Annotated in this window: 38 protein-coding genes and 2 tRNA genes; 23 read left to right on the top strand and 17 right to left on the bottom strand. The window is 43.7% G+C overall.

Annotated elements, in window-relative coordinates:
• Positions 1–113: 113 nt before the first annotated feature.
• Positions 114–1988 (bottom strand): PAS domain-containing sensor histidine kinase, encoded by a 1875-nt coding sequence (locus BACFIN_RS08760; RefSeq protein ID WP_007754011.1) that lies wholly within the window; start codon positions 1986–1988, stop codon positions 114–116.
• A gap of 199 nt (positions 1989–2187) precedes the next feature.
• Complete coding sequence (locus BACFIN_RS08765; RefSeq protein ID WP_007754010.1) at positions 2188–3573, bottom strand: GDSL-type esterase/lipase family protein; 1386 nt, start codon at positions 3571–3573, stop codon at positions 2188–2190.
• A 90-nt stretch (positions 3574–3663) separates the two neighbouring features.
• Between BACFIN_RS08765 and BACFIN_RS08770 the strand changes: the two genes are divergently transcribed.
• The 3 genes from BACFIN_RS08770 (at position 3664) to mtgA (ending at position 6622) form a co-directional block, all read left to right on the top strand.
• Positions 3664–5016 (top strand): MATE family efflux transporter, encoded by a 1353-nt coding sequence (locus BACFIN_RS08770; protein WP_007754009.1) that lies wholly within the window; start codon positions 3664–3666, stop codon positions 5014–5016.
• 159 nt (positions 5017–5175) lie between these two features.
• Positions 5176–5892, top strand: a complete 717-nt coding sequence (locus tag BACFIN_RS08775) for an OmpA family protein (RefSeq protein WP_007759796.1) — start codon at positions 5176–5178, stop codon at positions 5890–5892.
• On the top strand, positions 5870–6622 hold the full coding sequence (gene mtgA / locus BACFIN_RS08780; protein ID WP_007754007.1) for a monofunctional biosynthetic peptidoglycan transglycosylase: 753 nt from the start codon (positions 5870–5872) through the stop codon (positions 6620–6622). Before BACFIN_RS08775 ends, mtgA begins: the two co-directional genes overlap by 23 nt.
• A gap of 56 nt (positions 6623–6678) precedes the next feature.
• Here the strand turns inward: mtgA and BACFIN_RS08785 are convergent, their stop codons facing one another.
• Positions 6679–7182 carry an RNA polymerase sigma factor gene (locus BACFIN_RS08785; RefSeq protein WP_007754006.1) on the bottom strand — a complete coding sequence of 168 codons (504 nt, stop codon included), beginning with the start codon at positions 7180–7182 and terminating at the stop codon, positions 6679–6681.
• Between the two features lie 268 nt (positions 7183–7450).
• Here BACFIN_RS08785 and BACFIN_RS08790 point away from each other — a divergent pair, with 268 nt between their 5' ends.
• The gene (locus BACFIN_RS08790; protein WP_007754005.1) at positions 7451–7939 is read left to right on the top strand and encodes a DUF4251 domain-containing protein; all 489 of its coding nucleotides are present in this window, start codon (positions 7451–7453) and stop codon (positions 7937–7939) included.
• A gap of 1 nt (position 7940) precedes the next feature.
• On the opposite strand, the gene BACFIN_RS08795 is transcribed toward BACFIN_RS08790, so the two are convergent.
• Positions 7941–8564, bottom strand: a complete 624-nt coding sequence (locus tag BACFIN_RS08795) for a trimeric intracellular cation channel family protein (RefSeq protein WP_007754004.1) — start codon at positions 8562–8564, stop codon at positions 7941–7943.
• A 92-nt stretch (positions 8565–8656) separates the two neighbouring features.
• Between BACFIN_RS08795 and wecB the strand changes: the two genes are divergently transcribed.
• The 4 genes from wecB (at position 8657) to BACFIN_RS08815 (ending at position 14662) form a co-directional block, all read left to right on the top strand.
• On the top strand, positions 8657–9742 hold the full coding sequence (gene wecB / locus BACFIN_RS08800; RefSeq protein WP_007753999.1) for a non-hydrolyzing UDP-N-acetylglucosamine 2-epimerase: 1086 nt from the start codon (positions 8657–8659) through the stop codon (positions 9740–9742).
• Between the two features lie 83 nt (positions 9743–9825).
• On the top strand, positions 9826–12402 hold the full coding sequence (locus BACFIN_RS08805) for a DUF5686 and carboxypeptidase-like regulatory domain-containing protein (RefSeq protein ID WP_007753997.1): 2577 nt from the start codon (positions 9826–9828) through the stop codon (positions 12400–12402).
• A gap of 5 nt (positions 12403–12407) precedes the next feature.
• A complete protein-coding gene (locus tag BACFIN_RS08810; protein WP_007753994.1) occupies positions 12408–13685 on the top strand; it encodes a replication-associated recombination protein A in 1278 nt (425 codons plus the stop codon).
• Positions 13686–13708: 23 nt separating this feature from the next.
• Positions 13709–14662, top strand: a complete 954-nt coding sequence (locus tag BACFIN_RS08815) for a D-2-hydroxyacid dehydrogenase (protein ID WP_007753992.1) — start codon at positions 13709–13711, stop codon at positions 14660–14662.
• Positions 14663–14776: 114 nt separating this feature from the next.
• Here the strand turns inward: BACFIN_RS08815 and cydB are convergent, their stop codons facing one another.
• From cydB to BACFIN_RS08830, 3 genes are read right to left on the bottom strand one after another with little or no spacing between them, the layout of a single operon-like run.
• On the bottom strand, positions 14777–15919 hold the full coding sequence (gene cydB / locus BACFIN_RS08820) for a cytochrome d ubiquinol oxidase subunit II (protein ID WP_007753990.1): 1143 nt from the start codon (positions 15917–15919) through the stop codon (positions 14777–14779).
• Between the two features lie 11 nt (positions 15920–15930).
• Positions 15931–17502 carry a cytochrome ubiquinol oxidase subunit I gene (locus BACFIN_RS08825; RefSeq protein WP_007753988.1) on the bottom strand — a complete coding sequence of 524 codons (1572 nt, stop codon included), beginning with the start codon at positions 17500–17502 and terminating at the stop codon, positions 15931–15933.
• Positions 17503–17522: 20 nt separating this feature from the next.
• A complete protein-coding gene (locus BACFIN_RS08830; protein ID WP_007753982.1) occupies positions 17523–17759 on the bottom strand; it encodes a DUF4492 domain-containing protein in 237 nt (78 codons plus the stop codon).
• Between the two features lie 217 nt (positions 17760–17976).
• On the opposite strand from BACFIN_RS08830, the gene BACFIN_RS08835 reads away from it, so the two are divergent.
• The 7 genes from BACFIN_RS08835 (at position 17977) to BACFIN_RS08865 (ending at position 24943) form a co-directional block, all read left to right on the top strand.
• Entirely contained in the window at positions 17977–19374 is a 1398-nt protein-coding gene (locus BACFIN_RS08835) for a TolC family protein (RefSeq protein WP_007753981.1), read from the top strand.
• Between the two features lie 31 nt (positions 19375–19405).
• Entirely contained in the window at positions 19406–20635 is a 1230-nt protein-coding gene (locus BACFIN_RS08840; protein WP_007753980.1) for an efflux RND transporter periplasmic adaptor subunit, read from the top strand.
• Positions 20636–20643: 8 nt separating this feature from the next.
• On the top strand, positions 20644–21390 hold the full coding sequence (locus tag BACFIN_RS08845) for an ABC transporter ATP-binding protein (RefSeq protein WP_007753972.1): 747 nt from the start codon (positions 20644–20646) through the stop codon (positions 21388–21390).
• Positions 21391–21424: 34 nt separating this feature from the next.
• A complete protein-coding gene (locus BACFIN_RS08850) occupies positions 21425–22645 on the top strand; it encodes an ABC transporter permease (protein ID WP_007753962.1) in 1221 nt (406 codons plus the stop codon).
• Between the two features lie 18 nt (positions 22646–22663).
• Complete coding sequence (locus BACFIN_RS08855; RefSeq protein ID WP_007753954.1) at positions 22664–23725, top strand: sensor histidine kinase; 1062 nt, start codon at positions 22664–22666, stop codon at positions 23723–23725.
• A gap of 45 nt (positions 23726–23770) precedes the next feature.
• Positions 23771–24469: a LytR/AlgR family response regulator transcription factor gene (locus tag BACFIN_RS08860; RefSeq protein ID WP_007753952.1), complete on the top strand. Its 699-nt coding sequence runs from the start codon at positions 23771–23773 to the stop codon at positions 24467–24469.
• Between the two features lie 261 nt (positions 24470–24730).
• Positions 24731–24943, top strand: coding sequence for a hypothetical protein (locus BACFIN_RS08865; RefSeq protein WP_007753948.1), 213 nt, complete (start codon positions 24731–24733; stop codon positions 24941–24943).
• A gap of 19 nt (positions 24944–24962) precedes the next feature.
• On the opposite strand, the gene pgl is transcribed toward BACFIN_RS08865, so the two are convergent.
• Genes pgl through gnd form a run of 3 tightly spaced genes read right to left on the bottom strand, consistent with a single transcriptional unit; the run spans position 24963 to position 28709 of the window.
• Complete coding sequence (pgl, locus tag BACFIN_RS08870; protein WP_007753945.1) at positions 24963–25682, bottom strand: 6-phosphogluconolactonase; 720 nt, start codon at positions 25680–25682, stop codon at positions 24963–24965.
• The gene (gene zwf / locus BACFIN_RS08875) at positions 25679–27175 is read right to left on the bottom strand and encodes a glucose-6-phosphate dehydrogenase (RefSeq protein ID WP_007753944.1); all 1497 of its coding nucleotides are present in this window, start codon (positions 27173–27175) and stop codon (positions 25679–25681) included. The genes pgl and zwf overlap by 4 nt, the downstream gene beginning before the upstream one ends.
• Positions 27176–27233: 58 nt before the next feature.
• Positions 27234–28709 carry a decarboxylating NADP(+)-dependent phosphogluconate dehydrogenase gene (gnd, locus tag BACFIN_RS08880; RefSeq protein ID WP_007753941.1) on the bottom strand — a complete coding sequence of 492 codons (1476 nt, stop codon included), beginning with the start codon at positions 28707–28709 and terminating at the stop codon, positions 27234–27236.
• A 110-nt stretch (positions 28710–28819) separates the two neighbouring features.
• On the opposite strand from gnd, the gene BACFIN_RS08885 reads away from it, so the two are divergent.
• The 5 genes from BACFIN_RS08885 to BACFIN_RS08905 all read left to right on the top strand — a co-directional run bounded on the left by BACFIN_RS08885 (position 28820) and on the right by BACFIN_RS08905 (position 35358).
• Positions 28820–30004, top strand: coding sequence for a dicarboxylate/amino acid:cation symporter (locus BACFIN_RS08885; RefSeq protein ID WP_007753939.1), 1185 nt, complete (start codon positions 28820–28822; stop codon positions 30002–30004).
• A gap of 76 nt (positions 30005–30080) precedes the next feature.
• The gene (gene gmd, locus BACFIN_RS08890; protein ID WP_007753935.1) at positions 30081–31151 is read left to right on the top strand and encodes a GDP-mannose 4,6-dehydratase; all 1071 of its coding nucleotides are present in this window, start codon (positions 30081–30083) and stop codon (positions 31149–31151) included.
• Between the two features lie 100 nt (positions 31152–31251).
• A complete protein-coding gene (locus BACFIN_RS08895; RefSeq protein WP_007753932.1) occupies positions 31252–32322 on the top strand; it encodes a GDP-L-fucose synthase family protein in 1071 nt (356 codons plus the stop codon).
• 232 nt (positions 32323–32554) lie between these two features.
• Positions 32555–34213, top strand: a complete 1659-nt coding sequence (locus BACFIN_RS08900; RefSeq protein ID WP_007753929.1) for an AMP-binding protein — start codon at positions 32555–32557, stop codon at positions 34211–34213.
• Positions 34210–35358: an LA_2272 family surface repeat-containing protein gene (locus BACFIN_RS08905; RefSeq protein WP_007753926.1), complete on the top strand. Its 1149-nt coding sequence runs from the start codon at positions 34210–34212 to the stop codon at positions 35356–35358. Before BACFIN_RS08900 ends, BACFIN_RS08905 begins: the two co-directional genes overlap by 4 nt.
• 194 nt (positions 35359–35552) lie before the next feature.
• On the opposite strand, the gene BACFIN_RS08910 is transcribed toward BACFIN_RS08905, so the two are convergent.
• The 3 genes from BACFIN_RS08910 to BACFIN_RS08920 form a co-directional block, all read right to left on the bottom strand.
• Positions 35553–37547, bottom strand: a complete 1995-nt coding sequence (locus BACFIN_RS08910) for a fructose-bisphosphatase class III (RefSeq protein WP_007753923.1) — start codon at positions 37545–37547, stop codon at positions 35553–35555.
• 154 nt (positions 37548–37701) lie between these two features.
• Positions 37702–39366 (bottom strand): putative transporter, encoded by a 1665-nt coding sequence (locus tag BACFIN_RS08915; RefSeq protein ID WP_007753920.1) that lies wholly within the window; start codon positions 39364–39366, stop codon positions 37702–37704.
• Positions 39367–39483: 117 nt separating this feature from the next.
• Entirely contained in the window at positions 39484–39927 is a 444-nt protein-coding gene (locus BACFIN_RS08920) for a hypothetical protein (protein WP_007753917.1), read from the bottom strand.
• A gap of 633 nt (positions 39928–40560) precedes the next feature.
• Here BACFIN_RS08920 and BACFIN_RS08925 point away from each other — a divergent pair.
• Together BACFIN_RS08925 and BACFIN_RS08930 are read left to right on the top strand one after the other, a co-directional pair.
• Positions 40561–40647: transfer RNA gene (locus tag BACFIN_RS08925), tRNA-Ser, on the top strand.
• Between the two features lie 66 nt (positions 40648–40713).
• A tRNA-Glu gene (locus BACFIN_RS08930) sits at positions 40714–40785 on the top strand.
• 17 nt (positions 40786–40802) lie between these two features.
• Here BACFIN_RS08930 and BACFIN_RS08935 read toward each other — a convergent pair.
• A complete protein-coding gene (locus BACFIN_RS08935; protein ID WP_007753914.1) occupies positions 40803–41627 on the bottom strand; it encodes a DUF3845 domain-containing protein in 825 nt (274 codons plus the stop codon).
• Positions 41628–41642: 15 nt separating this feature from the next.
• Between BACFIN_RS08935 and BACFIN_RS08940 the strand changes: the two genes are divergently transcribed.
• Positions 41643–42227 (top strand): Crp/Fnr family transcriptional regulator, encoded by a 585-nt coding sequence (locus tag BACFIN_RS08940; RefSeq protein ID WP_007753911.1) that lies wholly within the window; start codon positions 41643–41645, stop codon positions 42225–42227.
• A gap of 5 nt (positions 42228–42232) precedes the next feature.
• Here the strand turns inward: BACFIN_RS08940 and BACFIN_RS08945 are convergent, their stop codons facing one another.
• The 3 genes from BACFIN_RS08945 to BACFIN_RS08955 all read right to left on the bottom strand — a co-directional run.
• Positions 42233–43135: a helix-turn-helix domain-containing protein gene (locus tag BACFIN_RS08945; protein ID WP_007753908.1), complete on the bottom strand. Its 903-nt coding sequence runs from the start codon at positions 43133–43135 to the stop codon at positions 42233–42235.
• Positions 43136–43225: 90 nt separating this feature from the next.
• Positions 43226–44971, bottom strand: coding sequence for a bifunctional metallophosphatase/5'-nucleotidase (locus BACFIN_RS08950; protein WP_007753907.1), 1746 nt, complete (start codon positions 44969–44971; stop codon positions 43226–43228).
• Positions 44968–46809, bottom strand: a 1842-nt coding sequence (locus BACFIN_RS08955; RefSeq protein WP_007753906.1) for a sensor histidine kinase, incomplete at its 5' end; no start/stop codon positions are given. The genes BACFIN_RS08955 and BACFIN_RS08950, both read right to left, overlap by 4 nt.

Genomic DNA, 46809 nt, shown 5'->3' with positions numbered 1-46809 from the left:
CAAACTCTGTTTTTGAGTAATGATATGGCTCTTTTATAATTGATTTAGGGAGTCAAGTTTCAGATTAAAAGTTGTCCTTTCATCAAATCACGTTTTGACACACCCTCATTTTCTTATGCATCAATTGGAGTGACAGAACAAGGCAACTCAACCATAAAAGTAGTACCTATTCCCAATTGGGAATCAGCCCATATCCGTCCGTTCATCTTATCAACAATAGATTTACAAATAGGCAAACCTAACCCAGCTCCCTGAGTGAAAGAGTCGACTTTCTCAAATCTTTCAAATATCTTTTCCAACATATTCTGAGGAATACCACGACCGGTATCTCGAACACCGATCCGCACATAGGACGAATCTATCTCATAAAAAACCTCCACATATCCACTAGTCGTATTCTTTAGAGCATTGGAAAGAAAATTATTTAAGATCTGCTTGATTCGCAACCTATCCAATTCTACTAGAAAACCCTGATCAAGATAATGGGTCCGAAGTTCAACTCCCGCAGCTAGCTGACGAGTATATTCCGCAACACTTTCATCTAAAAGTTCTGCCAGATTAAACCAACTCGGATGCAGCTCCAGATAACCGGATTCTAACTTGGACAAATCAAGAACATCGTTTATCAGCTCCAACAGAAGCTCATTATTATGACTGATGAGAGAGTTGTAGAGTTCTTTTTCAGCCATATCCTCCGTAGCTGCCAATAGGGCTGAAAAGCCGACAATCGCATTCAACGGCGTACGAATCTCATGGCTCATATTAGCCAGAAAAGCTGATTTAAGACGGTCGGACGCTTCGGCTTTATCACGCGCCTTGACAAGCATTTCCTCTGTCTTTTTCAACTCCGTTATATCGTAATTTATACTGATCAGTTCAATAATTTTATCTTGCGGGATATATTTCCGAACTAACAAATTGACATGCGTCCATGTATATTCACCGTTGCTTCTAAGGACACGCACTTCCTTACTTAATTTAGCCGTCAATCCGTTTCGTACATCTTCAAAGAATTGAACCATGCAATTACGGTCGTCCGGATGGAGATGTCTGTAGATACCAATGATATCGGACAACGGCGTTCCATCCGCTTCACCGATGTTCCTATACCAACTCTTTTGGGCATAACCTTCTCCGGTCAGAAGATTAAGATGGGCATATCCTACCTTGGCATAATCTCCCACCAGCTCAAAAAACTCTTCAAATTCCTGAATTTTATTATAAGCAATGGTCGTTTCTGTCTTATCAGCATTGATCAACAGGTAATTAATCGGATTGCCCTCATCATCATACAGTGTCGTTACCTTAGTTACCAGGTCAATCGTACCTTCCCTTTTGGAATTTTTATAATATGAACCGATCTTAGAGAAGTCATAACGAAATGTAAAGTCTGCATCTTCATTCCTTCTCAACCGCTCTTTCATTTCTTCCGGGAACATTGGATTCTTGAAGATATCAAGTCCTAAAAGGTCCTCCTTTTTCTCGAGATGGAACATCTCCTGCTCTTTATCATTCAAATCTATCAATATCCCATCCTCATTGTATAATTCGATACCGACCGGCAGGTGCTTATAAATATTATGCAAGATGCGTTCGCTGTGCTGCAAGGCCTGATAAGCTGATGTCATATTAGGAGCCTCCTGCAATTCGGCTATCCCATAGACATTTGTATGCCCTTCTTTATCCGTTTCCTGAAAGCAGACCTTACTCCGCACCCAAACAGCCCCTTTTACCGTATCAAGTAAATACACTACTTCCGACATCTGCTGCTCACTAAAAGAATGAACTGTTGTAGGGCGTTGCTCCTCCTTCAATATGCGTTTGTTAAAATCTTCAAAACTAATAATACCCGAATCATCCAAACCCAACAATTCCGAGATATACTCCGAACACTCATAATTTAAAGTTGTCAGATCAGCCTTCCACCAACCCATGTCAGCAGCGTTCATCAATTTTGAAAAAAATATAAAATCTTTCTGTTTATTCATAATGCTATGCTAACTCACCTTTCTAAAGATAGTTAAAGATGCAAAATTAAATATTGCAGGCAATCTATAACTTTCTAAAAGATATTTTTTAACACATTATAAGAAGTTTATTTATCGATAGACTAAAAACATCCGATTGAATAAATCTTCTTCTGAAGTAAATTCAACCGGATGTATATCAAAGGCCACTTCTTCTATTTCATTCTTTCAAAGCTTGATAAACGGCTTTTGCCATTACCTTCGCTCCTTCTTCATTCGGATGAACTTTATCCGGGAAAAGTTCGGGCATTCCATCCATTGCCGCATGAAGATCAATAACCGGCAAATGATTTTTCTTGGCAACTTTCTTTATCATCGGAATAATTTCTTTGGAAATTATATCATCATTGATATTGTCACCAGTCCGATAGGATTTGGAAGGATAGCAGAGATAAATCTTCGGTTGGGCAGGCAGAGCATTGAATGCATCCACCATTGTTTGCAAATCTTTTGTGAAATCCTCCTTATACTTCCAATTGAATGATTTGCTATCGTTTGTTCCAAGCTTGATTACTACGATATTGGGATTGAAAGCCAACGCATCCTGATAGGCTTTCTCTTTCATATACGGATGATCTCCTTTATTTAATAAGGTACGGGCACTGACTCCGAAGTTCTTAACCCAATAACCGTCACCCAACATACGTCCCAACACGGAAGGATAGCTGTCGCGATTACGATTCTTAATCCGGGCTCCATAAGTAATGCTGTTGCCAATGCAAGCAACACGGACCGCATCTTTACGGGGAGCCTTGAAGCTACGTAACCAAGCTGTCAGTTCATCCAGCATTTCATTTTTATAAAGGAAACCTTCGCGGATTCCCCATCCATGCCCGCCGGAAGGATAAATATGAAGAACTGCAGGAACTTTATTCTTATTCAATGCCAGATAGTAGTTAACGCCATTGGCAGGAGGAACGGCATTATCATCATCACTATATACGATGAAGGCACGCGGTGTCTCTTTTGTCACTTGTTTTTCATTGGAATATTCTTTCTCCAGCTCGGCAGAAGCTTCTTTTCCTAACAGGTTATTGCGAGAACCCATGTGGGTATACGATTGATTCATCGTAATCACCGGATAAAACAGGATTTGGAAGTTAGGACGAAGTTCGGGTTTGGCATGGGTGGCAATCGTCGACGCCAAATGACCACCGGCAGAAGATCCCATAATACCAATATCATTTGGATTCAGATTCCATACATCAGCACTGTCACGCACAATCTTCATTGCTGCTTCGGCATCCGAAATAGGAAGCGTGCGATCGCCTTTCGGCATTCGATATTTCAGCACAATAAGAGCAATGCCTTGCTTGTTAAAGTAAGGAGCCCAATCGTAACCTTCGTGGTCAACTGCCAGATGGGAATATCCTCCGCCGGGACAGGCTACCACTGCTCGCCCCGTAGCTAATTCCGGTGCCGGAAGGAATACACGAAGTGAAGGTTGTTCAATATCAAAAGGGTTGGGAGCCTTCTGGGCTACCGTCTGCTGACCTGCCAACAGGAAAAGCAACAGGAAAAAAAGAGTAGAAAATTTCTGTTTCATAGTATCTATGTACTTTGATTAATGAATAATTAGATGTGCGAAGATAGTAATTTTCCATATCTTTGCACTTCATTTTGATTATAAAAAGGTATGCAAGGAATAAAGAATCTGACGCAAGGGCCTATCAACCGCCAATTGTTCAATCTGGCAATGCCTATCATGGCAACGTCATTTATACAGATGGCGTATAGCCTCACGGATATGGCATGGGTAGGACGACTGGGAAGTGAAGCTGTAGCCGCCATCGGCTCTGTCGGAATTCTGACATGGATGTCGGGGTCCATATCTTTATTAAATAAGGTAGGCTCGGAAGTCAGCGTCGGTCAATCTATCGGTGCACAGAACCAGGAGGCCGCCCGGAACTTTGCATCCCATAACATCACAATCGCACTTATCGTTTCTCTTTGCTGGGGTGGATTGCTTCTTGTTTTTGCCGATCCTATCATACGCATCTACGAACTCGAAGAGCATATTACCGCCAATGCTATCCAATATTTACGGATTGTCTCTACCGGACTGCCTTTCGTCTTTCTGTCGGCAGCTTTCACCGGAATCTATAATGCAGCCGGACGTAGCAAGATTCCTTTTTTCATCAGTGGCACCGGATTGATATTGAATATCATTCTCGATCCTTTGCTGATATTTGGTCTTGGGCTGGGTATTAACGGCGCAGCCTACGCTACCTGGATTGCAGAAGCAAGCGTTTTTCTTATTTTCGTCTATCAGTTGCGTTATAGAGATGCATTGCTCGGCGGGTTCTCTTTTTTCACACGACTGAAGAGACAATACACACGGAGAATCTTAAAACTTGGATTACCCGTAGCAACATTAAATACTCTTTTCGCCTTTGTCAATATGTTCCTTTGCCGCACCGCTTCCGAACAAGGAGGGCACATCGGATTGATGACTTTTACGACCGGAGGACAAATCGAAGCTATCACCTGGAATACCTCACAGGGATTCTCTACCGCACTAAGTGCTTTTATCGCCCAAAACTATGCAGCAGGACGGATTGAACGGGTACTCAAGGCCTGGCATACTACACTATGGATGACTGGTATCTTCGGAACATTCTGCACATTATTATTTGTTTTCTTCGGAAATGAGGTGTTTTCTATTTTCGTCCCCGAACAGGCTGCTTATGAAGCCGGAGGTGTTTTCCTTCGCATCGACGGATATTCACAGCTCTTCATGATGCTCGAAATCACCATGCAAGGAGTATTCTACGGTATCGGCCGGACGATACCTCCTGCCATTATCAGCATTGTCTGCAACTATATGCGCATTCCGCTTGCTATTTTGTTCGTGCAAATGGGTATGGGAGTGGAAGGAATCTGGTGGGCTGTCTGCGTCACTACCGTTGCCAAAGGATTGGTACTTTTAAGCTGGTTTGTGATTATTAAAAAGAAATGTCTGAGTATCCCTTCTGTAACAAAAGAATAACTCAGGATTCTCCTTCGTTAACAGACGGTCGGAATTCCACTCGTTATTTTAACTTAAAAAGTACACCTTTGCTAAATAATATATATCTTTGCGGTGTTATTCATCATACGATATGATTCGTATGAAATTATTTTTTTACTAATTAAAAACATCAACATTATGAACAAGATGAAGTTTATGGTTCTCTTTATGAGTGTTGCCATGATATTCAGTGGCTGTGCGAGTATGAATAACACCGGTAAAGGTGCGGCTATAGGTGGAGGTTCGGGCGCTGCTTTGGGTGCTATTCTGGGAGGCGTTATCGGTAAAGGTAAAGGTGCGGCTATCGGCGCTGCCATCGGTACGGCAGTAGGCGCAGGTACAGGTGCCCTCATCGGAAAGAAAATGGATAAAGCTGCAGCCGAAGCAAAACAAATAGAAGGTGCGCAAGTAGAACAGATTACGGATAACAACGGACTGAAAGCCGTAAAAGTAACATTCGACTCGGGTATCCTTTTCACAACAGGTAACGCAAGTTTGAGTCCTGCCGCTAAATCCGCATTAAGCAAATTCGCAAATAATGTACTTAACCAGAACCGTGATATGGACGTATCTATCTATGGATATACCGACAATCAAGGATGGAGAAACAGTACGGCTGAACAAAGTCGCCAGAAAAACCTGAACTTGTCACAGGAACGTGCACAGAGTGTAGCAAGCTATCTGTTGAATTGCGGTGTGTCCAGCAACCAGATCAAAGGTGTGCAAGGTATGGGTGAAAGCGATCCCGTTGCAAGCAACGATACAGCAGCCGGCCGCGAACAGAACCGCCGTGTAGAAGTATATATGTACGCTAGCGAACAGATGATCAGAGATGCACAGGCAGCTGCTAATTAAAAAATTACTGCGTTATACACGCAACCTGCTGATTTTTTTCTTCGCATCGACCTTACTGACGGTCATTATCTATCGGTTTATGCCGGTTTATATCACTCCGCTGATGGTTATTCGAAGTGTTCAGCAGATTTTCTCAGGAGATAAACCCACGTGGAAACACACGTGGGTTTCTTTTGATAAGATATCCCCTAACCTCCCGATGGCGGTGATAGCTTCCGAAGATAACCGTTTTGCGGAACACAACGGGTTCGATTTCGTAGAGATCAGGAAAGCAATGAAAGAGAACAAAACACGTAAGCGAAAACGGGGAGCAAGCACCATCAGCCAGCAGACAGCCAAAAATGTGTTCCTATGGCCTAAGTCTTCATGGGTACGAAAAGGGTTTGAAGTATATTTTACCTTTTTGATCGAATTATTCTGGTCGAAGGAACGAATCATGGAGGTTTATCTCAACTCCATTGAAATGGGAAATGGTATCTATGGTGCACAAGCTACCGCCCAAATAAAGTTTGGAACAACAGCCGCCAAACTGACACGGGGACAATGTGCGCTTATCGCCGCTACCCTCCCTAACCCGATACGCTTCAATTCTGCGAAGCCTTCGCCATATATCCTAAAACGTCAAAAACAGATATTACGATTAATGAATCTGGTTCCCAAGTTCCCACCGGAAGAAAAGACTATAAGAAAGCAACAAGGTAAAAACAAGAAAACGAAGAAGGAGCAATGAGAAATCTCTCATGCTCCTTTCACTGATAAACTTGTCCGACTGTGTGCTATCCCCATTTATACAAAATCTTTCAACTCTTGCTGTAAACGCTGACGTGTGAAAAAGATACGGCTCTTCACCGTTCCCAATGGCAAACCTAACTTCTCTGCTATTTCACGGTACTTGAATCCCGACACATGCATGGAAAAAGGTACCTTATATTCTTTTGGCAATGCATTGACTACACGATGCATCTCTTTCAAATCATACGCGCCCTCCGTACTGTCAAATCCGGAATCTTGCGGCAAATTCAAATGATAATAATTATCAGTAGTGTCTACAAAGGTCTGGTCACGTACTATTTTTCGGTAGTTATTAATAAAGATGTTGCGCATAATAGTGTACATCCATCCTTTGAAGTTTGTGTCCGGAACATATTTGTCCTCATTATCTAATGCTTTTAAAGACGTTTCCTGCAATAAATCATTTGCTTCTTCACGGTTAGCCGTTAATTTATAAGCAAAACGAAGCAACTCCTCCTGAACTCCAATTAAATCTTTTCTGAAACTTAAACTTTTCATACTTTAAAGGTTTTAATGGTTAATATTCGTTTTTCTCGATGTTTGCAAGTTTAAAGGTATTTTCCCTCTTCGGAAGGGTAATTTCCGTTATTTATGAGGGGAAATTCTATCAAATGATAGTTTCTAGGTGTTTTTTGATAGTTTTTGGGTGGTGCAAATCGGAGGAAGATCGAATTTTCTATTTAATTTTCATTAAAGAAAACAGAGGAGTTCCCGACTTTTTAGTAAATTTGGTTGTTATACTTATATCAACCTAAATACAACGGATATGAAAAAGAAGAAACAAATCTTTATGTTATTGCTAGCCTTGCTAGTGGGGCTCCCCCTTTCCGCTCAAAGCAAACAAGAGAAGAAAGAGCAGAAAAAAGAGGCTGTCAAGAAGCTCATTGCCTCAGAGAATTACAAGATAGATGTCAGGACCGCCATGCCGATGCGCGGACGCTCCATTCCCTTGACGTCTCCCTACTCATTGGAAATCAGAAATGACTCGGTTATCTCCTACTTGCCTTATTTCGGACGGGCCTACAGTATCCCGTATGGTGGAGGTGACGGACTCGATTTCAAAGCTCCCCTTAAAGAATATGATATGAAAATGGATAAAAAAGGAAATGCCGTTATCGAATTCGTTGCCCGGAATCCGGAAGACAGATATGAATTCAGAGCCCAAGTATATACGAATGGTGAGGCAAGCATCAACGTAAATATGCAGAACCGTCAATCTATCAGTTTCCAAGGCGAACTGGAGATGGAGGATTAGCCTAGTCTTCCGCCTCTTCTCCCCCTTTTAATATAGGTAGGCAAATATGATATTTCACAGCTAAGATGCGGGTTAGAAAGACTACTAATCCGCCTATCAGCTGACAACCGTATGATTCGATCCCTACTAGGTCACAAATCCAATAGGCAATGCCTCCTACCACACAGGCCATCGCATAAATTTCTTTTCGGAAGATGAGGGGAATCTCATTGATAAACACATCACGAATCACGCCACCGGCTGCTCCCGTTATACTACCCATAATGATGGCTACCCAAAAAGGATATCCCAAAGCGATACTTTTTCCCACACCTACCACAGTGAACAAAGCGAGCCCGATAGTATCAAAAATAAAGAAGGTATTATTGAGCCGGATCAGCCAACGTCCGAAACAAATAACCCACAGCAAAGCAAGTCCCGTACATATCAGATAAATAGGATTTGTCATCCAACCGGGAGTAACATCAAGCAGAACATCACGGATAGTACCACCACCGATCGCAGTAGCAAGACCTACAACATAGGCTCCAAACCAGTCGAAACGCTTAGCCGACGCAAGCCGGATACCACTGATGGCAAAGGCAAATGTGCCTATAAAATCAAGAATTTGAACGAATGTGGGCATATATTTGTTATTTTGTATGCAAAGTAACGAATAAATTCCGTAAGAAAATGTACTTTTGCTTCACGAATTAAACCGAATAAGATAGAAACAGTATGAAAATAACAATTGTTGCCGGGGCACGCCCCAATTTCATGAAGATAGCCCCCATTACACGCGCTATTGAAGCCGCACGGGCGCTGGGTAAAAGTATCTCGTACCGATTGGTATATACAGGCAAGAAAGAGGATACAAGTTTGGACGCTTCTCTCTTTTCGGACCTCGACATGAAAGCTCCCGATGTCTATCTGGGAGTGGAAAGTAGTAATCCTACGAGCTTGACAGCCGGAATCATGATAGCTTTTGAACAGGAACTAACCGAAAATCCTGCTCATGTAGTCCTTGTAGTGGATGATCTGACAGCAACGATGAGTTGTGCCATCGTCGCTAAAAAACAAGGAATCAAAGTGGCGCATCTGGTGGCGGGAACCCGTTCCTTCGACATGAAAATGCCGAAAGAAGTAAACCGTATGATCACAGACGGGCTATCCGACTATCTGTTCACTGCCGGTATGGTTGCCAACCGTAATCTGAACCAGACGGGAACAGAAAACGAAAACGTATATTATGTAGGTAATATCCTCATAGATACTATCCGATATAATAGAAACCGGTTACTCAAGCCGATATGGTTTTCCGTATTGGGACTGCAAGAAGGTAATTACCTCCTACTTACCCTGAATCGGCGTGTACTGCTCAATGATAAGGAGAATCTCCGACAACTTTTGCAAACATTAATCGAAAAGTCTGCCGGTATGCCTATCGTAGCTCCAATGCACACGTATGTACGCAATGCCATTAAAGAATTAGGAATCGAAGCACCGAACCTGCATATCATGCCTCCTCAGAATTATCTATTTTTCGGTTATCTGATAAACAAGGCAAAAGGAATCATAACGGATTCAGGCAACGTAGCCGAAGAAGCGACATTCTTAGGCATTCCATGTATTACGCTCAATACATACGCCGAACATCCGGAAACATGGCGTATGGGAACAAACGAACTTGTCGGTGAAGATCCTGTTCTTCTCGCCAAAGCAATGGACACATTAATGAAAGGCGAATGGAAAAGAGGCGAGCTTCCCGAACGCTGGGATGGGCGCACAGCAGAGCGTATCGTACAGATCCTTACGAGTAAATAACCAACAATGATGGGTAAAAAAAGTTATATATTCAACCATCCTCAGAGTTATTTGTTAACTTTGTAGCTCTACTAAGAACGTTTATGAAACAACGATATAGCAAAATACTTATACTGATCTTACTCATATTGGCAGCCTCAAACGTTTTTGCGCAGCAGATAAAGGGAGTAGTTACAGATTCGGTGACCCATGAGCCATTGATGTATATATCTGTTTACTACCAAGAAAAAAAGGATATGGGTACGATCACCAATATTGACGGAGAATACAGTCTCGAAGCCCGTAGAAACGGGGGGACACTTGTTTTTTCCGCAGTGGGCTATATCAGTAAGACAGTAAAAGTGAACTATGGCAATCAGACGGTCAATGTACAGTTGGCTCCGGATAACGTGATTCTGAATGAAGTCGTTGTAAAGCCTAAGAAAGAAAAATATTCGCGCAAGAACAATCCGGCAGTGGAGTTCATGAAGAAAGTAATCGAACATAAGAAGGCGCAAGCCCTCGAAGTGAACGAATATTATCAGTACGATAAGTACGAAAAGATGAAAATGTCTATCAATGACCTTACTCCGGAAAAACTAGAGAAAGGTATCTACAAAAAATATTCTTTCCTTAGAGATCAGGTAGAAGTGTCGGAAACTACCAATAAATTGATTCTCCCGATCTCTGTACAAGAAACGGCTTCACAAACCATCTTCCGCAAAGATCCCGAAAGTAAGAAAACGATTATCAAAGGAAAAAACTCCAATGGTATCGAAGAATTCTTCTCTACAGGAGATATGCTCGGCACTGTATTGAAGGACGTCTTTGCGGATATCAACATCTATGATGACGAGATCCGTCTGCTTCAGCAGCGTTTCGTCAGTCCTATAGGTAGCAATGCCATTTCTTTTTATAAGTATTATCTGATGGATACGTTGATGGTGGACAGGCGCGAATGCGTACATCTGACATTTGTTCCACAGAATTCGCAGGATTTCGGATTTACAGGACATCTCTATGTATTGAAAGATTCTACCTATGCAGTCCAGAAATGTACAATGAACCTGCCTAAAAAGACCGGAGTCAATTTTGTGAACCGTATGGATATCGTCCAACAGTATGAACAACTACCAAATGGCAATTGGGTATTGGCAGATGACGATATGACCGTAGATCTCTCGTGGAGTTCAAACAAAACGGTGGGGGGATTGCAGGTAGAGCGAACTACAAAATATAGCAATTATAAGTTCGACCCTATAGAGCAACGGCTTTTCCGTTTGAAAGGCAGTGTGATAAAAGAAGCCGATATGCTCTCGAAAAGCGATGAATACTGGGCTAGTGTTCGCCAAGTACCACTGACAAAAACAGAAAGCACAATGGATGTATTCGTCAACAGACTCGAACAGATTCCGGGATTTAAGTATATCATCTTCGGTGCGAAAGCTGTGATCGAAAACTTCGTAGAAACAGGAAGCAAGAAACATCCGAGTAAAGTAGACATAGGTCCTATCAATACGATGATTTCGAGCAACTATATTGATGGAACCCGTTTTCGGTTAAGTGGCATGACAACAGCTCATCTCAACAAACACTGGTTCTTGAACGGTTATGGAGCCTACGGTCTGAAAGATGAACGATGGAAATACAGCGGAACACTGACATATTCATTCAACAAACGCGATTATGTGGTTTGGGAGTTCCCGAAACATTACATTTCGGCAACTTACAGTTATGATGTAATGTCTCCGATGGATAAATTCCTATTTACAGATAAAGATAACATTTTCCTTTCATTAAAAACAACGACAGTAGACCAAATGTCGTATATGCGCGATGCTACCATCAACTATGAACTTGAAACACTTACAGGATTCGGTATAAAAGCAATGCTCCGCCACCGTAATGACGAGCCTGCCGGAAAATTGGAGTATTTGCGTAACGATGCCGCACAAACCCGTGTGCATGACGTCACTACTGCCGAAGCAAGCCTGACACTACGCTATGCTCCGGGCGAATCATTTGTCAACTCCAAACAGCGTCGTATCCCCGTGTCATTGGACGCTCCTATCTTCACACTCACTCATGCCATGGGATTCAAAGGAGTGTTAGGTGGCGAATACAGTTTCAACCGTACGGAAGCGAGTGTATGGAAACGTTTCTGGCTTCCATCTTCGTGGGGAAAGATAGATTGCAGTATAAAGGCAGGGGCCGAGTGGAACACCGTTCCTTTCCCGTTACTGATTCTGCCGGAAGCCAACTTATCATACATCACCCAACGCGAGACGTTCAACCTTATTAATAATATGGAGTTCTTGAACGACCGTTTCGCTTCAGTTTCATTGTCTTACGATATGAATGGCAAACTATTCAATCGTATTCCCCTTATCAAGAATCTGAAATGGAGGGAAATGTTCCGTGTCCGTGCCTTATGGGGTACTCTGACAGACAAGAACAATCCGTTCAAAAGCAGTAACCCCGATTTGTTCCGCTTCCCGATGCGTGATGGAAAATTTACTAGTTTTGTCATGGATCCGAAGATTCCGTATGTTGAAGCAAGTGTGGGTATCTATAATATATTCAAGTTGCTGCACATTGAATATGTACATCGTTTCACCTACCGTGATAATCCGGGTATCAATAAAAACGGTGTCCGCTTCATGGTATTAATGGCATTCTAAGAATTATGCAACCTTTAGCAGAGCGATTACGCCCCAAAACATTAGACGAATATATCGGTCAGAAACATTTAGTAGGACCGGGTGCTATCCTGCGAAAGATGATTGACGCAGGACGCATCTCCTCCTTTATCCTCTGGGGACCTCCCGGGGTAGGCAAAACTACATTGGCACAAATCATTGCCAATAAGCTGGAAACCCCGTTTTTTACTTTAAGCGCAGTGACTTCAGGGGTAAAGGATGTGCGTGAAGTGATAGACCGTGCCAAAAGCAACCGATTCTTCTCCCAGTCCAGCCCTATCCTATTCATCGATGAAATCCATCGATTCAGTAAATCACAACAGGATTCTTTGTTGGGAGCTGTAGAGAACGGAACCGTCACACTAATCGGAGCAACAACGGAAAATCCGTCGTTCGAGGTTATCCGTCCGCTTCTGTCCCGCTGCCAGCTCTATGTACTCAAATCGCTGGAGAAGGAAGATTTGCTGGAACTCCTGCAACGTGCCATCACTACGGATACTGTACTGAAAGAACGTAAAATCGAACTAAAAGAAACAACTGCCATGCTGCGCTTTTCCGGTGGAGACGCACGCAAACTCCTTAATATATTAGAGCTGGTCGTTGAATCCGAAGCTGAAGACACCGTTGTGATCACTGATGAAATGGTGACTGAACGATTACAACAAAACCCGTTGGCATACGATAAAGACGGGGAAATGCATTATGATATTATTTCAGCCTTCATCAAGTCTATTCGTGGCAGTGATCCGGACGGAGCAATCTATTGGCTTGCCCGTATGGTGGAAGGCGGTGAAGATCCGGCTTTCATTGCCCGCCGACTGGTTATTTCGGCCTCCGAAGATATCGGCTTGGCAAATCCCAATGCCTTGCTTCTTGCTAATGCCTGTTTCGATACATTGATGAAAATCGGATGGCCCGAAGGAAGAATTCCTTTAGCTGAAACGACCATATATCTGGCAACCAGCCCTAAAAGCAATTCAGCGTATAATGCCATTAATGATGCACTGGAGTTGGTTCGCTCGACAGGTAATCTACCTGTCCCATTACACTTGCGCAATGCACCTACGAAGCTGATGAAGCAATTAGGCTATGGACAAGAGTACAAGTATGCTCACAATTATGAAGGAAATTTTGTGAAACAACAGTTCCTTCCGGACGAATTGAAAGACAAACGTATCTGGAAACCGCAGAATAATCCGGCAGAACAGAAACATGCCGAACGGATGATACAACTGTGGGGAGACAAGTTCAAAAAAGACGTATAACATATTATTAATATAAAATCGAAATGAAAATTATTGTTTTAGATGGTTTTGCAGCCAATCCCGGCGATTTGTCTTGGGAAGGGATAAAAGCCTTAGGAGAATGCGTGATTTACGACCGTACTGCTCCCGAAGAAGTATTAGAACGTGCAGCCGGAGCAGAAATACTCCTGACTAATAAAGTAATCATTAATGCAGAACACATGGCTGCACTGCCCGAATTGAAATATATCGGTGTATTAGCTACCGGATACAATGTAGTTGATACAGTTGCAGCTAAAGAACGGGGTATTGTTGTCACTAACATTCCTTCATACAGCACAGCTTCCGTTGCCCAAATGGTATTTGCCCACATATTGAATATCAGCCAGCAAGTGCAACATCATTCGGAAGAAGTGCATAAAGGCCGCTGGACGAACAGCAAAGATTTCTGTTTCTGGGATACGCCGCTGATAGAATTGAGAGATAAGAAAATAGGTCTGGTCGGATTGGGAAATACCGGATATACAACAGCACGTGTTGCCATAGGTTTTGGTATGCAAGTGTATGCGTTGACTTCAAAGTCTCATTTCCAATTACCACCCGAAATCAAGAAGATGGATTTAGACCAACTTTTCAGCGAATGTGATATTATCAGTTTACATTGCCCGCTTACTCCGGAGACACATGAGATGGTTAATGCCCGTCGTCTTGCCATGATGAAGCCAACAGCTATCTTAATCAATACCGGGCGTGGACCGCTAATCAATGAACAAGATTTGGCAGATGCTCTGAACAGTGGTAAGATTTTTGCAGCAGGAGTAGACGTACTCTCTACCGAACCTCCCCATGCTGATAACCCGTTGCTGACAGCCAAGAACTGCTACATCACTCCACATATTGCATGGGCAACCCTAGAAGCCCGCGAAAGATTGATGAACATTGCAATCAGCAATCTGCAAGCATACATCGCCGGAACACCGGAAAATGTAGTCAAATAGGTAAGAATCAAAAACTGTTTTTCTATCCAGTCCGACATTAAAACAAAAAGTTGGCTGCGCAATAATATTACTATTGCGCAGCCAACTCTCAATTCTCAACTTTCAACTCTCAACTTAATAAGAGTGTCCTCCCTCGTCCATCTCTTTTTCCGTTATCTTATGACGGTCGATACTACGCCAAGCATAGAATATATAAGCTATCACAAACGGGACAAGTATAGAAACATAAGCCATCGTCTTTAATGTAAACTCACTAGAACAACTGTTAGCCAAAGTCAATGAGCTTTGCAGGTCCGTATAAGACGGATAATAAGCAGTATTATTATATCCTGCCACCAACAGCAAAGACAAAACAGTCAATACCGTCCCAATCCCTGTAAACCAGATACCCTTATCAAAAGTCTTTCTAAGCAACGTCTTGCCAATACCGAAGAGTACCAACACCACTCCTATCAGGAATAAGATCAAAACTACGGGCATTTCGATAAAGTTCATGAAATATTTAAAGGGTTGCATATAAATCTCCTGTGTATCCGGATTCACGGCAAAGCCATCAGAAACCAATGTACGAATCACAAATGTCAAGAAGAACACAAGAAACAGAATCGTATTATTCCGCACCGCACGACGACATTTATCCGTCAGTTCTTTGTCCGCAATATTATTAATGAAGTAAAGCGCACCCAGCACACGGGCAAGGAAGAATACTGCTAATCCAAGAATAACATTCCATATATTTGTCAGTGCATCCAATCCATGCCAGCCATTCCCCCAATGACTGATTACCGGCATAACAGTATCCGTCATATTAGCTTTATTGATATAGAAATCGGAACCTGTGAAGAAAGTCGCCACAGCTCCGCCAAGCAACAACGGCCCTACTACTCCATTAATCACCAGAAAAGTCTGATATGTCTTTTTGCCCAACAGATTTCCCGCTTTGCTCTGAAACTCATAACTGACAGCCTGCAATACAAAGCTGAAAAGAATAATCATCCAAAGCCAATAAGCTCCACCGAAACTTGTACTATAAAACAATGGAAAAGAAGCAAAGAAAGCCCCTCCGAACGTGACCAGTGTAGTAAATGTAAACTCCCACTTACGACCGGTAGAATTCACCATCATTTTCCGGTGTTCTTCCGTCTTACCGAGACAGAACAACAAAGAATTACCTCCTTGCACAAACAATAAAAATACGAGGATAGCTCCCAGCAAGGAAACGACAAGCCACCAATATTGTTGTAGAAATATATACATAGCCTTTACAATTAATGATTAGTATTCATATTATCTTCCGTATCCGGTCCTTTCTTGATAGCCTTCACCATAATTCCGGTACCGGCAATCAACATTACAGTAAACAGGAACAGGAAAATAAAGAAAGTAGTCTGTACGGAACCCACATCAAGTTTGGAGATAGCAGCCGTTGTAGGCAGCATATCACGAATTGCCCAAGGCTGACGACCACACTCGGCAACCACCCATCCCGCTTGTCCGGCAATGTATCCCAAAGGAATAGTAAGCAAAGCGACCCAATGCATCCAGCGCATCTTACTCAAATCTTTCTTATAAACAAAGAACAATACTACAATAAAGAACAAAATAAAATATCCTCCGAGAATTACCATGACACGGAACGCATAAAAATTCAAAGGAACATTCGGAACCAACTGATTCACATCTTTAATATACCCATATCCAAAATAGGGGATATTCTCCTGCAACACTTTATATGCTACTTGCGCGTCCTCTTCATGACCTGCACTCTTTGCCGCACGATAGGCTGCCAATGCCCCAATAGCCGTTTTCCCGCGTTCTATCTTCTCGGCTGCCGAGAGAGCCGTCGTACCGTCTTTCATTTGATAACCGCCTTCAATAATGTTTGTGATTCCCGGAACGTAACCGCCCGCATCACGTTCCGCCAGAAAAGAAAGCAGACTCGGTATCTCAAAACGGAAGAGAAAAGGTTCTTTCCCATCATCATAAGTTTCCTTTTCAGGGTTAAGCACTCCTATTCCTACTAGTCCTACATTCGTTCCACCCTCATACAGGCCTTCCACAGCAGCCAGCTTCATCGGCTGTGTCTGTGCAATCTGATAACCGGAACCGTCTCCTGTCCAAGCGGCGAGTAACGATGCCACTAGTCCGAAGATAGCACCAATTTTTATGCTCGCAAGTGCAAACTCACGATTACGTTTCTTCAACAAATACCAGCAACTAATGCCGACCACGAACACACCGCCTAGCACCCAACCGGACAATACGGTATGAAAGAACTTGTTGACAGCCACAGGTGATGTAGCCACAGCCCAGAAATCTACCATCTCATTACGCACCGTATCGGGATTGAACTCCATTCCTACCGGATGTTGCATCCATGCATTGGCCACCAGAATCCACCAAGCAGAAATAGTTGCTCCCAATCCCGTCAGCCAGGTAGAAGCCAGATGGAAGCGTTTGCTCACTTTTCCCCAGCCGAAAAACATCACAGCTATAAATGTGGCTTCCATGAAGAATGCCAAAATCCCTTCAATTGCCAACGGTGCTCCGAAAATGTCACCAACAAACCACGAATAATTACTCCAGTTTGTACCGAATTCAAATTCCAGAATCAAACCGGTCGCTACACCAATAGCGAAGTTGATACCGAAAAGCTTCATCCAGAACTGAGCAGTCTTTTTCCAGAATTCATTTCCTGTTTTATAATACAGCGTCTCCATGATTCCCATCACCACTGCCAGTCCAAGTGTAAGCGGAACAAAAATCCAATGATACATAGCTGTCATCGCAAATTGGGCTCTCGACCAATCGATCAGCGAGGTGTCAATACTTTCAATCATAATCTTATGTTGTTTAAGGGTTAAAAATCAATCGGTTTCTCCGGAAGGGCACGTTCTATCAGTTCATTACCCACATACGCTCCTTTTTCTGCCTCCGTAGGGTGATCACTAAGGAAATTCGGGAAAAAGAATAATTTGAGGATAAAGAACATGACGAATAATTTCAAAAGGATAATAACCCACAATGTACGACCAAGTGTCATACTGCGGAAACCTTCCAAATAAAAGTTCCAAACGGCAAGCAGTGCATTCTTCATATATCGTTGTTAGAATTTGTAATGAGTACAAATATACAATATTTATAATAAAAACAAACAAATCCCCGAATTGTTGCGAGATTTATTGTGTTTTTCCCAGCTAATCTCCCTATCGACAGAAAAAAATCATTTAACGGTAAAATTCAATGATCCGTCTATCACTTTTGCCACTAATATAATATGTACGTACCTTCGTTACCAATAAATCAATAGAAGTATGAATATGATAAATGTAAGAAGATTGGCAGTGATGACATTTCTTGGTGCAGGTATGCTTTCCGACATATCTGCACAAGATTTTTCGTTGCAAGCCGATACGTTAAATGAAGCCAGACTCCCCGCTCAATGGGATTTGCAATCTTGCATCGACTATGCTTTGGAACAGAATATTACGATTCGCAAGAACCGTGTGACTGCGGAAAGCACACAGATTGACGTAAAGACTGCCAAAGCGGCTCTATTTCCCAGCCTTTCGTTCTCTACCAGCCAGCAAGTAGTGAATCGCCCCTATCAGGAGACGAGCAGCCGGGTGAGTGGCAGCGAAATCATCAGCAGCAACAGTAAAACAAGTTACAACGGCAATTATGGCCTGAATGCCTCGTGGACTATATACAACGGCAGTAAGCGACTCAAAACTCTCAAACAGGAACGGCTGAACAACCAGGTAGCCGAATTGGATGTAGCCACTTCGGAAAATACGATTAAAGAGTCGATTGCACAAATTTATATCCAGATTCTTTATGCCGCCGAATCCGTCAGGGTAAATGAAAACACACTGCAAGTCTCCATTGCCCAGCGTGATCGCGGACAGGAACTTCTCAATGCCGGAAGTATTGCCAAAAGTGACTTCGCACAGTTAGAGGCTCAGGTAAGCACAGACCGTTATCAACTTGTCACAGCGCAAGCCACCTTACAAGATTACAAATTGCAACTGAAACAATTGCTCGAACTGGACGGAGAGAATGAAATGAACGTCTACCTCCCTAAACTGTCCGATGAAAACGTACTGGCTCCGTTACCTGCCAAAAAGGATGTCTATGTAAGCGCCCTTGCCATCCGTCCCGAAATCGAGGCAAGTAAGTTGAATGTAGAGGCTTCCGAACTAGGCATTGATATTGCCAAATCGAGTTACTTCCCCACTATCAGCCTCAGCGCAGGCATCGGCACAAACCATACAAGTGGAAGCGATTTCACTTTCGGCGAACAAGTGAAAAACGGATGGAATAATTCCATCGGATTGTCTGTCAGTGTACCTATCTTTAATAACCGCCAGACAAAAAGTGCTGTACAAAAAGCTAAGCTGCAACGCGAAACGGATATGCTTTCCTTACTTGACGAACAAAAAGCCCTCTATAAGACCATCGAAAGTCTTTGGTTGGACGCAAACAGCGCACAACAACGTTATGCGGCAGCCAACGAAAAACTGAGAAGTACGCAGATCAGCTATGACCTGATCAGCGAACAGTTCAATCTGGGTATGAAAAATACGGTGGAGCTCCTCACCGAAAAGAATAACTTGCTACAAGCTCAACAAGAACAACTTCAGGCTAAATATATGGCCATACTAAACACACAGTTGCTGAAATTCTATCAAGGAGACAAATTGACATTATAAAACGTATATTAATTAAAAGCATCATAAACGAATGAAAACGAAAAAGATTATCCTAATCGCCGTGGCAGTCATTGCGGTAGTAGGTATAGGAATCTGGTTCTTCACCGGTTCACCCGCCAAGCATAAAGTCACGTATGCTACCGTCGCTGTCAGCAAAGGCGATATTTCAAATTCGGTAACTGCTACCGGAACGATAGAGCCGGTGACGGAAGTCGAAGTCGGTACACAGGTATCGGGTATCATCGACAAGATTTATGTAGATTATAACTCAACAGTCACCAAAGGACAATTGATTGCCGAAATGGACCGCGTCACACTGCAAAGTGAATTGGCTTCACAACAAGCGACATACGACGGTGCGAAAGCCGAATATGAATATCAGAAGAAAAACTATGAACGTAGCAAAGGCTTGCACGAAAAATCACTCATCAGCGACACGGATTTCGAACAAGCCCTCTACAACTATCAGAAGGCGAAGAGCAGCTATGACAGCAGTAAGGCCTCTCTCGCAAAGGCAGAGCGTAACTTATCATACGCTACCATCACTTCGCCTATCGACGGAGTTGTTATCAGCCGTGATGTGGAAGCCGGACAGACTGTCGCTTCCGGATTCGAGACTCCTACCCTGTTCACTATCGCTGCGGACTTGACGCAGATGCAGGTAGTGGCTGATGTGGATGAAGCCGATATAGGTGGCGTAGAAGAAGGACAGCGCGCCAGTTTTACGGTGGACGCATATCCTAATGATACCTTTGAAGGTGTTGTGACCCAGATTCGTTTGGGCGATGCAAGCAGTACCAGCAGTACAAGTACCAGCAGTAGCACGGTGGTTACTTATGAAGTGGTAATCTCCGCTCCCAATCCCGATTTGAAACTGAAACCACGTCTGACGGCCAATGTCACCATCTATATCCTTGATAAAAAAGACGTACTTTCCGTACCGAACAAAGCATTGCGTTTCGTACCCGAAAAACCTTTAATCGGTGCTAACGACATCGTAAATGACTGTAAAGGTAAACATAAACTTTGGACACGCGAAGGAAATACATTCACTGCCCATCCGGTAGAGATAGGAATCAGTAACGGTATGTCGACGGAAATTATCAGTGGTATCTCCGAAGGCGCTAAAATTGTGACGGAAGCTACTATCGGTGCCATGCCGGGCGAAAATATGGAAGCCGGACCCAACCAACAGAGCGGAGGAGAAAGAAGCCCGTTCATGCCTGGCCCTCCGGGAAGTAAGAAGAAAAACAACAAGTGACAAACACCATGAAGAAAGTAATTGAAATACAAAATATCAAGCGTAACTTTCAGGTAGGTGATGAAACCGTCCATGCGTTACGAGGTGTTTCGTTCACCATTCACGAAGGGGAGTTTGTCACTATCATGGGTACTTCCGGTTCGGGAAAATCTACGTTACTGAATATTCTGGGTTGCCTGGATACTCCGACGAGCGGTGAATATCTGCTCAGCGACATCCCCGTCCGCACTATGAGCAAGCCTCAACGTGCAGTCTTGCGGAACAGGAAAATCGGATTCGTGTTCCAAAACTATAACTTGTTGCCCAAAACAACGGCTGTAGAAAACGTAGAACTGCCACTTATGTACAACTCTTCTGTCAGTGCCGCCGAACGCCGTCGCCGTGCCATCGAATCTCTGCAGGCCGTAGGATTAGGTGACCGTCTGGAACACAAATCAAACCAGATGTCCGGTGGGCAAATGCAACGGGTGGCCATTGCACGCGCATTGGTCAACAATCCGGCTGTGATTCTTGCCGATGAAGCAACCGGAAACCTCGACACCCGTACCTCATTTGAGATACTTGTCCTCTTTCAAAAGCTTCATGCGGAAGGACGCACCATCATCTTCGTAACGCATAATCCGGAGATTGCGCAATATAGCAGCCGGAATATCCGCCTGCGCGACGGTCATGTCATAGAGGATACCGCTAATCCGGAAATACTATCCGCTGCTGAAGCATTGGCTGCATTACCAAAAAATGACGAAGAAGGATAGACCGCGTTTAACGAAATAACTAATTACTAACAACATGAATGGAACCAATTTATTCAAGATAGCTCTCCGCGCATTGGCAAACAACAAATTGCGTGCATTTCTCACCATGCTCGGTATTATCATCGGTGTCGCTTCCGTCATCACGATGCTTGCCATCGGACAAGGTTCGAAGAAAAGTATCCAGCAACAAATTTCCGAAATGGGATCGAACATGATTATGATTCATCCCGGAGCCGATATGCGTGGAGGTGTGCGCCAAGATCCGTCTGCCATGCAAACGTTAAAGCTCACCGACTACGAGGCTTTGCGTGACGAGACCAAATTCCTGTCAGCCATCAGCCCCAATGTCTCTTCATCGGGGCAGCTTATTGTCGGCAACAACAACTATCCTGCCTCCGTGAACGGGGTTGGAACGGAATATCTCGATATCCGCCAATTAACGGTGGAGAACGGTGAGATGTTCACGGAAGCCGACATACAAAGCTCGGCAAAAGTATGCGTGATAGGAAAGACAATAGTAGACAATCTTTTTCCCGACGGCAGCGATCCGGTGGGAAAAATTATCCGTTTTAGCAAGATCCCCTTCCGAGTGGTAGGTGTGCTCAAGTCAAAAGGATACAATTCTATAGGACAGGATCAGGATGCAGTAGTACTTGCTCCCTACACAACGGTGATGAAACGTCTGCTTGCCGTTACCTATCTGCAAGGTATCTTCGCCTCCGCCCTCACCGAAGATATGACAGAATACGCTACAGATGAAATCAGCACGATTCTTCGTCGCAATCATAAGTTAAAGACCTCTGACGATGATGATTTCACCATTCGTACACAACAGGAATTGAGTACAATGCTCAACTCTACCACCGATTTAATGACCACCCTGCTTGCTTGTATTGCCGGCATCTCATTGGTTGTAGGCGGTATCGGAATTATGAATATCATGTATGTATCCGTCACGGAACGAACCCGTGAAATCGGTCTGCGAATGTCGGTCGGCGCACGAGGAATCGACATTCTGAGCCAATTCCTTATCGAAGCCATCATGATCAGTATCACAGGAGGAATCATCGGAGTGGTCATCGGCTGCGGAGCCAGTTGGATAGTCAAAAGCGTGGCGCATTGGCCTATCTATATCCAGCCGTGGAGTGTATTCCTCTCTTTTGCCGTCTGTACCGTCACCGGAGTCTTCTTTGGATGGTATCCTGCCAAAAAAGCAGCAGATTTAGACCCGATTGAAGCTATCAGATACGAATAAAGAGCTATCTTTGTCTTTATGAAACAAACCTTTACATCCGCACGTCGTCCCCTGGAGATACTGATACACATTATCAGCTGGGGGATTATGTTCGGTTTCCCGTTCTTTTTCGTAGAACGCGGAAACGGGAACATTAACTGGATGGCTTATATACGCCATTTTGCCGTACCGCTTTCTTTTATGATTGTGTTCTACGTCAATTACTTCTTTCTGGTCCCCCGATATCTTTTTCAGAATCAATCAAAAAGATATATTGTCTACAACATTATCTTGTTGTGTATCATCGGGATACTGCTTCATCTCTGGCAAAGTCTGACATTCGATCCGTCATTTGAGAACAAGCCCAGACGTCCGGGTATGCCTCCGGGATGGTTGTTTTTCCTGCGAGATATGCTAAGCCTTGTTTTCACTATCGGATTGAGTGCCGCTATCCGTATGAGCGCACGATGGACGCAAAACGAGGCTGCCCGCAAGGAAGCGGAACGGAATCGCACGGAAGCCGAACTGAAAAATCTGCGCAATCAGTTGAACCCTCACTTTTTGTTGAATACTCTGAATAATATTTATGCTTTAATCGCATTCGATTCGGACAAAGCTCAACAAGCTGTGCAAGAACTGAGCAAATTGCTTCGATACGTATTATATGACAATCAGCAGACGTATGTCCCGCTCTGTAAAGAGGTTGATTTCATCCGTAACTATATCGAACTGATGCGTATCCGCCTGTCGGCTAATGTACAGATGAGTACTCAATTCGATATTCGCCCAAACTGCCAGACACTGATCGCCCCGCTAATCTTTATTTCATTGATAGAAAATGCCTTCAAGCACGGTATCTCCCCTACCGAAGCTAGTTTCATCCACATTCATATTTCCGAGAACGACCAAGAAGTGATCTGCGAAATCCGCAATAGTAATTTCCCCAAGGAAGTGTGGGATAAAAGTGGTTCGGGCGTGGGGTTAGAACAAGTCAGCCGACGGCTGGAGATACTTTATCCGGGGGCTTACACTTGGTCGAAAGGCACTTCACGGGACGGGAAGTGTTACGAATCAAAATTGAGCATTAAGATCAAAGAGTAGAGAGAAAACATTAAGTATAGAATTTTATATTAATAGAATAGTAGTATGGTATTACGTTGTGCAATCGTAGATGATGAGCCTTTGGCTCTCGGCCTTTTGGAAAGTTATGCAAACAAAACCCCGTTTCTACAACTCGTAGGAAAATACTCCAGCGCTGTTCAGGCAATGAAAGAATTGCCTGGCGAGGAAGTTGACCTCTTGTTTCTGGATATCCAAATGCCCGAACTTAACGGACTGGAATTCTCAAAAATGGTGGATTCCCGTACCCGTATCGTATTCACTACCGCCTTTGGACAGTATGCCATCGATGGCTATCGTGTCAACGCACTTGACTATCTATTAAAGCCGATTTCATACATCGACTTCCTACAGGCAGCCAACAAAGCGCTTCAATGGTTCGAACTGGTTCAGAAGCCAGAGGAGATAGACAGTATTTTTGTAAAAAGTGACTACAAATTGGTACAAGTGGAATTAAAGAAAATCATGTATATCGAAGGATTAAAAGATTACATTAAAATCTATACGGAAGACGCCTCCAAGCCAATACTGTCCCTTATGAGTATGAAAGCGATGGAAGAACTTTTGCCTTCCAGCCGTTTTATACGTGTGCATCGCTCTTTCATCGTTCAAAAGGATAAGATACGTGTAATAGATCGTGGACGCATTGTTTTTGACAAAACATACATCCCCATCAGTGACAGTTACAAACAGGTTTTCCAAGCATTCCTTGATGAAAGAAGTTGATGATTCCCTATTTTATCGGTAAAAACGAGATTTTTGTCGATTATAGTTTGCCAAAACCTGTTTTATCCCTACCTTTGCAACGAACAGAAAGGGATTGTGAAATTCCAAGAATAGAATAGTTTAGTTAAGTCTAGTTTAGTTTTTGTGTTAAATAGCTCCCTCGTCAGCGGACGAACTAGGGAGCTATTTTATATTATAAGAATATTATTGCACAAAATATTCATAATTTCCATAACTTTGCAACAATAAAATCTCACATAAATGGAATTTAACGTAGAGGAATTAAAAAGTGCACTTATTGAGAAGTGTAAAAGTGAAGGTATCTTGTATGCAATGGTAGCAGTAGACAGGCGAACCAAAGAGATCATTCTTCCTGATACTTTGCAAGGAGCCTTGAAGCACCCGGAGTACTTTGTATGTACTTGTAAAAAAGTAGAAGATAAATACATCGTGGAGGAGATTACAAAAGTGTAACTCTCCTCCGAACTCTTTATTATTTACGGTCGCCAATGTATAGCGCAGCTCCTTCATCCATAAACAGTTCCACATTCTGCGCATGATGAGCTACATAGGCTGCGGGCCCTACATCTCCCGACTTACAGATTTCTTCTACCACATCAGCTTTACCCTTTCCAGTTATCAGGAAAATAACGTGACGGGCATTCAATATCGGATAACCGGTCATTGCGATGCGCTTCTGCCCGTTACGGGGATTAATACTGACTACATAAACAGAAGCGGAAGTCAACAGTTCTTCTTGTCCGGGGAAAATGGAGGAAGTATGACCATCGTCTCCTGCACCCAACAGTATAATATCAAACTCTGGCCATCCCTGCTTGGACGGTACTTGTTGCTTGACCAACTCCGAATAACGGGCCGCTTCTTTCACCGGTTTGACTTCACCACGAATACGAAAGACATTCTCATAAGGAATGGGAGCCATTCCTAAAAGTAGATTACGCATCATTCCGTAATTGCTGTCCGAATCATCGGGGGGAACACAGCGTTCGTCTACCCAATAAATACACATACGATTCCAGGGGGTAGTTTCCATATATTCGTTCGCCCACAAATCGAACATTAGAGCAGGAGTACTGCCGCCGCTAACTGCGATATTGAATATTCTGTCCGGTTCATTATTCATGATTTCCACCAGACGGAGTATCAGTCCACGTGAAGTTTCAATGGACGAGGGAAAAACAGTTACTTTCATAATTCACAATATTGGTCTGTATTCGTCAAATTCTTACAAGGATTGGTCCAGTCAGCCCCGTGCTCATGCATCATCGCTTCACTTTCCAAAGGTCCCCACGTACCGACCGGATAACCGTAAAGCGGTGCGTCGGGATTCTCTTTCCAATAGCGAAGTACCGGATCGAAGAATGTCCATGAAGCCTCCACGGCGTCACTCCGGGTGAATAAAGTCGGATCGCCCTGAATGCAATCGTCTATCAGACGTGCGTAAGCGTCACCACTCGGCACTCCACCCAACTGGGCATAACTGAAATCCATTGTCACCTGACGGACTTCAAAGCCCGCACCAGGCACTTTCATGCCTATCTTGAGCACAATTCCTTCATTCGGTTGCAAACGAAGAATCAATTTATTCGCACGTGGGCAATTGCCACCTGAACAACGGAACATCTGATGAGGTGTCTCGCGGAAATGAACCACGATTTCCGTCACTTTAGTCGGCATTTGCTTGCCGGTACGGATGTAAAACGGAACGCCGCTCCAACGCCAGTTACTGATACCCAGCTTCATGGCAATGTATGTTTCCGTACGCGAGTCGGGAGCTACCCCTTTCTCTTCACGATATCCTTTTTTAGTACCGGAAGAGGTATATTGCCCGCGCACAATATGCTCATTCAAATCTTCTTCATTCAGCGGTGTCAGAGACTCATATACTTTCACCACCTCATTACGGAAGTTATCCGCATTGAAGATAGCAGGAGGTTCCATGGCAGTAAGAGCTACAAGCTGAATCAAATGATTCTGTACCATATCCCGCAAAGCTCCCGCCGTTTCGTAGAATCCGCCACGTTGCTCGATTCCCAGATTCTCTACAGCGGTAATTTCTACGTAGTCGATATAATTCCTGTTCCAGAGAGGCTCGAAAATACCATTGGCAAAACGGAAAGCCAACACATTTTGCGCTGTCTCTTTACCGAGAAAATGGTCAATACGGTAAATCTGATGTTCTTCGAAAACAGAAGCATAAATTTTATTCAATTCACGTGCCGATTCGAGGTCGTAACCGAAAGGTTTTTCAACGATGATACGCGAATGGGGAGTATTCAGTCCTGCAGCTTTCAGATGCAAGGGAACAACACCGTAAAGTGAAGGCGGAGTGGCAAGGTAGAACAGCAGATTATCCGGATCCACCTCATTGGTCAACTCCACCAGACGTTGGCGGAGCATGGCATATCCTTCTTCCTTTGCCGGATCCATGGGCAAGTAACACAGATGCGAGATGAAAGCCTCCATCAGTGCCGCATCCTGTTCTTCGGATTTCACGAAAGTCCGAAGTTCACCTGATATATACGAGCGATAATCCTCGTCAGAATAAATCGTACGTCCGATACCCAGTATATGAAAATCACCTGTTAACCGCTTTTCACGGAAGAGCGAGTAAAGGGCAGGCATCAACTTACGTTTGGTAAGGTCGCCTGAGGCGCCAAAAATTATCATTGCGAATTTATCCATTGTCGCTTTTTATTTCTTAATTCATAAAATAGTCTTATTACTCCGAAAGACATCCTACTTACACATTATATGTGCCCGATTTCGTGTCACCGCCATGTCCTGTCCAGTTTTCGTGGAAGAACTGTCCGCGCAGTTCGTCTTTACGCTCAAAGGTGTGCGCACCGAAATAATCGCGCTGTGCCTGCACCATATTAGCGGGCAGATCGGCAGAAGTAAGCGAATAGAAGTAATTCAAGGCAGAAGAGAAAGCGGGGACAGGAAGTTCTTCTTTCATGGCTTCGGCTACAAGGCTCTTCCATCCGGAGAGTGACGCCTTCATTTCTTCCCTGAAATAAGGAGCCATCAACAAGTGTTTGGGCTTGTCGGTGGCTTCGAAGGCAGCGGCAATATCGTTCAGGAAAATACTGCGGATGATGCATCCGCCACGCCACATACGGGCGATGGAAGCCAGATCGAGCTGCCAGCCGAATGTATCGGAAGCACGTTGCAGCACGGCAAATCCTTGAGCGTATGAGACGAGTTTGGAAGCATAAAGGGCAGAGAAGATATCCTTCACGAGCTCCACCTTATTATATATAGGTTGTGTATGTTGGCGCGGGAAGTGGTGGGAAGCTTGATGGCGTAATTCCTTTTGTGCGGAAAGACTGCGCTCAAACACCGCAGTGGCAATCAGTCCCAACGGCATCCCGAGTTCCATAGCGTTGATAACCGACCATTTGCCGGTTCCTTTCTGTCCGGCCGCATCCAAAATCTTATCAATAAGATAACCTCCGGTCTTGTCTTTATGACGCAAGATGTTGGCTGTTATCTCGATGAGGTAACTGCGGAGTTTGCCCTCATTCCAACGGGAAAAGGCATCTGCCATCTCTTCATTATTCAAGTCGAGCAGGTTTTTCATCACCCAATATGCTTCGGCAATCAACTGCATATCACCATATTCGATACCGTTATGGATCATCTTTACAAAGTGACCGGATCCCGCCGGCCCTACCCACTGACAACAAGGAGTGCCGTCAGACGCTTTCGCCGCAATGCTTTGAAGAATAGGTTTCACTTCCGGCCATGCTTTTTCCGAGCCGCCGGGCATAATAGACGCTCCGTTCAAAGCTCCCTCTTCACCACCAGACACACCGCTGCCGACGAAAAGAAAACCTTTCGACTCGGCCAGTTTGACACGACGGTTGGTATCTTCGTAATTGGAGTTACCTCCATCGATAAGAATATCTCCGGGTGAAAGCAGAGGAAAAAGCTGTTCCATCAGTTCGTCTACCGGACTCCCGGCACGAACCATCATCATTATTTTACGGGGAGTAGCGATTGAATCTACAAAGTCCTTTATATCTGTGAATCCTTCAATGTTTTTGCCCTTCGCACGTCCGTTCATGAAACGATCCACCACTCCTTCTTCAACTCCCGGAACGGTACGGTTATAAACCGATACATTCCATCCTTTACTCTCCATGTTCAAAGCAAGATTCTCGCCCATTACAGCCAAGCCTATAAGTCCAATATCTGTTTTATTCTGATTTGCCATAACTTGTATATTTTGTAATATTGATTACCATAGTAACAATTGAAACAGACATTTGTTCGCTATATTTAGATTAAAATATTATTTTTGCAATTAACTATATAGAAACAAGGATGAAGAAAATCAAAATCGGTTTATTAGCCCGCATTATTATCGCTATTATTCTAGGCATCGCCATCGGCACTTTTTTCCCGGCTCCTCTTGTCCGGATATTTGTAACATTCAACGGCATTTTCAGTGAATTTCTTAATTTCTCCATTCCGTTGATTATCGTCGGATTGGTCACTGTAGCTATTGCCGACATCGGTAAAGGCGCAGGAAAGATGTTGCTCGTCACCGCTCTTATCGCTTATTTCGCCACCCTGTTCTCGGGGTTCCTCTCTTACTTCACCGGAGTCACGGTATTCCCGTCATTAATTGAACCGGGCGTGCCGCTTGAGGAAGTGAGCGAGGCAAAAGGAATTCTTCCTTATTTCTCCGTTTCCATTCCTCCATTGATGAACGTAATGACAGCTTTGGTTCTCGCTTTCACATTAGGATTGGGATTGGCTTCGCTGAACAGCGATGCTCTGAAAAACGTAGCACGGGATTTTCAGGCAATCATCGTCCGTATGATCAGTGCGGTAATTCTCCCCTTGCTTCCGCTTTATATCTTCGGTATCTTCTTGAATATGACTCATTCGGGACAGGTGTACTCCATTCTGATGGTATTTATTAAGATTATCGGAGTCATTTTCATTTTGCATATCTTCCTGCTGGTCTTTCAGTATTCTATCGCAGCGCTGTTTGTACACAAAAATCCGTTCAAACTATTGGGGAAGATGATGCCTGCCTATTTCACGGCATTGGGCACACAATCATCGGCTGCCACTATTCCCGTGACACTGGAACAGACGAAAAAGAATGGTGTTTCGGCGGATATAACCGGTTTTGTGATTCCGTTGTGCGCCACAATCCATCTGTCGGGAAGTACACTGAAAATCGTAGCCTGTGCTCTGGCACTGATGATGATGCAGGGAATGCCGTTCGACTTCCCACTCTTTGCCGGTTTTATCTTCATGCTGGGAATCACGATGGTAGCCGCACCGGGAGTTCCGGGCGGAGCCATCATGGCATCTTTGGGAATCTTGCAATCCATGTTGGGTTTCGATGAATCGGCACAGGCATTGATGATTGCTCTTTACATCGCTATGGATAGTTTCGGGACGGCCTGCAATGTGACCGGTGACGGAGCTATCGCACTGATTATCGACAAAATGATGGGAAAAACTGTGCTGAATAACCATGCTGAAAAATAAATAGAATGTGGCTTGCATGGGTCACAAAAAATACCGACATTTGCACCCATATTTTTGATTTATTAAATAATAGCGTATGAAAAAAGCCCTAATATCAGGCATTACCGGGCAGGATGGTTCTTATCTTGCCGAGTTTCTATTGCAAAAAGGTTATGAAGTGCACGGTATTCTCCGTCGTTCTTCATCGTTCAATACCGGACGTATTGAACATTTGTATTTTGACGAGTGGGTACGCGACATGAAACAGAAACGTACGATCAATCTGCATTATGGGGATATGACAGATTCTAGTTCGTTAATCCGAATCATTCAACAGGTGCAACCGGATGAAATCTACAATCTCGCTGCTCAAAGCCACGTGAAAGTTTCATTCGATGTTCCGGAATACACAGCCGAGGCGGATGCTGTCGGTACGTTGCGTATGCTCGAAGCTGTACGCATTCTGGGATTGGAAAAGAAAACCCGCATCTATCAGGCTTCCACTTCCGAATTGTTCGGTAAGGTGCAGGAAGTTCCACAGAAAGAGACAACTCCGTTCTATCCCCGTTCTCCGTATGGGGTAGCCAAACAATATGGTTTCTGGATTACCAAGAATTATCGTGAAAGCTACGGTATGTTTGCCGTAAACGGTATTCTGTTCAACCACGAGAGCGAACGTCGCGGCGAGACTTTCGTTACCCGTAAAATTTCCCTGGCTGCCGCACGTATCGCACAAGGTGAACAAGACAAACTGTATCTGGGTAATCTGGATGCACGCCGCGACTGGGGATATGCCAAAGATTACGTGGAATGCATGTGGCTGATTCTGCAGCATGACGTTCCGGAAGACTTCGTGATTGCTACCGGTGAGATGCACACCGTGCGCGAATTTGCGACATTGGCATTCAAAGAAGCCGGTATCGAACTTCGTTGGGAAGGTGAAGGCGTGAACGAGAAAGGCATTGACGTGGCTACCGGAAAGGCTTTGGTAGAAGTAGATCCTAAATATTTCCGTCCATCGGAAGTTGAACAACTACTTGGTGACCCCACAAAAGCTAAGACTTTGCTGAACTGGAATCCGCGCAAGACTTCATTTGAAGAACTGGTAAGTATCATGGTACGCCACGATATGGAGAAAGTAAAACGAATGATTGCTACCAAACATTAAATGAATTTCATTTCACCACAGAGGACACGGAGGGCACAGAGGAAAACATAAAATCCTCCGTGTCCTCTGTGTCCTCTGTAGTGAACAAATAAAAGATAGAATGGAAAAGAATGCAAAGATATATGTAGCAGGACATCACGGTCTTGTGGGATCTGCTATCTGGAAAAATTTGCAGGATAAAGGATATACCAATCTGGTAGGCCGCACCCACAAGGAACTCGATCTATTGGATGGCGTAGCTGTCCGTAAATTCTTCGATGAAGAACAGCCGGAATATGTTTTCCTTGCCGCTGCTTTCGTAGGTGGTATCATGGCAAACAGTATCTACCGTGCTGACTTTATCTACAAGAATCTGCAGATTCAACAGAATGTAATCGGTGAGAGCTTCCGCCATAATGTGAAGAAACTGCTGTTCTTAGGCAGCACGTGCATTTATCCGCGTGATGCGGAACAGCCGATGAAAGAAGATGTATTGCTTACTTCTCCGCTGGAATATACCAACGAGCCGTATGCAATCGCCAAAATCGCCGGATTGAAGATGTGCGAAAGTTTCAACCTGCAATATGGCACGAATTATATCGCTGTCATGCCGACAAATCTCTACGGTCCGAATGATAATTTCGATTTGGAACGTAGCCATGTACTGCCTGCCATGATCCGGAAAATCCATCTGGCACATTGCCTGAAAGAGGGTAACTGGGAAGCTGTACGCAAGGATATGAACCTGCGTCCGGTAGAAGGCGTCAACGGAGACAGTCCGAAAGAAGAAATTCTAGCTATTCTGCAAAAATACGGAATCAGCGAAACGGAAGTCACTCTTTGGGGTACAGGTACTCCGCTTCGCGAGTTTCTTTGGAGCGAGGAAATGGCTGATGCAAGTGTATTCGTCATGGAACATGTGGACTTCAAAGACACGTATAAGGAAGGCGACAAGGACATCCGCAACTGCCATATCAATATCGGCACGGGAAAGGAAATCACTATCCGCCAACTGGCTGAACGCATTGTAGAAACTGTCGGCTATCAAGGTAAACTGACCTTCGACAGCAGCAAACCGGACGGCACTATGCGCAAGCTGACCGATCCTTCGAAACTGCACTCTTTGGGGTGGCATCACAAAATTGAAATCGAGGAAGGCGTACAAAGAATGTACGAATGGTACTTGAAATAGGGAATTCCAAGAATCCGTCAATATGCTATAAGCAGAATTTGTTTTGCTTATAGCATATTTTTTTATTATAGCATAATGAAATTAGCTATCACCATAATCTTTCCTCCTACCAGCCTGTCGCAATCTCACTACATCACCCTTCCCCCATTTTCAAAAATTCTTCCCTCTTAATTCTTCATTCTTAATTTAATTGCTATATTTGCACAATTTAATATCAAATGTGCAAAAAACAATGGAACAAAGTTTTATAGCTTACATTGAGAATAGTATCAAGAATAATTGGGATCTGGATGCCCTGACCGATTATAAGGGCGCCACCTTACAGTATAAAGACGTAGCTCGCAAAATAGAGAAACTCCATATCATTTTCGAGGAAAGCGGAATCCGCAAGGGAGACAAGATTGCCGTTTGCGGAAGAAACAGTTCGCATTGGGGTGTGACGTTCCTCGCCACATTGACATACGGAGCGGTTATCGTCCCTATTCTTCATGAATTTAAGGCGGACAACGTCCACAATATCGTCAACCATTCCGAAGCGAAATTACTGCTTGTAGGCGATATGGTATGGGAAAACCTGAACGAGTCGGCAATGCCTCTATTGGAAGGTATTCTGATGATGAATGACTTCACTTTGCTGGTTTCACGCAGCGAACGCCTGACATACGCCCGCGAGCATCTGAACGAGATGTTCGGCAAGAAATTCCCTAAAAACTTCCGTAAAGAACACGTCGCTTATCATAAGGACGAGCCGGAGGAGCTGGCTGTCATCAATTATACTTCGGGAACAACGAGCTACTCAAAAGGGGTTATGCTCCCCTACCGCAGTTTGTGGTCAAATACGAAGTTCGCCTACGAAGTACTCGACTTGAAGGCTGGAGACAAGATTGTATCTATGCTTCCGATGGCGCATATGTATGGTCTGGCATTCGAATTCCTTTATGAATTTTCCGTCGGTTGCCACATCTACTTCCTGACCCGTATGCCTAGTCCGAAGATAATCTTCCAGGCTTTCGAAGAGGTAAAACCGAATCTGATTGTCGCTGTTCCGCTTATCATCGAAAAGATTATCAAGAAGAGTGTACTTCCGAAACTGGAAACTCCGGCAATGAAGATTTTGCTGAAAGTGCCTATCATCAACGATAAGATTAAAGCTACGGTACGCGAAGAGATGATTAAGGCGTTCGGAGGAGAATTTAAGGCGGTAATCGTAGGAGGTGCCGCTTTCAATCAGGAGGTTGAACAGTTCCTGAAAATGATCGATTTCCCTTATACCGTAGGATATGGAATGACGGAATGCGGTCCGATCATCTGTTACGAAGACTGGAGGAGGTTCAAACCGGGTTCTTGCGGAAAAGCCGTACCCCGTATGGATGTACAGGTCCTTTCCTCCGACCCGGAAAATATCGTTGGCGAAATCGTTTGTAAGGGTCCTAACGTAATGCTGGGATACTACAAGAATGAGGAAGCTACCAGAGAAGTGATCGACAAAGACGGTTGGCTGCATACCGGTGATCTGGCTTTGATGGATGCCGAAGGAAATGTTACCATCAAAGGACGTAGCAAGAACCTTCTGTTGGGCGCCAGTGGACAGAATATCTATCCGGAAGAGATAGAAGATAAATTAAACAATCTGCCGTATGTATCCGAAAGCATTATCGTTCAGCAGAATGAGAAACTTGTCGGTTTGGTTTATCCGGATTTCGACGACGCTTTCGCACACGGCCTGAAGAATGAAGACATCGAGCGGGTGATGGAAGAAAACCGGGTGGCATTGAATGCCATGTTACCGGCGTACAGCCAGATTTCAAAGATGAAGATATACCCGGAAGAGTTTGAAAAGACACCGAAGAAGAGTATCAAACGATACTTGTATCAGGAGGCTAAAGGATGAAAATGAAGAAAACAATACTCACGGCAGCTATACTGATGGCTGCCGTTTGTCTGCCTGCACAGAACAAAAGTGCCGGTATTAATCTTTCTATCTGGAAAGATATTTGTACGCAACCGTATGACAGTACACAGACGACTTATGTGAATATCGGTCTTTTGTCTACTATGAATCGCCTGAATGGTGTAGGCATCAATGCGCTGGGAAGTGTTGTTCATGGAGATATGAACGGCGCACAGATTACAGGACTGGCTAACCTGGCCGGTGGGACAATGCGAGGCGTGCAGATAGCAGGTATAAGCAATATCAGCGGTAACAATACGATCGGACTCTCTGCAGCCGGACTGGTAAATATTACCGGAGACGGGACACGGGGGGTGGTTATATCCGGACTGACTGGTATCGGTGGAGATAATACCGCAGGAGTTATGATGAGCGGTTTTATGAATGTTACCGGGAATATGGCTTCAGGCTTACAGTTTTCCGGTGCGGCGAATATCACCGGACAGAGTTTCAACGGCATGATTACTTCCGGTCTTCTGAATGTGGTAGGTGAAAATATGAATGGCCTGCAGATAGCAGGTATCGCCAACATAACCGGGACACAGCTACGTGGAGTTCAAATGGCATTGTGCAACTATGCCACACAAGTTCGCGGCCTTCAGATCGGTCTGGTCAATTACTATAGGGAAGACTTGAAGGGTTTCCAACTGGGACTGGTTAATGCCAATCCCGACACCAAAGTACAGATGATGGTATACGGGGGAAATGTGACTCCTGCCAATATCGGGGTACGTTTCAAGAATCAGTTGTTTTATACGATTCTTGGAGTCGGATCTATGTATCAGGGATTAAATGATAAGTTTTCGGCGAGCGCTTCCTATCGTGCAGGATTATCTTTTCCTATCTATAAAGGATTATCCATTAGCGGCGACTTAGGTTATCAGCATATCGAAACTTTCGACAATAAGGATGAAGTGATTCCCGGACGTCTATATGCGCTACAAGCACGCGCTAATCTGGAATATCAGCTAACCAAGAAATTCGGTATCTTCGCAACGGGCGGTTATGGCCTAACCAGATTCTATAATAAATCCGGCAATTACGATAAAGGAGCGATTATAGAGGCAGGCATTGTCCTTTTCTAATATAAATCCTGCATATATAGCATTTATTCTCTTGCTTTACTAAAAACATTTCGTTCCATAATTGTTTCCCTTTCGTTCCACAAATATGGAACGAAAGGGAAACAACTGTGGAACTAAAAGATAATAACTGTGGAACGAACCACTCGTTGCACTGAAAATTATTGAATGTCACATGGCAAAGAAGTAACCTTCATTCAGACCTTTTCCTTTATCAGACCGGTACGATAAGCAACAAGCAACTTCTTCAAGTCCTGTATTTGAGTTACCAATTCTTTTCCCTTATCGGTGTCTTTCACCATCATCCGTTGCGAATTAAATTCCAATACGAAATTGGTAGATTTGATATCCAGTCCCTCTTCGATAGCTTTCTGACGAGACTGGAACGGTTCGTGCTGTACAAGCTGCATACCGTGAGAATGGTAGACAAGTGTATATCCGGCAATTCCCGTTTCCGGCTGATAGGCTTTGGAAAATCCTCCGTCGATAACGAATAGTTTGCCATTGGCCTTCATCGGCTGTTCTCCTTGAATAGTCTTCACAGGCACATGACCGTTTATTATATGCGAATGAGGGCCTAAAGCTCCAAACTCGGCCAATATCTGATCACAAATATCCTCCCGATTGCGCAATGTATAATAATATCCTTTCTTCTCTTTATGCATTTCTTTGTCTTCCAGGAAATAGCGTTCAAAAGTAGCCATCTTATCCTTATCAAATAAAGGTGCATCCGGACCACACCACATATACCAAATATAATCCATCGCAAATTCCTTATCCTCCTCTCCCTCTTCGTCGAAGTAGGCGGTACGGATCAGTTGATCGGCCTTATCCAGAAGTTTGTGTCCCCAATACTCTTTTCCGCGTATCTTGACATGCTTAAAGCTACCGTCCTCATTCAAAGGCACGGAAGCGTGATAAAGAAGATTGGAGTTGGATACCAGATACATCCCGCCGTAAGTAAACAGGCAACGCATATGCTTCTTCAATTTCTCGCTATTCATAAATGAATAATGAATCTTATCCACAAGCTCACGTTCTTCATCCGTCAAGCGGTAAGGATTGGCGGGATCTACCGTTGGAAAGTTCGTGTCACGAAGGGCATACTCCTTACCTTCGTAGACAAAGACACCACGCTCAAAATCTATCTTCTCCAACAATTTACGATTTGCCATTCCAAACTCCGGACGGCGGTCGATGATCTCGGCTTCCAGCTTAAACTGGATAATAGTGATCGCCTTGTGCATCTGAGTAATCAAGCGCAACGTTTTCTCATTATAATGAGTATCGGCAAAATTCATTTTCGGCATGAAAATGGTGCAAGGATCATCAGCGTAAGTATCCATAGCAAAGGTAGCAAGCGGCAGCAGATTGATTCCGTAACCGTCTTCAAGTGTAGCCAGATTACCATATCGCATAGACATACGTATCACATTGGCTATGCAACTGTCATTGCCGGAAGCGGCGCCCATCCACAGAATATCGTGATTGCCCCATTGAATATCGAAATTATGATAATTGCACAAGGTATCCATAATGATATGCGCTCCCGGTCCGCGATCGTAGATGTCGCCTACGATATGAAGTGAATCGATTGTCAAACGCTGAATCAGATTACACATGGCAATGATAAAATCATCGGCACGCTTTGTCGTGATAATCGTACTGATAATCACATTGATATAGGCATGCTTGTTCGGCTCGATAGATGACTCGTGCAACAATTCCTGTATGATATACGAGAATTCGGCAGGCAATGATTTACGTACCTTGGAACGGGTATACTTGGAAGATACGTTCTGACAGACTTTTACTAACTGGTTCAGAGTGATCAGATACCAATCGTCCAAATCCTTCTCACGGGCCTTCACCAGTTGAAGTTTTTCTTCGGGATAGTAAATCAACGTGCAGATCTCTTTTTTCTCGGCCTCGCGAAGCGTATTGCCGAATATCTCATTTACCTTACGTTTTACTGCACCGGAAGCATTCTTCAGCACATGTTGGAAAGCTTCATATTCACCATGTACATCTGTCAGGAAATGCTCCGTCCCTTTAGGTAGGTTCAAGATAGCCTCCAAATTGATTATTTCCGTACTTGCATCGGCAATAGTAGGAAAACTTCGGGAAAGCAGTTGCAGATAACGCAGATCGTTCACAATGCTTTCAGGAGTTATGTTACTTTGAGCAGTCATTTCTATTTAATTACAAATTACTAAAATCAAATTACCATTTATCGGCTCACAATCCATTGTTCTAATCTCCAAACTTACGTTTTTCGATTATTCGCAATAAATATAATACTTTTTTATTTATCCGGTTATTATTTTTTATTCAAAGTTTCATTTTTCAGCCCAAGAAGAACATCAGAAGTACTTGTGCGATAATCACCCGCAGGAACATACAGAGCGGATATACCGTCGCATAAGCCACAGAAGGGTTATCACCGGGTATTGTATCATTAGCGTAATTCAACGCCATCGGATTGGCCATACTTCCACACAACATACCGGATACCGTACCAAAATCGATCTTCATCATTTTGAAGGCGACAAAACCTACCAATACTGTCGGGATGATAGTCAGCCCAGCTCCCAAAGCAATCCACAGCAGACCTTCCGGACGGAATACGGTGTCGAAAAAGTGAGCTCCGGCATCCAATCCCAGACAGGCGAGATACAGGGAAAGCCCTAAGGCACGCAACATCAGATTCGCGCTGCGGGTAGTGTAGGTTATCATGTGTATCCGTGGTCCGAATGTCCCCAAAAGAATACCAACAATAATCGGTCCGCCGGCCAGTCCCAGTTTCACGGGAGTACTGACACCCGGTATTGAAAAGGGAATAGCTCCCAATGCCAATCCCAATACTATTCCGATGAATATAACAACCAGATTGGGTTCTTTCAAGCTTTTAATGGCATTACCCAATACTTTTTCCACATTCAGGATGGCAGCTTTCTCCCCTACTACTGTCAGTCGGTCGCCCAATTGGAGTATCAGTTCCGGAGTAGCGAGCAGTTGCACACCCGAACGATAGACACGGCTGATATTGATGCCGTAATGATTTCTCAATCGGAGCGATCCCAGCTTCTTTCCATTCAGTTCGGGACGGGTGACGACGATACGCTGTGAAACCAGTTCGCTGTCAATCGCATTCCAGTCAATATCCTCTTTGTTCCAATCCGTATTTTCCTGTTCACCGAAAAGTACAGTCAACGCCAAAGCATCTTTCTCCGCAGTGATAACCAACAGACGGTCTCCCTCTTTCAGCACCTTGTCGGAAGTCGGAATGCTGACGTGTCCGTCCCGCCATAAGCGGGAGATGACAAACTTCGGGTAGCTCATATGTGCTATGTCTTTAATGCTCTTATTGAAAATAGCAGGATTGTGTACTTGAAACGCTGCAATATAAGTTTTGTTCGCATCATCTTTCTCTTTTATTTCCAAATCTTCTTTGCGAACCAATGCTTTACGGATTAACAAGACGGCAAGTATCACACCGACGACTCCCATCGGATAGGCTACCGCACATCCCAAAGCAGGTGTGCTACTCTCCAGCCCCATCTGTTTCAGAGTTTGCTGAGCAGCTCCCAACGCCGGAGTGTTCGTTGTCGCTCCACAAAGGATACCGACCATATCGGGAAGTGAGACACCTGTGGCATAGCTGGCTACGACCGTTAACAATGTCCCCAACAGGACGACTCCCAATGCCAGCATATTCAGCGTTACTCCTCCTTTACGAAAAGAACTGAAGAAACCGGGACCGACCTGTAAACCTAAAGAATAAACGAAAATCACCAAACCGAAACTTTCCGCATAATTCAACATCTGAGGATCTACCGAAAGTCCGAGATGTCCGGCAAGGATACCTGTAAAAAAAACAAAAGTGACTCCTAAGGATACTCCCCAGAAATGCACTCTTCCCAAGCCTAAACCTACCGCAGAAATCAACGATAACACCACAACCGCCTGTAAGGCAGAATGTTCGAGAAACAGACTATATAACCACTCCATGTATTTTCAAACTAACAGGGCGCAAAGATAAAAACTATTTAGTCCCATTCAAAACTTTTATGCTTTCATTTTACGCCCTACTCATGCCTCGTGCTGATATTCTTTATATCATCTTTCTTATCTTCCTTGATATTCCACAAAATTATTCCGCCCATCCAGATAGCCACTCAACCTGTTGCCCCCAATATATACGTCGTCCAGGTAGGAAACATCATTGGGCCCATACGACATACGGATGGAAGTTTGCGCGAAATTTTCCCAACTCCAACGGAACTTATATTCAAATTCTTCCACATATCCGTCCGGATATTCCACCCGTATGTAGTCTATTCCTGTACGATCTAAAAAGAAATCCAGTTCCTGACAGCAGTAGTTGTTGTCTATATCCCGATAAAAACTGACCCAAGTGCGGCTACACAAATCGGCCGAACGGTTGTAATAACCCGGTCCGTTATTATCATCATCGTAGAAACTGTCTATCTCCACTTCGCAAGAAGTAAGACCGACCATCAATACAGCCATCAAAGCCAGACCTAAATATTTAAATGTGTTCGTTTTCATATTCCTTTATTTTTAATGATTCGTTTATTAATATCTATCATTTATCCTTCGATATGACAAAAGTATAGAATGAATTTTCCCCTTGAAACTGAAAAATCCTACTTTTCAGGAGGAAATTACCTACTTATAGGGGCAAATCCCCACGCTTGAGATTTAATGGTATAATACCGTGCACAGCTCATTCCAAGTACCCAAAGTCTTAATAAAAATAGAATATAAGAAGTAAACATTTAATCAATGTTATAAAACATCCGTTTTTTCTTGTATTATTTGCAGATATCACAGAAGTCCGTATATTTGCAATGTGTTTTTCATAGTATTAGATTTAAGGTTAACAAAAAGATTGGCTGTCTGGGATAGATAGCCTTTTTTTATACACCTACATTATCTCCCCTCTTTTATTCAATAAATCCAATGCATCTTTTACTTATAGCGGCATTTTATGAACGTTTCTGAATAGAAATGAAACAAGCCCTAAAAAACTTCGAAAAAAATTATTTCGTTTAACATTTGAAACATAGAGGGTTATCTCCATTATTGAAAAACAAGTAAAAAAAATCTTGCTAAAAGATTTGCATAGTCAAAAACTTCCCCCTATCTTTGCACCGCATTTGAGAGAGAATGCGGGTTCAAGGAAGTTTGGGTGAGTGGCTGAAACCACCAGTTTGCTAAACTGACGTACTCGTAAGGGTACCGGGGGTTCGAATCCCCCAGCTTCCGCAAAATCTCAAAATAAAAAGAGCTAAGTATTTTAAGACTTAGCTCTTTTTAAATCAATCAAAATCCGGTGGGTTCGTCTAACGGTTAGGACACATGCCTCTCACGCATGTAATACGAGTTCGATTCTCGTACCCACTACACAACGAGGAAATGAATCAATTCATTTCCTCGTTTAATTTATACACCTCAAAGAAAGATTCTTTATCAATCCTCAACCTAATTCTCTCTTCCCGTTTCTGCCCTGCCAAATTCAAGAATAAATTGAAATATAACTGACTGAAAGAAAGACCGGAACGGCTGTAAGTAATATCAAATGTCCAAGTCCTACGAAAAGAGTCAAAAGCAGCAAATGGCTGCTCACCACCTTTACACATAAACACTTCAGGAAAGGACGCAGGCGGATAAGGTTGAAATAAGCCAGCCAATTGCACATAAATGTAATCAATCATCCATTCATCTCCTGCCAAAGCAAGCTCCCCTTTTAAACGGAGTTTAACCGCATACGCAGCAGTTACATCAGGAGAAGTATAAACAGGTATCTGACTTTCCGACGGATAGTCACCATTCTTATATCCCAGACTCATTGTCAATCCCGATTTACCGATTCCGTTAAATCCGCCAGCTTCCTGTCTCGCCAACTGATTCTTCAGATCAATCATAAACGTCAGTTTGCCAAGAGTAGGATCTCCCGGATACTGCGCCAGCGTATCCAGCACATAATCCTCCTCATTATAACTCCCGGCTACCAATTCTCCCTTTCCATCTTCCAGAGCGACATCCCCCCTTTCAATATCCACATTGCCTACCGGATAATAAATCGCATCATCATCCTTCGCACAGCCACAAACGCATAGCAGCAATACTGCTAATCCTATTATCTTATTCATAATCTTTTCTATATCTTGATTTAATAACAAATATACATCTTTTTTGTGCTGCAATTGATTTATATCAACCGTTTTTAGTATTTTTGCACACACCAAAACAAAAAAGACATGGATACATTGTTAAGAGAAACTGTGAATGCCGTTGTAAATTCCCGCTTTCCGGAAATGAGTATAGAGGGAAGACGGCAGATAGAAAGTATACTGATCCGTGAAGAGTTTCCCAAAGGAGCCATTGCACTGAATGAGGGAGAGGTCGCTCACGAGATTGTATTCGTCGGTAAAGGTATGCTCAGACAATACTACTACAAAAACGGGAAAGACGTTACCGAGCATTTCTCTTACGAAGGATGTATCGTGATGTGCATTGAAAGTTTCTTGAAGCAAGTACCTACCCGGCTTATAGTGGAGACACTGGAACCTTCCATTATCTACCTTTTCCCCCGCGACATGATACAGAAGCTGGCGAGAGAAAATTGGGAAATCAATATGTTCTATCAGAAAATATTGGAATACTCTTTAATTGTATCGCAAGTCAAAGCTGACTCCTGGCGCTTTGAATCCGCCCGCGAACGCTATAATCTCCTGCTCGAGACACATCCGGAAATCATCAAACGCGCTCCTTTGGCACACATAGCCTCTTACCTGCTGATGACACCGGAGACCTTGAGCCGCGTACGCTCCGGAGTTCTGTAAACACATTATCGGTTCTTCCGATATTCTTTGGGAGACATCCCCGTATAATGCTTAAAATATTTCCCGAAGAAGGACTGGTTGGCAAAGCTCAAGCGGTCAGCTATCTCCTGTATATTCATGCTTGAGGAGTTTAGAAGTGCTTTTGCTTCCAAGATCACAAACTCATCGATCCACTCGCCCACGGTCTTTCCACTCACCTCTTTCACAACTCCGGAAAGATGTTTCGGTGTCAGACACAGCTGGTCAGCATAAAACTTCACACTACGTTCTGATTGATAAGATTCTACCAGCGTTTCATAGAAACGTTCAAAGATATACTCTTTCCGGCTTTTCGACTTCACCGAAGCAGTGACTGCAGGCGCATGATTGTTAAAAATGTTGCACAATTCAAAAAAGAAACCCTGCATCAGTCCGAGCACGACCTCCCTGCGATACAGATCCCCTTTACTCCTCAACCTCTTTCTGATAAACGTATGATATTCCTGCACCGTGCGCTGCTCGTTCGGAGTCAGGCTAAAACAAGGATAATCCTTCAGATAGAAAAACAATGCAAGCAGATTGCCTACTTTAGGCAATGTCTCCAGCAAACTCTTGGATACCGCAAAGAAGATTCCCTTGAAGTCGGGACTAAACTGCCGGTGTTCTATAATCTGGCTCGGCAGGGCTATCACCATCCCTCCCGAAGATAATTGAAAATCCTGCAGATTAATATTAAAAGTCCCCTCACCTTCCAGGCAAAGTCCTATTGTCAATACCTCTAACTTGCTGGGACCGCTATATAAGGAAATAACGCTCTCCGAATCGAAGAGCGCTATATCATTATCAATGACATCAATGCTATCAGCATCTATATGTTTAGAATGAACTACAGAAGAAATACCTACTTTAGGAACATTTTGAATATCCATACTCTCTCTCTTTTTGCGACAAATATACCAGCAATAAATCAGATATACAAGTCAAAACAGAGTATCACCAGACAAAATGAACATTTTTGGCTACTTATTGACCACCCCGAACAGATATTCAGCGTCACGCCGGGCAGCAGGAACAGTCCACTCCTCCGGAACGAATTTCCACTGATTCAACGCTTTCGGACTCATTCCCCCTTTCTCCTCAATGTAATTCATCAGGTAAAAACGAAGATCCTTATCAGTAGAGAAAATGATACGGTCTTTCAATTTCTCTTGAGGAATGCCCGAGCCCTTTGTCAACAATTCACCGCCGCCATTACCACGATAAGAATTCAACGCCACTTTATAAATCTTATTTATATCGAAAGGAGAGCCATCTGCCATACTGACAATCGTAATCTTCTCCCCTTTCGGTTTAGTAACATCCACCGTATAGATTATGCCGGAAGCCGAATCAAAGTTAAAACTGAAATTCTGGAAAGAAGCCCTGTCCTCCGCACCATCCCGACGTTTTTCCTTGAACCACAGCAAATGGTCGTCCGGTGATTTCATCCGGTTAGTCCACATGAAATAAGACATCTCCAGAAAATCCTTGATTTCTTTACCGGACAAAGTCATCACGTACAGCATATTTTCATACTTATATAAGTTGAACATATCACTGACGAACACATCCCCTTTCTTAATTTCCGCATCGAATGAAAGCGGTGCTGCAAAAGAAATGTCGGCTCCCGTGATATCGAGCTGCAAAGTATGTATCAGATCGATGAAAGCAGAAGGACCGAAGAAAGAAGGATGCGTAGAGATATCCTCAGTAAACGTACCGATTTTCTTGGACACAAACTTCCGCACAGCCTCATACTGCGGAGCGAAACGTTTCATAAAATCCTCGCTGACACCATAATCCTTTGTCTCCGTCAATACACCTTGAATATCCTTGCTCAGTACCTTGCCATCCTTCAACTTCAAAGTGATGTCGACATTGGACAGCACCACTCCATTGCTTGCCGGATCAATAACCAACACCGAATCTCCGGCAACATTCATCACCTTCTTACATTCGCGGGCATGATCATGTCCCATCAATACCACATCGAATCCCGGAATATTCTTTGCCACATTCAGAGACGCATTCTCATTATATTTACCGGACATCTTAAACGCATCCTGTCCGGCATGGAACAACCCGATGACCACATCCGGATTCTCCTTTGCACGGATTATCTTCATCCATTTGCGAGCCGTCTCCTCCATATCGTCAAAACGAAGCCCTCTCCACAGATTTTCCGAAAGCCAGGCAGGAATGGCCGGTGTAATCATCCCCAAAACGACGATCTTCACCCCGTCCCGTTCCAACACTTTATAAGGAGGAAGATGAGGTTTCCCCGTAGACGTATCAATGATATTGGCTCCCAGTACAGGAAAGTCACAGGTTTCAATCCAACGGTCGAATACAGCACGTCCAGTTTCCACATCATGATTTCCCATATTGCCCGCATCATATTTCATATAATTCATCATCTCCGCACAAAGATGCGGAGACACGGTATCTATATAATTATAGTAATAAGCGGTAGGCTGTCCTTGCAGAATATCCCCATTATCCAGCAATATCAGATTATCTTTATACTCCCGGCGTTCCTTCTCAACAAATGAGTATATCCGGGCCAGACTCCCTTTCCATTCCTGACGGGTTATAAAATTGTAAGGATAATAATTTCCGTGTACATCACTTGTCTGTACAATCTTCAACTTCACTACCTTTTCCTGTGCTGCAACGGACAGTGTCAGACAGAAAAGCCAAGCATAAATCAATGTTATTCGTTTCATTCTTTTTCTATTTTTAGAGGATGCGAGAATATAAATCGTGCCCCGCCTGTATAGTCGGGATCAATCCATATAGCTCCCTTCCATTTAGATACGATCAATTTACAGATAGACAACCCCAATCCGGTTCCCTGAGCATACTCATTCAGTTTTTCAAAGCGTTCGAACACAAGTTTCTGTTTTTCTTTCGGGATACCGCATCCGGTGTCAGTCACTGAGAAAACCGCCATTCCCGTTTTTTCATCGACAGAAAAGTCCAATGTAATCTTCCCCTTTTTCGTAAACTTATCAGCATTCGACAAGAGATTGATAATCACCTGCTGCATACGCTGTATATCCGTCTCCATCCGGTACGTCTCAAAAGAAGTGGTAAACAGAAACTGATTGTCCGAAGATTGCCGTGAAAAACTAACGGAAGCAACCACCTGCCGACACAACAGTACGATATCACACTCCTCCCAAGTTAGCGTCACCCGGTTAGCCTCCAGTCGCGAAAGGTCAAGAATATCATTAATCAGGCGAAGCAGTAAATCTGAATTAGTCTTGATAATCTGAAAATAGGACTGACGTTCCTCCTCCGTACTTCCTTCCACAGCCAACACATCCGAGAATCCGACAATTGAGTTCAGCGGTGTACGTATCTCATGACTCATGTTTGCCAGGAAAGCACTTTTTAGTCGGTTGGACTCTTCCGCCCTGTCTTTCGCCACACGCAAATCTTTGTCCGACCTCAACAGTTCGTCTTTCAACCGCTTCGTACGGAAATAATAAAAGAGAGAAATAAACAGCCCCAACACCAATACAACAAACAAAGTGCAAGCAGACCATATCTGATACGTATACTGCTGATAGAATGAAACCGGCTGATTGATGAGCTCCACGCTAAACGGCAAAGCCTTCGGATCCAGTCCCCATTCTTTCGCTTTCCTACTGTCCATCACAGCCTTAGATCCAATAATCTGCAGATGTTTTTCCGTGTTGCCGGACTGATTATCCATCCGGACAGATTCCATAGCCATCTCTTCTCCCACTTTCCGATAATCGGGCAATACACCTCCTATAGCCCAATGTCCCAGGCTCACCGATGAAGGTGTAAAGGTAGGAATGGCAGGAGCCGCTTCCATCATCGCATACGTGGCGTTCCGCATAAAATACCCCTCATTCATGTCCACCCGCCAAGTGCCCACGATGATAACAGTATGCTCCGGCAAATGCCGTAATTCCTCTACAATCGTATAAATAGTATGTTTTCTTCCGTCCAACAGAATAAGATCCAGATCGGGGAAATTTTTCATTTCCTTTCGCACCAACGCTTGCATCGTGACGCCGCCATACGTATTATCCGAGATAAAAGCAATATGTTTTGTTTCGGGATAGAACGCACGAATCATACGCACATTATCTCCTATATTATAATGATTGATAAATCCCGACTGCAATTCAGGAATATTCATATGATCTTCAAAGATATCTACAGATCCGGGCAACCAGCTATCTAAATCTCCAACGGTATCCTCCGGCAATATCACGACATTGCTGCTGACCAGACTACACATTACCGGAACTTTCACCCGCATCGAATCCCTTTGAGACAGATAAGCCGCCCACGCCTCCTGTCCTAACAATATAATTTGTGCCGGTTGCTGCTTCCCCCCCTGATATTTAGCAAGGATTTGCGTCATCATACCACTCCATAAAGGAGCTTCCGAGAAACTCTTGCAGTTCATATTCTCAATAATAATATCACGTTTCCCTCCCAGTCTGGTATATCCCTCCATATAATCGGAAATAGTAACTGAAGTCTGATGGGCAGCCGGATTATAGGAACAAATAATTAGAAT

Origin of the sequence: Bacteroides finegoldii DSM 17565, assembly GCF_000156195.1 — a bacterium.
Classification (GTDB): domain Bacteria; phylum Bacteroidota; class Bacteroidia; order Bacteroidales; family Bacteroidaceae; genus Bacteroides; species Bacteroides finegoldii.
This window is presented reverse-complemented; position numbering and strand designations above follow the sequence as displayed.

Coding starts and splice junctions, on each gene's coding strand:
- BACFIN_RS08760 (WP_007754011.1), bottom strand. CDS start 1,988: ATGAATAAACAGAAAGATTTTATATTTTTTTCAAAATTGATGAACGCT.
- BACFIN_RS08765 (WP_007754010.1), bottom strand. CDS start 3,573: ATGAAACAGAAATTTTCTACTCTTTTTTTCCTGTTGCTTTTCCTGTTG.
- BACFIN_RS08770 (WP_007754009.1), top strand. CDS start 3,664: ATGCAAGGAATAAAGAATCTGACGCAAGGGCCTATCAACCGCCAATTG.
- BACFIN_RS08775 (WP_007759796.1), top strand. CDS start 5,176: ATGAACAAGATGAAGTTTATGGTTCTCTTTATGAGTGTTGCCATGATA.
- mtgA (WP_007754007.1), top strand. CDS start 5,870: ATGCACAGGCAGCTGCTAATTAAAAAATTACTGCGTTATACACGCAAC.
- BACFIN_RS08785 (WP_007754006.1), bottom strand. CDS start 7,182: ATGAAAAGTTTAAGTTTCAGAAAAGATTTAATTGGAGTTCAGGAGGAG.
- BACFIN_RS08790 (WP_007754005.1), top strand. CDS start 7,451: ATGAAAAAGAAGAAACAAATCTTTATGTTATTGCTAGCCTTGCTAGTG.
- BACFIN_RS08795 (WP_007754004.1), bottom strand. CDS start 8,564: ATGCCCACATTCGTTCAAATTCTTGATTTTATAGGCACATTTGCCTTT.
- wecB (WP_007753999.1), top strand. CDS start 8,657: ATGAAAATAACAATTGTTGCCGGGGCACGCCCCAATTTCATGAAGATA.
- BACFIN_RS08805 (WP_007753997.1), top strand. CDS start 9,826: ATGAAACAACGATATAGCAAAATACTTATACTGATCTTACTCATATTG.
- BACFIN_RS08810 (WP_007753994.1), top strand. CDS start 12,408: ATGCAACCTTTAGCAGAGCGATTACGCCCCAAAACATTAGACGAATAT.
- BACFIN_RS08815 (WP_007753992.1), top strand. CDS start 13,709: ATGAAAATTATTGTTTTAGATGGTTTTGCAGCCAATCCCGGCGATTTG.
- cydB (WP_007753990.1), bottom strand. CDS start 15,919: ATGTATATATTTCTACAACAATATTGGTGGCTTGTCGTTTCCTTGCTG.
- BACFIN_RS08825 (WP_007753988.1), bottom strand. CDS start 17,502: ATGATTGAAAGTATTGACACCTCGCTGATCGATTGGTCGAGAGCCCAA.
- BACFIN_RS08830 (WP_007753982.1), bottom strand. CDS start 17,759: ATGAAGAATGCACTGCTTGCCGTTTGGAACTTTTATTTGGAAGGTTTC.
- BACFIN_RS08835 (WP_007753981.1), top strand. CDS start 17,977: ATGAATATGATAAATGTAAGAAGATTGGCAGTGATGACATTTCTTGGT.
- BACFIN_RS08840 (WP_007753980.1), top strand. CDS start 19,406: ATGAAAACGAAAAAGATTATCCTAATCGCCGTGGCAGTCATTGCGGTA.
- BACFIN_RS08845 (WP_007753972.1), top strand. CDS start 20,644: ATGAAGAAAGTAATTGAAATACAAAATATCAAGCGTAACTTTCAGGTA.
- BACFIN_RS08850 (WP_007753962.1), top strand. CDS start 21,425: ATGAATGGAACCAATTTATTCAAGATAGCTCTCCGCGCATTGGCAAAC.
- BACFIN_RS08855 (WP_007753954.1), top strand. CDS start 22,664: ATGAAACAAACCTTTACATCCGCACGTCGTCCCCTGGAGATACTGATA.
- BACFIN_RS08860 (WP_007753952.1), top strand. CDS start 23,771: ATGGTATTACGTTGTGCAATCGTAGATGATGAGCCTTTGGCTCTCGGC.
- BACFIN_RS08865 (WP_007753948.1), top strand. CDS start 24,731: ATGGAATTTAACGTAGAGGAATTAAAAAGTGCACTTATTGAGAAGTGT.
- pgl (WP_007753945.1), bottom strand. CDS start 25,682: ATGAAAGTAACTGTTTTTCCCTCGTCCATTGAAACTTCACGTGGACTG.
- zwf (WP_007753944.1), bottom strand. CDS start 27,175: ATGGATAAATTCGCAATGATAATTTTTGGCGCCTCAGGCGACCTTACC.
- gnd (WP_007753941.1), bottom strand. CDS start 28,709: ATGGCAAATCAGAATAAAACAGATATTGGACTTATAGGCTTGGCTGTA.
- BACFIN_RS08885 (WP_007753939.1), top strand. CDS start 28,820: ATGAAGAAAATCAAAATCGGTTTATTAGCCCGCATTATTATCGCTATT.
- gmd (WP_007753935.1), top strand. CDS start 30,081: ATGAAAAAAGCCCTAATATCAGGCATTACCGGGCAGGATGGTTCTTAT.
- BACFIN_RS08895 (WP_007753932.1), top strand. CDS start 31,252: ATGGAAAAGAATGCAAAGATATATGTAGCAGGACATCACGGTCTTGTG.
- BACFIN_RS08900 (WP_007753929.1), top strand. CDS start 32,555: ATGGAACAAAGTTTTATAGCTTACATTGAGAATAGTATCAAGAATAAT.
- BACFIN_RS08905 (WP_007753926.1), top strand. CDS start 34,210: ATGAAAATGAAGAAAACAATACTCACGGCAGCTATACTGATGGCTGCC.
- BACFIN_RS08910 (WP_007753923.1), bottom strand. CDS start 37,547: ATGACTGCTCAAAGTAACATAACTCCTGAAAGCATTGTGAACGATCTG.
- BACFIN_RS08915 (WP_007753920.1), bottom strand. CDS start 39,366: ATGGAGTGGTTATATAGTCTGTTTCTCGAACATTCTGCCTTACAGGCG.
- BACFIN_RS08920 (WP_007753917.1), bottom strand. CDS start 39,927: ATGAAAACGAACACATTTAAATATTTAGGTCTGGCTTTGATGGCTGTA.
- BACFIN_RS08940 (WP_007753911.1), top strand. CDS start 41,643: ATGGATACATTGTTAAGAGAAACTGTGAATGCCGTTGTAAATTCCCGC.
- BACFIN_RS08945 (WP_007753908.1), bottom strand. CDS start 43,135: ATGGATATTCAAAATGTTCCTAAAGTAGGTATTTCTTCTGTAGTTCAT.
- BACFIN_RS08950 (WP_007753907.1), bottom strand. CDS start 44,971: ATGAAACGAATAACATTGATTTATGCTTGGCTTTTCTGTCTGACACTG.